This is a genomic window from Prevotella sp. P4-119 (genome assembly GCF_002251345.1).
Taxonomy (GTDB): domain Bacteria; phylum Bacteroidota; class Bacteroidia; order Bacteroidales; family Bacteroidaceae; genus Prevotella.
Genome location: NZ_NPJB01000045.1, coordinates 1 through 57,671 on the forward strand (window position 1 = coordinate 1; position 57,671 = coordinate 57,671).

Genomic DNA, 57,671 nt, shown 5'->3' on the forward strand with positions numbered 1-57,671 from the left:
AGGTTTTATCAGTATTGGAATGGTTTTATCTGGGAGTTTAATTCCCTTCGAGAGTATTTCCTCGCAGTCTTAGGTAGACTGATAGGAGCAGTTCTTGGTATAATAATACTTTTTCTCCTATGCTGCTTCTTTTACTATTATGGTGAAGGAGAGTGGCCTGATCTTGCTCCATTTTGGAAACTCATAACCTCTTTTTTTAATGTGTGAACCTAAATTGATTTGATAATGTATAATAACTTCGATTATGGTAATTGCGGAATTTAACATATTGGCAAGTTTCTATTGCTTCAATGAAGAGTATTTTGGTGGTATTCTTCCGATACCGCATCTAAAGGTTCGTCACGGATGGAGAACCTTGGGTTATTTCTATTATCAGATTGATGCTCCTTTCGGAATGTCAGAGACCATCGAAATTAGCGACTTCTATGATTATACGGAGTATGAGTTCCGCAACATACTTATCCACGAGATGATTCACTATTATCTCTATTATACAGGAGAGGACCCCAGATGCCGTCATGGAAAGGCCTTTAAGGCAATGGCAAAGCGCTTCAATAGGGAGTACGGCATGAATATCACGCCGACAATTGACACTTCCATGATGAAACCCAGTTGCAATGCATCAAAGGTTTCCAAGTTTTTTTTCAAGATTTTCAATTAACAATATTATATGAGACAACTGAAGATTAATAAAAGCATTACCCCTCGTTCTGAGCAGTCACTCGACAAATATCTTACCGAGATTAGTCGCGTCCCTCTGGTGTCTACTGAAGAAGAAGTATTACTTGCCCAAGCCATTCATGCGGGAGGCAAGAAAGGTGAGATGGCCAAAGACAAGCTTGTCAAAGCCAATCTGCGCTTTGTGGTATCTGTTGCGAAACAGTATCAGAACCAAGGTGTTTCCCTTACAGACCTGATTAGTGAAGGAAATATTGGACTTATAACAGCTGCTGATAAGTTTGATGAAACACGTGGTTTCAAGTTTATCTCCTATGCCATCTGGTGGATTCGTCAAAGCATCCTTCAGGCCATTGCAGAGTACAGTAATATGGTTCGCAGGCCCCAGAGCCAGATTGCTATCAGCAACAAGATCAAGAATGCCACGAATGAATTTATCCAAAAACAGCAACGTTACCCGTCTGCAGAGGAGCTGAGTGATATTATCTCTTTGGAAATTGACAAGATTGAAAAGGCCATTCAAGGTGAAGCTCATGTTGCCAGTATTGATGCTCCCATTTCTGAAGATGAGGGGACAACGGTAGCTGATATGATGTCATCCTCCTCAGAGTATGCAACTGACCGAAAGGTTGACCATGACTCTATGTGTAGCGACCTGATGCAAGTGTTGTGTACCGTCCTCAATGATAGGGAAAGAACTATTGTCATCCAAAGTTTTGGCATTGGATGTCAAGAGAGAGCACTCGATGATATTGGCTACGATATGGGACTTACCCGTGAGCGTGTCCGTCAGATCCGTGAGCGTGGTCTCGACAAGATGCGCAAAAGCAGCAAGTCAAGATTTCTTCTCAGGCACTTAGGTTGAATTGTTAGTATAAGATAATGAATAAGAAAATTCTGATTATTCCAGATGTTCATGGCCGTACTTTTTGGGAGTCGGCCTTGAAATCTGGTGACTACGAGAAAATTGTGTTTCTTGGAGACTACACTGATCCTTATGAAATGGAGGGTATTACGAATCGAGAGGCTCTTATGAACTTTAAATCCATTATAGCCATCAAGCAGCAGGACCCTGAAAAAGTCGTTTTGCTGTTGGGTAATCATGACCTTCATTACTATTCTGGGTATTATTATGAATTGGCCGGTGGCGTTAGGTATGATCCTATTTCTGCCGTTCCCCTTCAGCGCTTATTTACCAAGTACCATAGTTTCTTCCAATTAGCCTGGGAAACAGATTGGGGTGGTAAACACTATCTGTTTTCGCATGCCGGCATAACGCAGAGCTGGCTTAAGCGGAATATGGAACTGATCCGAAAACCGGATGCAAGGCACTTGAATCGCCTCCTTCGTTCCAATGAGGGCCTGGAATCTTTGGCACAAGTAGGTGAAATGCGTTGGGGTGATTATCCCAGTGGTAGTATGGTCTGGGCTGATGTTGAAGAGATGCTTGTATCGAACCCCATACCAGACATCTATCAGATAGTCGGGCATTCGATGCAATTTGACGGCCCAATCATAACTGATAAGTTTGCCTGTTTGGACTGTCGGGCAGCATTTTCACTTGACTATAAGGGTACGATTAGTCCCGTAACAGAACCTACATCATATGAAGATTGTTTTTAAATTCATAAGAAACTTCCTTTTGGGTTTTTTACTGACTTGGTATGCCATTGATATGTGGAAACTGTTCCATGGAGACCTACGTCCATTATGGCGAAAGGGTATTAATATAGAATGGCTCGTCAATACTAAACAGGGCGATTTTTCAGATTCTATCGATGAGGTGCAAAGAGACAGATGCACATATGTTGGTTTCAGGGTTACCTATACCTATAGTGAGCCTACAATTATAAGGAATGTTGAATAACAAATCATCTTCGTATTGTATTATTTGGTAATATCACGGAAAAAGCTTACTTTTGCAAAAAAAAAGAAGTATGACAACAGACAATTACCCCTCATGGGATGCAAAGGCATGGCTCGCAGAGTTTGAGCCATCCAAAATGGTACAGGGTGGAACTCGCCCAGTAAGAGCAAAGGTGTTCCAGTCAACTTTGGAAATAGTAAACAAAGGTGGTTATATGGCTCCTTCTGGCATCATTGTACGATTCGATAACCTTCATAATGGTAAAACACTACAAGACAATGTCTTTTGTGAAAAGGAAATCACTTTAAAAAATGTGGAGCGTAAATACACGACCAAATACAAGGTTGTCAATCAGGACTGTCTGGCCTATGCCAAATATCTTTTGGACAAAGATGGTTCCGATGACCTTTGTGTACTGAATATGGCCAGTGCTAAGAACCCAGGTGGTGGCGTGTATGGCGGTGCGGGAGCACAGGAAGAGTATCTTTTCCGTTGTTCTGATTACTTCCGTTTTCTGTTCCAATATGCAGATCCTGCAATGTTTGATTGCGAAAAAGAATATGGCATACCCCACAATCCACATCACTCTTATCCATTGAAGAGAAATTTTGGTGGTGTGTACTCTCATGGCGTAACCGTCTTTCGTGATACCGAAGCAAATGGCTATGCCTTGTTAGACTCACCGTGGCAGGTGAATTTTGTAGCAGTTGCTGCAAATAATATCAGGCGGTTTATGAATGGGAGGACAACTATTCCCGATAATTTTGTTCCCTCAACCCTCAACCTTATTCGTACCATCCTACGAATAGCATACAATAACGGACAGCGTAGGCTTGTTCTTGGAGCCTTTGGTTGTGGAGCATTTGCCAATCCGCCCAAACACATGGCTCAGTTGTTCAAGCAGGTCTTCGATGAGCCGGAATTCCAAGGGTTATTCCGTGAGATACATTTTGCCATCATTGAGGATCATAACTCTCACGGTCGGAACTATAATTCATTCAAAGAAGTATTTGGTTAATCCTAAAAGGACGGTGGAGTCTCAACGACTGCACCGTCCGCAGACATATAAAGGAAGGTTTAGTCTTTCCTATCCGATAAATCTGGACAACTCACAGATGAAAGGAGTAGTTACGACGTTCCCATAATAATGATAGTATGATATTCCGCTGAATATCTATTTTGTTATCAGTTCTATTTTTCCGTTGAGGAATGGCTTCCACTCTTCGGCTCCGAAATCACCCTCTACAAAAACAGTATCGCCAGGAGCAACGGTTTGGTTCCAGCGCTCCAACAGTGTCTCGTTGCGACTCGTACTCGGCTTAATCATCCTGCTCAGCTTGTCCATCGGCTCAAATGCCGGACCTGGCATGTGGTGTGTTTTCTCTTCCTCCTTACGTGGGCGTTCCATCCACGCCTTCAGCTCCGTCATACATCCTTCGAGTGAAGTATGGATGTTTTCTACCCCATAGTACTTTGCCATACGCCGCAGATGATGAATACCTGCCATGTCATTACCTTTCTCATTCTTGAACTCGGGATCAATACCGATGATTACCTTATGGCCACGCGCTAGGTTTTCTGCCATTTCCAGTCTTGTGGTGATAGCATAGTAACGCCAAGGCTTCATAGGACGGGCCTGAGGCGGGATCCAGAACAGAATCACGTCGCACATACGGAGTCCGAAGGTTTCCCAGTTTACCTGATAGGTGCCCGTTACAAAACGGTCAGTCTTACGGGGATTAAGGAGCGTTAAGTTCTCAATTCCCACCTGAGCAGCCACCTTGGGGGCTTGAGCCTGCCAAGATGGTGCGCCATTCATCGGACCAGCCAAGAAAGCTGTCCATTGTGTCTTCTCAACCATAGGGGTTGGACTTTTAATCACTTCTATCATATCATCCTATTTAGACTAGTTCCTTAACCAAAGGCATGAGATACTTCTCAATCTCATCATACTCCATCTTGTGACCTCCGGGGTAGGTATGGATGTGGTTGTAGTGTTCAGCAAAGATGGCCTTGCAGTACCCCCAGTCAGCATCCTTGTCACCAAAGAGCCCGTAGCAATTCTCACGGTCAAAGTCTGTGATGCCATCAAACTGGTGAGCATCGAGTCTGCAGTAGCCCTGAAGCATCTCAGGCGTAATCACATACTTCTGTATGCCGTCCTGACGGTTCACTACAAAGTAGTGGCTACCCAACTTCACGTCAGCATCCTTTGACATCTCAAGGGCCGGGTTAATACAGATACGCTTATACCCCTTCAGCATCTGGGCATAGTAGCCACCTTGGCTGCTGCCTATGATGAGGTCGGGCTTCTCCTTCTCGCACAGCTCCTTTAGCATTTGTAGACATTCTTCAGCGTCCACCGGACAGTCAGGCATCAGCAGTTGCCAATCCTCAGGCAGATACTGCAAGATTCCCATTGAGGTGCGGCTGTAGCCTGCAGAGGCAGAACCATGCAGATACATCAGTTTCTTTGTGTAGTGAGGCATTTCCAGCGTATTATCCTGCATCTTGAAGTCTTCATCCGTATGGATCAGGCCCTTACTGCCGTAGAAACCAACACTGTAAGAGGCCATTTGCTGAGCCATAGTCAGCACCTCCGCGACAGTCTGTTCCGTCATATCCTTCACTTTCAGCATACCCTTACTGCAGAGGGCAGCAATCAATGTGGAAGAAGTCCAGTCACCAGCACCCTCATAGTCCTTGTAGTCGGGATTCACGATGGGGTCGAGCTTAATCCACTGCCCCTCGCCTAACTTGAAGCGTAGCCCCTCAGCTCCCAGTGTCTGGATGAAGAGTTTGTCTTGATAGTCATCTGCAAACGATAAGTCCTCCACCAGTTCGACTGACATCTTTACCACATCACTCACTTCAATACATCTCAGGAAAGCCCTTTTGGCTGCTGTTCTCCTCTTCTCATCCTCAATCTTGTGTCCGTCAGAGTCGCCCTCGAAATATACCAATGTACCCTTCTCGCGGAGTTTTTCAGCCAGTATTCTGTGTCCAGCCTGTGCCACATCGAAGAAGAACACATCCGGCGTGAAGTCCATCGAGTCTACCAATGTCTCCACTTCCCCGTTCTGAGAAGAAAGATACTTTCTACAAGGACGTGCGGACATGCCCGTCCAGGGTTTGCCTGCAGTAGAGCCCTTATGTCCCATAGTAGGATTGCCCTGATCATCCAGTTTGTGCATACAGCGCAGGATGGTGGTACCACCCTTGAGAGTGTTATCCACAAATCTTACATCAGCTCCATAGGCCTTCATGTCACGTTTCATCTGATAACCCTGCGGAGAGACGTCCAGTTTGGCCACAGGGAAGGTCTTCACTCCCAGATAGGGGAGCATGGTCATCACATTGCCGCAGATGTTGCCAATTTCCATCGTCATAATCTTCTCCTCATACTTGTTGCGTTTACCCACAACAAAGCCGTTCGGATACTCCCGACGTGTGATAATGTCAAATGAGTAGTTGCCAGTACCCATGCAGGTCTTTCCCGTAGTCCCCTCTCTCAAAGAGTTTACTAAAGTCAAAATATCCTTATTCATAACAGATAATTAATTTCAAATGCAAAGATACGCAAAATATGTAGAAAAACCAATCATTTATACCTATAACCTATAGTATGATTGAAAATATTTCCGTATCTTTGCACATATTTATAAATGGAATAAGGAAACAAGTATGAATGATAACAGAACAGAAATCATCGAATTACTCCGCTCTACCAACCGTCCAGGCATCGAGGATGTTATTATATGGCTCGACACTGCACCCAGTTTCTTCGAAGCCTCAGGTGCCAGAATTCACCATGATAACGTGGTAGGTGGACTTGCTTCTCACTCATTAAAAGTGTACGAGCATGCAAGAGCTGATTGGGAAAGTCGTGACGATGCCTTCAAGACCAAATACCCCCTTGAGAGCATCATCATCTCTGCTTTGTTGCACGATGTCTGCAAGAAAGACGTTTATTATATTGATGCCGATGGTATTCCGCAATGGAATGAGGAGAACCATCGAAAAGGCCATGGCTTGCGCTCTGTCCGTCTACTTGAGGAACTCGGTTTGTCACTTACGCCCGATGAGCGTATGGCCATCTGGTGGCATATGGGGGCGGGAAACGAGATGTCTCAGCCGGATTATCCCCAAGAATATGCTATTGCGATGCAAGATCCTTTCTGCCAGCTCATCCACGAAGCCGATCACATGGCTGCCAAACAGTCTGATAAAGAGACTAAAGAGGCAAGATTTGAGAGTCTGAAGTGGGATGACAAGAGAACACTCTTCAGGTTGAAGAATGGAGGAGGACGTTTCATTTTCGGTGCTGTTCGCAGTGAGGTTTATAAACACAACCTGGAGATCTTCAAGGTCTGGAAGTTCGAAACCCCATCGGGTAAAATGATTGACCTGATTGGAAGCCGTCAACAGTTACTTGATGCCACCAAGGTTTATCGTGAAGCAGTCTCTGCAAGCGAAATACCCACCTGTTACGCTACCACCCATACAGGTTGTGCCAACGAAGACTGTCTGGTGGTCGCCAAACAACTTATCGATCATGGGTTAAATCCAGCCGTCCTGAATCTGGCCGATGCCTATCATGCCTGTGGTATGTATAACAGCGGTTCCGGGGCACAGGAGGAGAGCCTTTGTAGGGCTTCTACACTCTCACTGACCTTATACCAATATTATAATAAGATGTGGGCAGGGAAGGCAGGTGTTCCTCTGCGTCCCGTTAGTGCCTATCCAATGGACATCCATTTTGGTGGCATCTACTCACCCGGCGTTACCGTGTTCCGTGACAATCAAGATACTGGTTTTGCCCTTCGTGAAGAACCCTATCAGACATCCATCATCTCTTTGGCTGCGCTCAACTTCCGTTCTGGGCACAAGACCAACAATCTGGAGTATCGTGCCGATGATGGAGGCTTTACCCCGGAAGGTGAACAAGTCATGCATGACAAGATTCGAACGATATATCGTATCGCCTTGCTCAATGGCCATGACTCCCTCGTTCTGGGCGCTTTCGGATGTGGCGTGTTCCAACTTAAACCCGAACTCGTTGCCAAATACTTCAAACAGGTGCTCGATGAGGACGAGTTCCGTGGCAAGTTCCACACCATTGTCTTTGCGATGCTGGAGGGTAAGGCCACACCTCGTAAGAAGGTTGAGGAAGAGGGCGACTTTGCTCCTTTCTACCAGCAATTCGGAAGATTTTAATGTCATCAATAATCAAAAATAATTATGGAAATTTATTATCACGGCACATCAAAAAAATTCCCTGCATTTGATATGGCCCATGCTCTCGAAGGAGATGGTAAGATTAAGATGGGGGCAGGCTTCTATCTGACAACAGGCTATAAGCGTGCAGCTCACTATTCTTGTAAGAGCCCAGGTTCAACGGAGTTCTATGTATATACCGTCGAGATACCTGATCTTACACCTGAGAATCATATTGAGTTTAAAGAACCGGTCAATCCTGTTATTATCAGGCGTGCAGAAGAAAAACTTGGAGAGACTATACCTCTGGAAGAGACTACCGACGGTAAGTTCTTCCGTAAGTACATTGCCATGAAGCTCGCTGGTAAGACTGGGAATAAGAAACTGACACCAGAAGATGAGATGGCTGCAGCTGACTTTTTAATCAGTATAGGTGTTATATATAATAAAGTCCCCTTTATATGGACCAAACCCGTTGTCCATTATGATGTCATCGTCATGAAGCCAGATGTCATGCGAATCTTGAAAATTGAGCAAGTAGAACTGGCTCCTCCAAGAAAGAACGCAAAGCCCGAACTTGTTGAAGGCTCGCAAAGAGAAATCCCATTAGACAGTTTAAAATAAGATGTATATGAGTTTACACGATCAAATTAAGGAATATTATCCCCAATACAGTGATATTCAGCGCTATCCAGCTGATAAGTGTGCATGCATTCGCAAGACAACAGAAGAATGGGGAATCTTAGGCAATTTTTTTCATGCCCCTATCGTCGTTGAAGGTGTGATGATTGACTGTACAGAGCGTCTTTTTCATCTGATGAAGTTCAAGGTTGGTAGTGAAGAAGGAGTCAAGAGCGAATACGCTGTTAAGCGTGGCATGAATATCAAAATGCATATGAAGCCCATATACAAATCTCATCCCGAGTGGTTAAGAGAGGACTGGGGTTCGTTAGTGGTTGATGCCATGAGGTTCTGTCTTCAAACCAAATATGAGCAATGCGAGGCATTTCGCAACGAACTTGAGCGAAGTAAAGGCCTGTTTATCGTAGAGGACGAAACAAAACGCAATGAAAGGAAAAAGAAGGATGCCGACTCTTGGGGCACAAATCTTGTTGGTCTTGAATACGTGGGCCCAAATCTCTTAGGACGGCTCCTGATGGAACTTCGCGATAATGGGAAGTTAGAATACAAACTTCCCGATGATGTTTTTACGTTCCTTCAGTATCTGAAGACAAAGTAGTTGATTGATTAAGATACCCAACCTCGAAACGACGGCTGATATCGAAATATACCTTTTCAATACGGCCGTCGAAGTCTTCCAACTCTAGGCAATCAATACCATTTTTTACACTTTGTTTGACGAGTTGTAAAACACTGAGTCTGACAACCCGCTGAATATACTCATACTCTTGGTGAACATCTATCACGCACAACGCAGTTTCTGGCGTTTTTCCATCGCCAGTACTATCTATGGCCTCTAAGAGTAACTTCTCTTGAGATGATACGCAAAAATAAGGACTATCATCCACATCTTCCAACAAAGAATCAATATTATTAAAAGTCCTTATATATTTGCTTACATCAGGTATTTCACAATCCTCAAAGTTGGGATTCTCAATACCAATCTCTAGATTTCGTTCCTCCCAATAATCCATAGATAGTTCATCTGGGATCTTTCCATTAGCATACTCTTTTGTGAAGGTATAGCCATAGAGGAAAGCTCTCATCGTTTCAATATCAATATTCTCTGGAGCGGTCTCCATCCTTGCCTTAATGTCCTCATCATACATTTCCTTATATTCAGGGTAGTTTACTCTTTTAAAATTCGTTTTCATTTCTACTATTATTTATTTATTCTTCAGTTTGGGACAATTCCAAAAGGCCTGTTGGGTTAAGCCTGTTACTCCGCCTTGAAAATCAACTTGATTGAGATTCGTATCAGAGGCGAAAGTATCAAAACCTGTTAGTATGGATAGACGGGTCTGTCATCTGTGTTGAGTGTGAAAGACTCGATATAGACCAGGCTCCCAAATATTTCCTCTGGTTCCTCTTCTTGATTAGGCTGTTTACCAACGACCTTTTTGCTGCCAGTATATTCTCCTGTATCGTGATCAACAATACACCACTGCCCGTTTATAAACTCTAAATGTTTGTTCATATAATCTTCTTTTTGGCTGCAAAATTAGTGTTTTCTTTGATTGCCATTCTTTCGTTTATACGTATATCTCAAAAGCCTATATGAAAGGAAATTCCGAACTTTGCGCCGTGAAACAAAAATCATATTAGCATGACAGCAAAACAGACCAACAAAATTACACCCAAAGCTCGGGGCGGCAAGAAGCTCATGAGCGAGTTACTGACAGACACCCGTAAGTACATTGAACAGGCAGAACATGCAGACGTAGAGTCCCTGCGTCAGTTCCTGCTCACCAACCCGGAACGTCCCCTCATCGCGATGGGACATGGTGGCGCCCACTCCTCGGCTTCGTATGCAGCTCTGCTCTACGGAACCAACTGTAGCCTGGGCCGTGTTGTGACTCCGTATCAGGCCAACTCTTTCTCTGACGAAACCCTCCGTAACTCGAAACTCCTGCTTGTCAGCACATCGCTGAAGAATCAGGACGCCGTGTACATCGCTGACCGCATGATTCGGGTGAATCCACAACACAGTTGTGCCCTCACCATGTCCCACGACGAGAATGCCGTCATGAAGCGTATGCAGAAGACCAATCCCAACAGTGTCATCCGTCATACTGTCGAGCACTCCAACGGATTCATTAGCGTCAATGGAACCTTCGCGTACTTCTCTTTATTATATAAAGCCTTCACTGGTGATGCCGACTTCTCACGTAAGCTGGCCCTCTCGTCAGAGTCTGCCGACAATTACGCATATCGCTGCGTCGATGGAATCACGACTCCGCCAGACCTTAGCTCCATCTCGCAATTCACCGTACTGTACGGATCATACGGAGAACCCGTAGCCCACAAGATGGAGAGTAATATGACCGAAGCCGGTCTGGCCTCTTGCGTCATCTCTGACTTCCGCGACGAGTGTCACGGACGTTTCCTTGCACTCTCCAACTTCATCAGCAGTCCCAAACACCCACAGACCGACTGCGCACTGGTGCTGTTAGTCACTCCTCGCGAAGAAGCTGTATGCCGTAATCTGCTTGATCGACTGCCAGGTCATCTGCCCGTCATCATCATCCGTACTGACATCGACTCGCCATTAGGCTCCATTGACCTGCTGTACAAGATGAGCATATTCACCAGCGACTTCGGCGAGAAGTACCGTCATTCCAACCCCAACGATCCCAACAACCTGGGCGGTTTCAGTAAAGGAGCCTTCCGCGACCTCGTCAGCTTTCAGGAAGATTTTAGCTTGTACGGTCCTCTCAACTTCACAGCTGCACCTGTGCCATATACGGACAGACTTCAGCTGAAGACCAAAACCAACAGTGTCGATGTCCTCGGATATCACTTCTCCGACATTGAAGTGCCGTATTTGTTGGCAGCATTCGATGACAGTCGTGATGCGCTGAAGACGCAGCAGACCATTCTCAACCCTGAAAAGGGATATCTGAACAATCCCCAGCGTATCCGTCGTGACTTCCTCGAAGACCGTTTCCACGCGAAATGCCGAAGGGCATTGGAATTCGAGAAACCCAACTGTCTCTGGTGTGTTGAGTGGAAGAAATATCTTCAGGGAGAGCCTGCAGATATCGACATTCTTAACGATGCGTATATCAACTGGCTGGGTGGCACTCTGCACTTCACACACCGTACTGATGGTACGATATATTTCACATCTATCAAACTTGAAAAACCCACGACGTTGCCAACCCAAGGCCTCATAGGTGGTATTGTTGGAGATATTCTCGGGTCGAGATACGAGTTAGAGAAGGATAAACAGAAAGTGAAGTCACTTGCTGGCAAACCCCATCTGAAGCCTTCTGTCACCATGACGTACACTGATGACACTGTGCTCTCTCTGGCCATCGCCAAGTGGCTCGCTGATGACCCCACACATGACAAACAGACGCTTATTGACCTCTTCAAACATTTCGCTCGTCGTTACATGCCATACTCCTTCGGGAAGAACTTCCGTGCTTGGGTTCGCTCTGACAGCCGTGAACCTTATGGTGCCAATACCAACGGCAGTGCCATGCGTGTTGCTCCCGTAGCCTGGTACGCCCAGTCGCTTGACGAGTGTCTGGCTTTGGCGAAGACCACTGCAGAAGTTACTCATAACTCCGATGAGGGCATCCGTGGTGCCCAGGCCATTGCTGCTGCCATCTTCTTGAACCGAACTGGTCACTCGAAATCCGACATTAAGTCGTACATTGAGCAGATCTTCGGGTATAATCTCAACCGAACCACTGATGAGATACGCCCCTCATACGCCTTCGAGACTGCCTGTGACAAGAGCGTGCCCGAATCCATCATCTGTTTCCTCGAATCAGAATCGTTCGAAGATGCTGTCATCCATGCCATCTCCCTCGGGGGCGATACCGATACCATGGGCTGCATGGCTGGCAACATCGCTGCTGCCTCGATGGATGTTCCCGCAGAACTCGCTACCTTCGCATACGAGAAACTCCCGCTCGAACTGCGGGAGATTCTCGACAGGTGTAATTGCCAGATATACGTATAAGTTCGAAGCCTGTTAGAATATCTTTTCTTACCTTTGCCCCCAGATTATTAATTCTTTCTGTATTATATGAACAAGGTAGATGAAATGAACGGGCTGACATGCCTTGGTGCGGGCACTTTCCCGCTTGACAATCTGTTGATGAAACATTCTGATGGTAGCGTGGAGACCATCTACCAGCATGTGGGTGGTACTGCCGGTAATGTGATGTCTATCCTCGCATGGATGGGCTGGCACACACTGCCTGCCGCCCGTCTTGATGATTCAGAGGTGGGCCTGCAACTTAAGGCCGACTTGGAGAGTTACGGATGTGATACTCGTTGTCTCACCAATACTCCAGACGGTGGCACCACCATCCTCGACATCATCCACAAGACAGGACGAGACGGTAAGTCTAAGACCGCCTACATGGCTCACTCTCCCCGTGGAGGACGCTTCGTCAACCACCGCTTCTGGACGTTGAAACAGGCTCAGGCTCTCTTCGACTCGCTCGATAAGATGCCGGACATCTTTTTCTTTGACCGTTGTGCTCCAGGCAATATTCTGTTGGCAGAACTGTTCCACGAGCGTGGCGTGCTGGTGTATTATGAGCCTAATGAGCCCATTGACCGCAACTTCCTACGTGCTGTTGCTGCCAGCGACATCGTGAAGTTCTCCAACGAGAAGCATTCTGATGTCTCTTTCACAGATGAGTATACAGACAAACTCTTCATCCAGACGATGAACGAGAAGGGACTTCGTTTTAAGCTTCGCTCTGACGAGTGGATAATGGTTCTTCCTGAATACAATCCGCATTTTGTGGACGGTGAAGGTGCTGGTGACTGGACAACCTCTGCTTTCATCAACGAAATGGGACACCATCACATGCTCAGCTTCGACAAGATTCACCAGCCAAACGTCTACCATTGTCTGGAGGAGGCGCAGCGGGTGGCCTCGAAAAGTGTTTCATATATGGGTGCTAAGGGGTTAATTCATCATTAGTCCCTTACTACACCATGTCAAATATGCAGATTTTCCCCTTTTTCGTGTTGTAGTATGAATAAAAATTTGTATTTTTGCGCAAAATAACTAAATATACCGAGTATGAAGATAATATATAGTCCTTTTTACAGTGGGAGTTATTATATGGACATGCAAGCCAAACAGGTTGCGCTTGATGTTCAGGTGTTGGAAACCCAAGGTCTTCTTTCTCAACTTGCACTACATGCAGGTATTCATCAGCAGATACCTTCTTTCCCGGAAAGGCTTACCTCTTATCATAAGGCCTTGCTGGAGTATGACAGCAGTAAAAAGGATAATATTTTCCATCGAAGCATCAAGATTGACAGCATGAGTGTTGCTAAGACATTACTTCGATGGAGAGACAGTCTGGCACTATGTGGGTGGAACAAACAAATAACATTGCAGGAGTGCAGCCGTCTCAACACTCTGGCTGAGATTGATGGTTATTTCAGAGACGAAGGTGTTGCCTCTTTATTATCTAAGCTCTTAGGCCGAATCCAATTGATGGAGTCAGGCGAAGTTAAGGTTCCGCAAACCTATACAAATCTGATTATTGAGATTCCTTGCCAGCTGGATCTGCTGCCAGATTTCATTAAACCATTGTTCAAGTCTCTGCAAAACCTTGGCACGGTGATTGAAGAAAGGACAGATGATGTGAAGATTGTACCTGATACCATCACGGAGATACATTTCTCCCAGCAATGGAAAGCAGAAGCTTGGTTGACTCAACAGAAGGCAGATGCATATAATGTGTGGATTAATACAAACAACAAGCGCCTTGACAACTGGTTCCACATGTCAGGTAATCCTGTTTGCGGTAGTGAAATGATGGAAACGAACCCACAGATTACGCAGATGTTTCTGCTTGCTATTCAACTTTTCCAACGTCCATTAAACGTAAACACGCTCCTACAATACCTGTTTCTCCCTGAATGTCCTTTGGATAGACTGCTATGCAGAGAATTGGCAAGGAACATAGTGCGAGAGGGTGGTTTTTGTAATGAGAAGGTCCAGGAGTGCATCAACACCTATATTGAGAGCGAGTTTAAGACTGATGGTGACGAAACGCCTCAAGAGAGTACCAAAGAACAGCGTGAGGAGAACTATATCAAGTATCTTCCATTTGATTTGAGGAAAGATGAAAGTGCATTACCTTTAGCAGAGGAATCCGATTCCGTTAATGTAAGGGCACTGTCAAAGTTCCTGTCTTCTATTAGTTCATTCGCATCGAACAAGGCAGTAAAGATTACGGCCGTGCAACCATATGATGCCAGAATTGCGCAGTTAAGGAATGTTGCCGAGATGACAGATGCATTGTTAGATCAGATAGACGCACTGGTTGAAGGAGAACTGTCCTTCACGATGTTAAGCCAGTGGGCGCAGTCGCTTTATGAGGATGGTGACTTTACGCTCTATCATGCCCAAGTAAGCAATAGAAATGTAATTAATCGACCGTCAAATATGATTGATAAGGCAGAGAAGACTATTTGGTGTGATTTCTATGGTGACACCTCTAGTGCGCTTTCAACCGACTTCCTTTCAAATTTCGAGATGGAACAACTAGAGAAAAGCGGGGTCTTGTTCTGGAACAAGCAACATGAGAGCGATTTCATTCATTTGATGGCTGCTAGACCTATTTGCAAGACAACGGGAGAATTGACTGTTATCACATGTGAACAGCAGGGTGACACTAAGCTTCCTATGCATCCATTGTATCTCCAATTGCCATTCATCACCAAGAAAGAAGACGGAGATGCCCTTTATAACATGATGGCTTCAAGGGAGATTGAGGCTGTTGATAACCATCGCCTATCTGACAATGACGAGATTCGCTTTGATGCCGAGAAGCATCCTGTTACTTGGAGATCCGTAGAGAGCTATTCTGCATTGGAGAAGCTCTTGCAGAATCCTTTTGACTATTTCATGAACTATACTCTTCAGTTTACGGATGTCAGTGAGACTGATATCAAACTGTTCTTAACGTATGGTAATGTTGCTCATGAAGTCGTCGAGAATCTTTTCACTGCGGAAAGGGGTGGTATGCCTTTGGCTGACTTTGTCATCAGCCAATATGAACAGGCCTTCCGTAGAGCCATTGTCAGGAAAGGAGCTTTACTACTCCTGCCAGAGTATCATTTGGATATGGAGCGTCTGAAGTACAAACTTAGGGAGTGTGTCAGCAAATTGGCTACCATTATACAAGAGAATGGTCTTACAGTCATGCAGTGTGAGCAGAAGGAAGAACAGGATTTGGGCTTCAGAGACGGTATTATCCTTCAGGGATACATAGACATGCTTCTGCGCGACAAAGCAGGCAATGATGTTGTCTTCGACCTGAAATGGGTTGCCAAGAAAGACAAATTCAAAAACATCCTGATGAAAAACCGTGCCCTCCAGCTCTCTATCTATAAAGCTATGCTGATGAATCACGAAGATCATCCGCAGTCAGTGCGTACAGCATACTTTGTTATGCCGTATGGCAAGCTTTTCAGTACAGATGAGTTCTATGGCGAGAATTGTGAACTAATCACCCCGGATATTCAGGCTGATGTGATGACACAGCTACGTAATGGCTACGAGGAGAGAGTTAAGGAAATTAGTGAAGGCAGAATCGAGACCGCTGATAACAAGCCCATCCGTGAGATTGAATATGCCCAAGCTGGGAATGTGTATCCTTTAGAGGATGACGGCAAGAAGAAAGATCCTAAAAAGGCAGAGAACCTGTATTCAGATTATAAGTGTTTCACCATCTAAGACGCAAGATTATTATGACAAAGACATTCATCAGTGCTGGAGCAGGATCTGGCAAGACATACAGAATCACAACTGACGTGGCGAAGATGGTATTCGACCACAAGCTCAATCCTGAGCAGGTTATCATGACAACCTTTACCAAGGCGGCAGCTCAGGAGTTACGCGAAAAAGCCAAGAAGGAACTGGTAAATCTTGGTAAGCATCGTGAAGCCCAGCAGATGGAACATGCTCTTATCGGAACGGTTCACTCTGTGGCCAACACCTTCCTGACCAAGTATTGGTATTTGTTGGGCATCATGCCAGATGCTGCAGCTATGGAAGAGAATGAGCTCCAGTTATATCGTGACCATTCGCTACGTGGATTGCTTGAGCAAAAAGACCGTACTTTCCTGTTCAAGTATGCAGAGAAGTATAATGTCATTTATGATTCAAAAGAGCGTAAATCCGGCATCAATTATGAGTTTTGGAAGGCAGACCTCTGCAAAGTCCTCGACTTCATGCAGTGGTACGGCATCAACGAAGAGCAGTTGAGCAACAGTCTAAAAATCACAGAGAGTTTTATCACTTGCCTTGATGAGCCAAAGGATGACACCTCTTTGATGGAGTATGCCAAGGCCGTCATCATGGAACTTGAAGATGTACTGAGTGCCATGAGGCAGGGAGCGAAAGTGAAAGCAGAACAGGAACGAATCAGTTACTACAAGAATCGCAACCTTACAGCTGATGAGTTATCCGACTTAGAATCCATTGCGAAGGGACGTTGCAAGGATTCAGAAAACACAAGGCGCTTCTCTGAGAGTCTGGCTGGAGCAACCATCTTTACAGCAGAATCAGCCAAGCATCAAAGAGAATATGCCTCGCTGATATTCCGTCTGGCCAGTCGCTGGCAGAAAGAGTATCGTCAATACAAGGATGAGCATCACCTAATAGACTTCAATGATATGGAAATGATGTTCTTGCACTTGCTTGACATTAAGGAAGTGCAGCAGGACATCACATCTCGCTATACTCATCTCTTTGTCGACGAGTTCCAAGATTCCAATCCCATGCAGGTTCGTATTTTCCAAAAGCTTTCCAGTCTGCTCAACACCTGTTATGTAGGCGACAAGAAACAAGCCATTTATGGTTTCCGCGGTTCCGACACAGAACTGACTGCAGCTGTCGCAGACAGCATTAATAACACGGAACACCTGAAACACTCTTATCGTTCTGTGGAGCCGCTTGTCAGCTTCTCAAATACCATTTTCTCTCAGGTATTCAGCCAGATGACAGACGAAGAAGTCAAACTTTCCATGCCTGAGAAAAACGGGAATTACACTCCAGTCGAGAATCCGCTTCGTCTGTGGCCCAATACGGGGGACAAAGCACTGGCTCTCCAGATTCAGCAACTGATTCTGCGAGAGAAAATCGATCCCAAGGATATTGCCGTACTTGCTCGTGCTAATGCAGACCTGGACCGATTGGCAGATGAATTACGAGCATTGAAGGTACCTGTATGTCGTGAGTCTAATGATATTAAGGAGTCACGTTCGGGTCGTTTAATGAAAGCCCTTCTAACGCTGGTCAACACCCCGTCCAATCAGTTGGCTCGTGCCGAAGTTGCTTATCTCACAGAGCCTGGTTATCATGTTACCAAGATTATTGAAGACCGTCTTGACTATCTTGCTGAGGAAGATAATACCCCTTCTGGCTATCTGAAAGATCTTCCCATCATAAGCCGTCTTACCCAGCTTCGTAGTTTCCGTTCCAATGAGAACGAAGAGTTTTCCACCAATCTCCTTGGCTATCAGAGCATAAGCTCATTAGTCGAGAGTCTTGTCATAGAGTTAGACCTTTATTCTTTGGTTCAAAGCTGGGAGAATGCCCAAGCAGAAGAAACAAATCTTCAGGTATTGATAGACTTGGCACGAAAATATGAGGACTATGCCACCAAACTGGCACAACCCGCAACAGTCGCTGGATTCATCGAATTCTTCACAGGCCAGAAGCAGGATGGTGCCGCGAATGAAGATGGCGTTCGTCTTTACACCTATCACAAATCCAAGGGTTTGGAATGGAAAGTTGTTATCATGTTGTCACTTGATAATGATGCCTCAGATGCCACCAAGATTGCCACACGTAGTATGCTTGGCTGTCATCATCACCGTGAGCAACTGCCCACGGCAGAAAATCCGAATCCACCCATGACCATTTCGTTGGTTCGCAACATCTATGGCAGTTCTGATGCAGCTAAAGCGGCAGTTACATCCAGACTTCAGCAGCATCCACTTTGGGAAACCGTTTCTGAGCACGAGATTGGTGAAAACGCAAGACTGTTGTATGTCGGAGTGACTCGTGCCCGTGAAATCCTGATTCTCGCCCCCAAAGAGAAGGATGGTGCTGTCAGCCTTAGTTGGTTCCGTTCTGTTGGAGTTAATAATATCAACCAACTGCTTGATGGAAATGAATATCAGGACTTCTTGGGAATCGGCATGCCGTTACATGTTGAGCGTACTGACATGGACAACCAATTAGATTGGCCAGAACAGTCAATGAACCGAGTCCATAATGTAGCAGCAAGCTTTTCGCCACTCGATGATATGCTATTTGTTTCTCCCTCTAAAGCGGGAGATTCTCCACATGACATCGTGCCCATCAATGACAAGGAGAGCAGAATGCAAGTGCGTAACAAACCGAGTGAAGAAGCACTTATGGGTGATTTTATCCATCAGGTGTTTTGCTGTTGTGACGATGGAATAGACATAGATCAGATAGTCAAGCTACGCAACAGTTATGGCTTTACGGACAAGAATGTGCCTGAGCCTAACCGGCTTTTGGATTCGTGGAAATATCTTGTTGACACACTCGAAGCACGTTATGGCAAGGCCATTAAGCGTCATCACGAGAAGCCTTTCCGCCATCTGGATGACGGCGGCCACATCGTCAGTGGCTACATTGACCTCATATGGGAAACGGAAGATGCCTACGTCGTAGTGGACTATAAGACCTGTCCAGGAAACTATAGTCTCGTATTCAACCCTGTCAGCGAGCATTATGCAGGTCGTCATGGAGACCAACTCGATTGTTACCAAAGAGCACTCGAAGCCGAAGGCAAGAAAAAGGTCAAGGCTCGCATCATCTTTTACCCCATTACCCGATTTGTAGTTGAAGTAAAGTAGAATAATGAATATCAAAGTAATAAATAACATGAGTAGTGAACGTATAATTTTCAAATTTAAGCCTAGTATAGATATTGAAAACGAATATGCATCAAGTGAGCAATTTATAAGTGCATACTTTGAAGGTATCCGTATGTTACTGGGTGAGAACAGATTAAGTTTTGATGTGAACAACCCGGAAGATGCGCTATCTGTATCATATAATGGGGAGTATTGGCAAGTAACGAGTTTATATTCTTCTGGAGACGCCTGGGGTAATACCGTAGAGTTAACTATTAACAAAATGGATGAAGAACAAAAGTTAAGCGTATCAACTGATATGATTGGTGATGAGGATGCATGGAAACTATTGAAAGTTGTTTTTGAAAAAACCGGCTACGAAGACTATAAAGATGTCTACGACTTCTACGGGTATGAACTATCTTAAAAAAAGGTATGGACAAAAGGATACGAATATGAGAGTAACAGATAAACATGTATGTTTTTGGAACGAGTGGCCAAGTAACTGGCATCCGGCAGAGTTCGATCTTGAAGTAAATGGCACATTATGTCATTTCTACAACACCGAACAGTATTTTATGTATATGAAGGCCATTATCTTTGGAGATGAAGAGATTGCTAATCAGATCCTGCAGGATGGCAGCCCAAAGAAGGTAAAGGCATTTGGCCGCAAGGTTCAAAATTTCGACGAGAAGATATGGGAGGAGAAGCGTTATCAGATCATGCTCGATGCCAACATAGCGAAGTTTGGTCAGAATGAGGATTTGAAGCAGCTCCTTCTTTCTCCTGAATATGAAGGACATGGTTTTGTAGAAGCCTCTCCATACGATAAAGTTTGGGGCGTCCGCATGTATGAGAGCAACCCGGATATTGATGACGAGACCAAATGGAGGGGACTTAATCTCCTTGGCAAAGTACTTGATGAAACCCGCAAAGTACTGAAGAAATAGGAATCCCGTAGATTTATTAAGGATGAAGTGATAATATAACGACCAATAATGATAGCAATAATAAACCGGAGGGTTAAGAGAATAGAGAAGCACCTTGATATCAAAATTGTATATCAGGGAGAGAAGAACCAACTGAGTTAGACTATGGTCACCACCTATATGGTTGTATAAGAGTAACAAACGAAAACCACAATCCGATTCAGACCTCCATTCTGCATTACCAGAACTTCATCTTCCCTATGGGGTTCGGAAGCTATTCGATGTATTGGTGTTCTACGACATCTTATACATTCTCCGGCATTTCAAATTTACATTGATTGATAGTTTTGTAATCCTTTCCATCTCAGCATGTACGAATACTGATAAAGTGCTGTTGCGATTGGTTGGAGATAATACCCCTTAAAGTGTCCATTGCAATTGACACCAGAGTTAACAATCCGATCCAAGACCTCTCGTGTCATACCTCGGAAACTGATTTGGAAATCGTTTTTCTCGACCTTCATGTTGACAAGTATCGCGGGAAGCGCACTGACAGAGATAATAGCGTTGGGATTATGCTCTTCTGCCAGTTTGAGTAGACATTTGAAGATCTGCTGTTTGGCCTGAAACATACGGTTTACCTGTTTCATTGAGAAATTGATGCTGTGATTACAATGGTTGACATGTGCATTGACCATATTAGCAGCACAGAGGAAATGGAATATGTCAGCATGTGATTTCGGCTCATCTCCAAGCACATTAAGTGCATCCTCAAGGAGTGTCCTTGTTATCTTCTGATACCAAGGTAGTCCTTGCTTGACGTTGGTGCTTTTCTTTTTCCTCTTCTCTTTGAGTGCTTTCTTTTGCTCTTTCATGTGGGAGCCGTAGAGTGGGGGATTGGTGGCCACACGCTCAATTCTATCAAAATGCCAGTCGAGGTGTTCATTGTATAGCAAGCTGACAAGAGTAAGCATACGCTTTTCTATGAGTCTTCTCTCCATAGTTTCCATCGGTAAACTCATCATCCAGGCTCTGGCAGACAATATGCGTGTACACCCAGAATCGTAGCCAATGGTATTGCCATCCTTCTCAAAGTCTTGATTGAAGAAGTATATAATGGTCAGACTCTTGCAGCATCCATCCAGCCTGTGAGCTATTTCCATAGCCTCCCGCTTACTGAAAGCATACATCAACCATTCGTTACGATTGGCATCTGCAGCAAGAACTGAGATGGCACCATCCTCTTTCGTTTTGACGCTTACTAACAGTTGCAGATCCGGCCGATGTAACTCCAAAAGCCTCAGAAGGATGTATCGTGCCAACAGATTGTTGATGTATGCAGAACGATTAGTATATAGGCCTGCATAATCATCTCTCTCAAACATGTCAATTATCTGTTGGAAATAGTCTTCATGGTCGGAATAGATGGTCTTGATATTCTGATGATTCATAACGACTTTAAACTTGTTATACCCCATCAGCAAATTCGTCCATTTGTCTTTTAGCGAAACGACAGTCAGCGAGGCGTCATAAACATCATGACCAATACAGTTGTAGTCGTATGCTATTTCATAGTGGTAAGTATTTTCTCCAACAACTACTTCTCCTGACCGAGGCTGTTTGTCGTTCACCATACCAATAGCTTCAAATATGTCAAATGGAACCAAACTTCGCTCCAGCTTTTCCATCATGGTTTTGCGTTTTGCATGTCCACTTAACCACTCATCATAATTATAAACGTATTTATCCATATCATTTCGTTTTGCCTTTCAGGAGTGTATGGCTCCCTCAAAATTATACATTGTGAACGCTTTGGAGAAGAAAAACGTTCCTGTCCATAACCAGATAATCGACGGAGTGGTTTGGATTCTTTGGTGTCTATTTTATAAGAACAATCGGTGCAACAATTGCATAGACTCAGCCCTACCTGCATTTCTGCTCGGCTCCCGGTGTAAGCCTGGGATATGAAAGGGTTTTCTTGTGGCTCCACCAGCCGCGTGCGGCTTGGCTGTACGATTTCCTCTGCACATATATGGAACCTGCATATTGCCATTTGCACCATGCTCCTTCGAAGTACGACTATGCTACGGCAACCGATTGTATAAAAAAAGGCTCATCACCCAACACGGATGGTGTGCCTTTGCTTTAATGGATATGAGTTACTTGACAGCTTCCTTTCTGTCCTTGTTCAACTTCTCCACAATCTCCTGAGGGCTCTTCTTCTTTTGGACAACAGAATCAAGAGAGATTATAACATCACGATATTTCGGGTCGGACATCAGAACTGGCTTGATGATGCCATATTCAATGACATGAGATTCCAAATCATCGTATTCTACGCACTTGACAATAGCGAACAAAATTGCACAGAAACACGATACGTAACTTGCATATTTCCACAGGGTTGAAGTCATGTCTTCATAGACTTTCCGTATTCTGACCTTCCATTTTGAAGAACTTCCTGAAGGAGGTGTTGATTCTGAGCTTGACGATGGCGTGTCATTCGTCTTTGCTTTCACCTTCTCATCGGCAAACTCCTCGGCTTTAGAAACCAGTCGCTTACAGACTTCATCAAAGATAACGTCCTGATTGTCTATGTGTAACTGCTTACAAGAGTAAGGGTCGATTTCAACCTTGTGCTGTACACGAGGCATGGCTTTCTGGATGAACGCTGCCATCGAAGTAACCAAATCCTCCTTGCGTATGAGTTCTGAGAAGGATAATGGCTGAATCTGATTCTCTGACGAAGGAAGAGGCATTGCAGAAGGCTGCCTACCATTAGTCATAGACTTGGCAAAGGATGGAGTTGACGTCTCTGTTATTGTCAGAACACCTCTGTCATCAACTGAGTAAGTCAACCCAAGCACCTCTGCCATTGCTTCCAACAATACCAGTTCCTGATTGTGCTGCTGGAAATTCTTATTCCACTGAGCAGCCTCGACATTTGTTTTATCTGTTTTTGCCATAAGCTTATCGTCTTGGTTTATATCCTATCTTCGGTTTAGATGCGGTAACTTGGTGATTATTCAGGAAACGGTACTTGTACTTTTCCTTATCGTCATCATCAAGGTCACGCCAGCCTTTATCGTTTCCTCCGCCACCTCCACCAGAGCCGACAGCCATTTGAGGACTGTAAGGTTGGAGCAACACTGTGAGCAACAGATCAAGTGCTATGTAACTGAACTTGCCATCATCCGAAGGTGTATGGAACTCCTCGGTGTTGAACTTCTGAAGATCAACAGAACTCAGCAATGATGGTATCGAGGGATAGTTGAACTTGGGTAGTTTGTTGCTAGGGAATGAGGTTTCCCAATCTGGGTATTTCTTCTCGCAACGATACCACGCATCCAGATAGTTGATGTCATACAGACGTTCACGATAGTTGTTGTAGAATTGTTCCACGCTGTTGTGCGTCTGCTGATAGTAGTCACCAAACTTTTCTGTGAGTTTAGGGAGCGTAAGCGACCTGTCTAACTGGCTACCTGAGAATGACAACTTGCCATCAGAGAATGAGATTCCCATCACCTTACCAGTGGCATTGTTGTATCGGAACTTCATCGCAATACCTTCGGCTTTCAACTTGTCATTGAACTCCTCCCAGTTCTTGGCTTCATCCTTACACTTGACCACTTTGTCATAGATGGCATACTTGGCTTTGTCCTTACCTCGAAGGCGGTCTCTGTTGACCGACTCCTTACCAGAAGAGATATAGAAACCATACTTTTTTGTGAGGTACAGACAAGCCTTTCTGCTGCGCTCTCGTTCATTACTGTCATCAATGACCTCGCCTTTGCGATTCACTCTGGAGAACATGAAATGAAGGTGTGGATGCTTCTTGTCATGATGGCGAGTTGCAAAGTATTCTGTGTCCTCGATGCCCATTAACTTCATGTACTCCCTCATGACTTTCAGCATAAGTTCGTCTGTCAGACGTGTGCCATCCCTTGCGTGCCATGAAAGAGAGATGTGCTTCAGCGGATCCCTCAGTTGATGGTCACCTCGAAGCGAATAAGCCTCGAATAACCGGGCAACAGTTCTGAAGTCCTCTGTGTCTGTGAGTAGAATGCCATCACTGGCACATAGAATCTTCGCTTTCTTGTCCGGCTCGTCTCGTCCCAGGGCGTAGGCTACCATATCTGCGAAGTCTGCGCCACTTGTTATGTTAGCAACCATTGTTGTTCGTTTTGTTAGTTATTTCTGTTAGTCCTCATCAGGATTCTTGTAAATGATAGTTGGACGCATCAAGTCACCACCTCTGACCATTCGGGCTATAACTTCCTTGATGGATAGAAGCACGTCTTTAGCCAGTTGCTCCAAGCCGAAAATTCCTGCTGCATTTGCCTTGTGTGCAATCTGATTTACGTTACCACCCATCTTAGCAAGGTCACCCACCATGTCAATCTGGTCTTCACGCATGTGAGCTTGAACGACTTTTACAAGAGGTGCATCATGCAGGTAGTGCTGAACAGTCTGGTTTGCCTGCTGTGCTTGATAGACAAGAGTATTGTGATCAATTTCGTTGTACCCTACATGGTAGTGATATGAATGCTTTTCCTCTGCTGAAAGGCGAGGTCTTCCTCCCTTTCGTTTCTCATCTGGATTCTTTATCTTACCCATAGATGTCTTATCTAATGATGTATAATTGTCACGCTCGATAGGTGGAACATTCCACAAACCTATAGCAGAAACTGCAATACAATAAAGGCTTTCATCTGTGTTGTACTATCTATAAAAGCTGTGACGTAAGTTCTAAACTCTCTGATAAGAGGGAGATAGTATTTTTCCAAGCAAGTTCAGGAATGGTTAATTACCAGACCTATCAGGCAGTGCTACAGCGCGTTGCCTCTAAGGGAGAAGTCACCAGGGGTGGCTCGACCGGAGTTTTGGGTACGTTTATGGTACCAAAAACACAAACTTGCTACGGAAAAATACGTCTCTTTTCTCTGAATAGCGTTTCAACGGCTTAAATCGTGCCTTTTTCATCTTCGATGTCGTCGAAGAGGTTCCGCTGATAGCCAGCATTCTGTCTTGAGTGCTCTGTCACGCAAGGCGATGGTGTGCTATCATTAGAAGGGGCATGTTCAAACTTCTGTTTGTCGCCAGACTCTATAGTTCCAGTATCAGACGGTGGCCCCTGCTTTGGACTTCCTTCTGTGTCCGCATCCTGATTCGGACTCTGAGGAAGTTCGGGAGAAGGTGCTGCCGCTTTTATCTCAGAAGCCACATCTGTGTCCATGCCTTGGCTTGGTCTCTGATTGGCTTCAGGTACTGTTGCCGTAGGCAGGTTATCTGTTGTTCCGTCCGTAGGTGGCTCAGCGTTCTGCACCTGTTCATCAGATTGAGGATCGGGTGGCAGATTGCTGAAGTCTGGATAACAGATGTCACCATCGTTGGTCTGGCACTTATCCACCGACAGCATATCAGAGATTGATGCCAGTCGAGAAGTGTGAAGACGGATGATGCCAAGGTCATCCATGGTGGAGAGAATCCTGACCATGGACTTTCGACCAAGCTTCCAACGCTCGCTCATAGAGTGTGCGGAGGACTCTGCCTGACCAGTCAAAAGAGGTACAATGTTGCCTCTCTTGCTAAAAGAGGTGTCCACTATAGCCATATTGTCCAACAGGTCATTGTAGATGGCGAAATGTGATACTCCTGCTGTTGTACCAGCAAGGAAGTTTCGAGCCTCTGGAGTCAGTGTAATAGTGACTGTACAAGAGGGGAATGAAGTGTTATTTTTGTTTGCCATAGAAGTGAACTCTAAAAATGGTTAATGGAATCTTGCTCTCACAATTGTGTTGGGTGGATAGTCCTTTACAATCTCGTCCATGCGAGCAACAAGTTTGTTGTACTCTGCCTCAGTAAGTTGATTTACACAAAATGATTTGAGTTTGTCTGCAAACTTCTGACGCATACCGATCATCCATGGAATCTTTGACTCTTCAACATATTCGGGAAGAATATAGCGAAACCAGCCCTGAACATAGCGTTCCATCGTAAGAGAGCCTTCGCCTGTCTTAGCCCAGAAAACGCTACATTCAACTGTGTCATCATGTAATCTCTGTAGGTCTATCATACCAGTTCGTTCTAAACTCTGATACATACGACTGAAGTTTAATGATTATCGATTCTGTTTACCCAACATCTGCATGTGAAGACGAGCTTCTTCTGCTATCTCGTCAATGGAATCTTCTCGATTCTGACGAACCCATTCCAGAAGGTCAGACTTCTCAAAGTAGATCATCTTGCCGTTAGGACGGTAGAATGGAATGGTGTGCTCATGTGTCATCTTGTACAGAGTAGAACGCTTCATGCCGAGGAATACTGCTGCCTCTTCAAGTGTCAAAGTCTCCTTGGCAGGGATGAGGAGATTTTCGAGAAACGCCATGCGCTTCTGTAGGTCAGCTATGTTGCGCTGTGCCTGAGTGTCCTGTGCGGACTTGTTTGTTACATTATTCATTATTATCCTGTTTTGATTATTCGATTAAAGAAAGAGCAAGTGTCACGAACGAAACGTGATTGAAATCTGGGTGCAAAGTTAATGCGTTGATTCCTAATCGTTATAAATTGCATATCCAGGCACATCAGAAATTTGAGTAGTTTAACTTTCGAGTATGATTTTACGCGAATAATCATACTATAAACCTCGAATTTGTTGTGATATGTGGTATTTGCTTGGATGTGATTTCGTGGATTAAATCCTGACTGGCTTTAGTACGAAATACAAGAATCCAACATTCGAGACGTGATAAGTATAGTCGTTAAAAAATAATCGTAACAAAGTGCGCAAGTTTGAATAAAAATTGCTATCTTTGCATGTAGAAATTGGTGTCGTGCAACAATTTTGATTTGTTACGAGTATATTTAACATTTTTTTGTTGTTAGTTTGTTACGTAACAAGGTTTCTATTGAAAATGGGTATTGATTTACAAATAGTTACACGATTTTCTAATCCTACAAAGTAGAACATTGCACCGTAGAAATGAACAGTGAGATACCTCGTAATCCACTTCGCCCAGGCTCCCTCCCATTTCGGCAATAACGAAAAGGCCCATTGCAGCGGCCCGAAAATAGTCAGCATGCCCAACAAGATCTGCTGACAGAAGATTGTCCCCCACCAGCCAATGCGGAACACCACAAGCGACAGTAGCATGATTATCTTATCCAGTCCTATCATCAGACCCGTATAGGTACTTTGCAGATAGAACTTACAGGCTTTCTTCTCCGAGTCCGTCAGCGTCTGGTAGCCCACATACTGCGTGATGTCCGAGACTCCAGCCTTCTGCATTCCGTCCACGGTCACCTTCGCTATCGCCATATAGTGGTCGATGCTGTCCTGACGCTGTTTCAAAGGCTCATGCAGATTATCAAATTTCTGCTGTACCTGCGCCGCCTCTATCTCATAAAGGTCATGTGTATAGGAGCCGATACAGTTAGGAATATAGGCCAGCACGCCCAAAACCGATGCCCCGCTGCCTCCATGAGGATACCACCAGAACATCACAATGGCAATGGCCAGTACCCGTAGCACCTTCAAAACGTCGAACGGCTCGCCCTTCGTCATCATCTTATACGCCATGCCCGCCGCCATGATGATGGCAAACATCGCTCCCAGGGCCATGCAACACTCCAGTATCCACCAGAACGGCCCGCTTGCTCCGATAAACGTTGCATCCGTCAGAAACTCGTTCGTCTGGAAGATGACATCGTCTATCTCCTCGTCGAACATGTCAATGCCTATATTGTTGACGATACTATCGACAACCTCCGGCATCGCGCCTGCCTGCAACATAATATTTGAAACTCCCATTTCGCTTTTTTGCTGCGAAAGTACTGCTAAATCCAGAAACAGACCGCCACAAGAAATTTTGTTCCATGAATTAACAACTCAAGAATTTCGCCCCACCAACCGAAAAAGGTCACTTTGATTCGTTAAATAAACCAAATTAAAAGCAGATTTCCTTAGTTTGTTAATTGTAATTTATAGAAAATAGCTAATTTTGTAAACCCAACTTTATAAAAAGCGAGGAATCTTATAAACTAAAGTTTAAAAAATGAGTATCAGCAAAGACATAATCAAGCAATGCTTGATGAACAAACAGAGAGAGATAGACGAAGCGGAAATCATCAACCGCCCCATCGAATTCGAACCCAATGGCAACTATGTCATTGTAGGAGTGCGTCATGCTGGCAAGTCATACATGCTCTATCAGCGTGTACGCCAACTTCAGGCAGAAGGAAAAGGCTGGGACGAAATTCTCTTTATAGATTTTGAGGACGAACGTCTGGCAGAATTTCAGACAGAAGACTTCAACAGTCTGTTGGAAGCCCATCTGGAACTATACGGCAAGAAACCAATAGTTTTTCTCGACGAGGTACAAAATATCCCATATTGGGATAAGTTCGTGCGTCGCCTGGCCGATGCCAAATACCGTGTCTATGTCACAGGAAGTAATGCCAAAATGCTCAGCAAGGATGTGGCCACTACCCTTGGCGGACGGTTCTTCATCCTTGATGCCTATCCTTATTCGCTGAAGGAATATCTTACAGCCCAGCATGTGGAACTGAAAGAACACTGGCAGTACGATAGCGTCCAACGCAGTGAGGTCAAGCGCCATCTGAGCGAATATTTCTACTATGGTGGTCTGCCGGAGATCATTTCTTTTAAGAACAAACGAGCCATGCTGTCAAGCCTCTATCAGAAAATATATCTAGGCGACATCTGCGCACGAAACAAAATCAAGAACGAGAGGGTAATGAACATTCTCATCAAGAAAATGGCGGAAAGCGTCAAACAGCCCTTGTCGTTCAACAGACTTAAGAACATCATTGTCTCTACAGGCAGCCCCATCAGTGTGCCAACGACCATTGACTATGTTGATTTCACCGCCGACAGCTGGCTGGTACTGCCTATGGAGAACGAAGTGGGCAAACTAACCGAAAAGGAAACGCAGAAGAAATACTATTTCATAGACAACGGACTGCTGAACTTGTTCCTCACCAATCCTGACACTTCATTGCTCGAAAACATGGTGGCCATAGAACTTTGTCGTAGGTATGGCAAAGATAACGTGTTCTATCTGAATGTAGATAAGGAAATAGACTTCCTGGTGCCTGATGCCAAACTGGCCATCCAGGCATCATACAGCATCAGAGAGCAATCGACAAAAGACCGCGAGATACCTCCCCTTGTCAAATACAGCAAATCTCACCCAGACTGGCAGTGCTTCCTTATTTCCTACGATGAAGAGACTACTGAGGATGGCATCAATGTCATTCCTGTGTGGAAATGGCTGCTTAGTTAAGCATCATTCCCCTATCCCACCGCCAGCGGCCATAGCCACCTTCCAACGGCCATGAGCGGAACGGCAGATAGTCGTGATGTTGGCACGATGGGGCGCAGGGGCTGAGCCGGAATTGTTTTTCACCTCCTTCAGCTTGCGGAGATAGAGGATATACTCACAGACCTCTGTGTTCTTCAGGAGGATGTCCTTGTAGATGGCCAGATACTGTTCCTTGCGCTTACCCTGTGGCATGTAGGCATCGCGCACAGCCTGAAGTCCACAGTTGATGGCATTGTAACGCTCCAACCAAGTGGTGTAGCTATGCGCCGAGCCGCCCTCCAGCGTGATACGCTCAATATTGCCCGTCAGAACGGAGAGCTTCGACTCTATCTTTCCCCGCTCCACCAGCCAGGCAATGTCTGTCAAGCCCGGTGTACGGTCGGCAATGTTCTTGGCTTCCACACGCATACGCTCCGTCAAGGCTGAATCGAGAGCTTCGGCATGGGGAACCTCTTGATAGAGCGTGAGGTTCATCTGACTGCGGAAGAACTGCTTATTGGTCATCATGGCTCCGTTGCGGTAGTTCTTATGCAGCACATCGTAATACCAGTCGGGTGTGAAACTGCCCGCACCTGTCTCACCAATGGTAAACTGGTTCATCACCGACTCATCATGATTATAGGTCACTGACTGAGCCATCACAGAGAGCGGCAGCATCGCCGCCAATAACAAAACATGATAATATAATCTCTTCATATCGGTAGCTAATAATTCACTTTAATACCCGACTTCCTCCGCCACCCGTTTCCACCGCGAAAAGGCATCGTTGGCCATCTCACGGATGGTTTTCGACATATAGAGCGTCCGTTTGAAGTAGTTCAGGCGGATGGTGACGTAGCGCGAGACGACATAATAGGTGTGGTCGATGCAATGGCGGATGTTGTCAAGCGACTCATTGATCTGCCCCAACACCGTAAGCAGGCCCTCAGTCGTAATTTGTCGCGCACCAACAGCGTACTGCGCCAGTTCATAGAGGCTGTTCGTCAGCTCACGCCCGTCAACCAGCACCTGATTGACGGCACGATCACAGGCATTGATGATGATGGTGTCAGACGAGACGATATTGCCTCGCAGCGTCAGCTGGGTAGTGAACCGCTCCAGTAAGTCCTTTAACTGCGTAATACGGTCAGAGACATCATCGTAGGTGTTCTTGACGTTCAGTACCGTCACACCGCCATTGTAGATGACATCGATAATGTCGAAGCATTTGGTGTATTTGTCGAGCTTCACGTTCAGCGAGTCGTAATCCACATTGGCCTCACTGGAATACTGGTGCAGCAGTTCATTGGCCTGCTCCACACCGCTACGGGCCATCAGTACACTGCGGATGCGCTTGTGGTCGTCTATCAGGGCTTCTACAGACAGGAAGTCGAAACTGTACTGTGCCCGCACCATCGTCGGCACGAGCATCAGCAACATCAGGAATATCTTTTCAATCTTCATCATCTTCTACGATATAATCACCACGGGCCACAGCAGAAGCGACATTACGCCAATGCCGGAAACTGCGGCCACCGATGCGGATGCGGTCTGTACCACTGAGAACGGTTATACCCAGCTGTTGCTTCAGGTAGTCGAGCATGGTCTCGCGGCTGCGCATGAACTTCTCAATGAGTATGAGTTGAGCATAGATTTTCGAGAGACGGTAGTCCGCGTCACGCGCAATATTCAGACGGTCACACGTCCATAAGAGATGGATGGCATCTTCATCGCCCTCCGACTCAGCTGGGCTACTATAGGCGTAATTGGCTTCGACAGTACAACCTGGATGGTCATTCATGATTTCATGCAACTGCTGGTTTACCAAATCGGCTTTCTCTGCATCGCTCAACTCAGGATCCAGCTCCATCATATCCACAATCTGCGAACTGGAATAGTTGGCGGTCAGCGTCCAATGTACGGCAAGGATGGCACGGTGGTAACGGATGCCGAGGAAATGGCTCTCACCACGCTCCTTGGAGAGGTCTGCCTGAAACGTCACCTCGCCACTGATATTCGGAACATTTCCATGACGAATGAAGCTCCAACCCTGCCATGAACCCGCATCCGTCCACATGATATTGTAAGCTGTCTCTATCTCGTGCATCACGGCAGGAATACGGTAGGTGCCATCGCGCTCATCGGCAAAGTCATCTATTAACTCCCTCTTTGCATTCTGGTACTGGCTCAACTTCGACTGCGCATTGCTCAACTCTGCTTTCAATTGGTTAATCTTCGTGCGGTTGGCATTATACTGCGCCCGAAGGGATGCTGCTTCTTCAACACTCGCATGACTAATCTGTGCCAACAGGTTGTCATTCTCCACTTCAAGTGCATGAATCTGTTCCTGCAGACGGGTTACCTCGCTACCCCATGTACTAATGCCCTCGTCCAACTCTGATGTGTCGGCACCGCCTGAGAGCGTTGTCTCCATAGCATAGCGCTTGGAATCTTCGTCGAGGGCATGACGCTGATTGCCGTTTTCCTTCCATGAGCCAAATTTCCTTCACCAAGTTTAGCCTGGTCGTGGCACTCCATGGTAAAGCTGACCGTTGAGCAGCCACGCATCCTTACCTCGTCAGCAGCCTGATAATAGTTCTTGCGATCCTTCCCGATTCGATAGACACGCCCCTCCTCGTTGTCGTTAAGCTCAGCAAGTTTTGCATTGAACTTCGCTTGCATGGCCTGTTCTGCATCGTACTGCGAGTCAAAGGTTTCCTCGTACACTTCCTCATAGACATTCCAAGTCTTATACACATCAATGTAATGTGCGTAGGAAAAGGCCGTCGTTCGACCTGACTTCGATTTATAGATACGCGAGGATGACATATAGTTATAGAAGGCATAGTGATACTTCGAATCACTGCTATTGAGTTCCTGGCACCGTGCACGGCTCCATCCTGCATAGCTCTCAGAGTTTCGCAGGGAGTTCTCGTAGTCGGCAGTAGTGTACTGATAGTTGGCATCAGACGTACCAACACGATACCACTCACCACCATACATGATGCTCTCACTGTCTGTAGGTGGAGCATAACTGCACACCTGCTCACTACCTGAATCACGCCAGTAGATATACCATCGCTGGGTATAATAGCGACCCTGCATCTCCTGAAGGTAGTCGCTGATATAAGAAGTTATGTTATAGCCGTCAAGCGTAAAGAGGTTGGCCACACCAGTACTGTCCGTCGAGAGAATCTGCTGCATCACCAGATCCTTGATGTTCGAAGGATCAGAAAGCGTCTCATACATATCCTTGAAGTCATGATAAAGCTGGAGTATTTCGCCGGGCCTTGAATGAAAGACACCCCCTACCCTGCTGGCATTCGTCCAGACACTATCAAGCACGGCTCCACCACCAGAGACAATTGCCCCACCAGCTGTCATGAGTCCTTCCAAGTCCTCTTCCAGATCTTCCTTCGTTAAACCATCACCGAAGTCAGCCAGATGATCCCACATGGCAGTCCAGTCCACCTCACCAAGTTTGGTAAGGTCGAACAGTCCTTTCAGATTATCGTTGATGGCCAGAAAAGCGACGTCCTGAAACGACACTTTCCCGTTGGCCACCACTGTCTCGAAGGTCATACAAAGCTGTTTCACCTGCTCACAGGTGCGAAACAAATATGGTCCCCAATAGATGGCCTTCTCTGGGTTCCTGACAGCAAGTGCTGCCACATCCAGAATCTTTGGCATTATCTGAGCACTAACCATCGTATAGATACGCTTATAATAGAAGTTCTCCTCGGCATCACCGAAGAGTCCGGCATTCTGAAGAGCCTTCCTGTCGAGCCACTTCGATGCAAAGATACCTGCTGTAGAAACCTCCGCATTGGTATAATGGTCGAGAATCTTCTGCACGTCCTCGCCGTTCATCATCTCTGTAGCCGTCTCTGCAGCATAAGCAGCAGTCATAGCAGCCGTAGTCTTCAGATCGATATTAACACTGTACCATCCCCCTGCAAAGAGGGGGACGGTCAGCATCTGGAAGAATATAATGAAAAATGAAACCTTACGCATGTATCATCTGCATTTTAGGTGGCAGGTTCAAAACCTTACCCTGTTTATTTACAAGTTGTGCAAACTCCAGCGACTTACCGATACCACTGCGTTCCCAATCGCGCACAAAGGCCTCGATAGCCTGCTGATGGTTACAATTCAGCTCTCGCCGATAGAGTTTCAACGCCTCTTTCTCAGCCTTCTCCGTCGTATAGCTCATATAGCATTCTCGCGGTTCCTCGATGCCAAAGACATCACCCTCAGTGCCTCGTTTGATAAAGACCTCCTTGAACGGCGAACGGCCTACCTTGTTGTCAAGACGGTTAATCGTGAAGATCTTCTTGCAGTCGATATCTGTCAGGGCCAGTGTGGCCTTGATGTCATCGAACTTATCCTTGAACTTGCTCTGGTCGAGCAGCATGAACACGTCGGAGTTGTTGATGATGGCCTCCTTGACGATAGGAGAAGAGGTGATATCCTGAATCTCCTGTGTCACCACACCGACCATTGCCCAATGCTTTCGGGCCGTCTTATACAGGTACTTGATGTACTCTGCCATGACTGGGGTGGCGATGGCTTTCCATGCTTCCTCAATGACCAGACACTTGCGCACCTTGTTCTTGATACGCATCTTCTGGGTGAACACGTCCATGATGATGAGCACGATGATGGGGAACAGCACAGGGTCGTCCTTCACCTTGTCTATCTCAAAGACGATAAACTGCTCATCGAACAGCGAACCGTCCATGTCATTGTTCAGAGTATATTCCAATGCACCGCCACGATAGAACGGCTTCAGGATAGCTGCAAAGTCATTGATCGGGAACTGGATGCTATCCTCATGGATAATCTGAGGAATACGCTGACGGGCAAACTCGTAATAGCTGTTGAACGACAGTTCCCGGACCCGTAAGCTCTTACGCTGCTGCTCACGCTTGGCAATCTCGCGCTCGATCTTTTCCAAGAACTTGCCCTCGACAATCTCAGGAGTCAGTCGCTGCAACTGGTTCCGGGCAGCATTCTTCTCTCCCTCCGTACTGGCTGCGTCATCAACCACGGCCTGCAACTTCTCAGAGAGTCGGCTGTTACGCTCATACTTCGCACGCTCTTCTTCCGTTACGTCGTAGGAGCCAGTACCGTTGCGCGCCTGCAGCTCTTCCTCGTATTTCTCATACTCGCCATTGCTCTTGGCCGCAATCACTAGCGTCTGATGGAGTTCTTTCTTCTCTTCCTCGGAGAAACCCTCGAAAGGAGTAAAATACTCACGATAATACTCGATGATGGTTCGCTCAATGATATACTGCTCAATCTTCGTGGGCTGTTGACTGCCCTTGAAGATGAGAAATATCAGCGACATCAGGAAGTTCTTCTTCTCACCGAAGTTCTGGAGGTACTCCGTCTCAGTCACCTTGAAGGGATTCATGGAGATGGGCTTTTCCTTGCTATAAGAGATATATGTTCCACCGAAATAGCTGCACAGCCCCTCATAACTGTCACCTGTATCGACAATCACCACATCGGTATTCTGCTCGTAATACTGACGCACGACTGTGTTCATGTGGAAGCCTTTTTGTATTTCCTAACACGCTGAGCCACAGCACTCTCTTAAAAACAACAAATTCAAAACGGTACAAATTTTGAACAGGGGAAATCTATAGTTCAAGGCACTCGGCAAAGAGAAAAAACTATGACAGGGGCAAAAAGCAGTTTTAAGATTATTTATGAAAATATTTTGGGCAATTTTGGCTGGTTGCTATCCAAAGAGCGCATTTTTGATGAAAAGTCCCACTTTCATCAGCCATAAAGAGTGAGACGGTCGAAAAAGAAAAAGAGGGATGAGAGAGCCTTCTTGGTGGCTTCAACATTGGGCGAAAATGGATGTCTTGTACCTCAGTTGTATCTCAGTCGGCATATATTGCTGATAGACAATGCAGGTTAATAATTCGGCGGCAATAGAATAGCGTTTGAAAGACGTATTCATTGTTTAGTAGTTTTCCTGATAAAATGTTAAATTTAGGGTAGTTAGATTAGTTTTTCTTCCAATTGTTTGGTTTTTTGGAATTGAATGCCTACCTTTGCATTGACAAATCCCGCTCGCTTCCCATAAGAACAGCGTACCCAGCGGGACATTTTTTAAATTGTAGGTATATGAAAGTTATAAAGAACAAGACAATAGATTTTGCAACCGCAGTTCAGGCTCCCGTCATTAACGGAAATAGAGCTGCACGGACAGGTTATGTCCGTTTGGTTCGCCTTATCACTGACGAGCCTGTTCCTCAACAAACTTCATATACGGGAAAAATTGAGTTGAGGTAGGAATGGCTGTATATACAAAAGAATACGAATCCCAGCCAGAGGCTATTCTTACAAACGTCATTATCTGTCCAGCCGTAGATTTGTCGGCAAACGTGGCTGTTCCTGTTCATTGCCAAGTTGAAAATGTATTGTGGGACACAGGAGCGACCAATACATTGATTTCACAGGAAGTTGTAAATGCTTTAGGGTTACAACCGAAGAACAAGGCTCTTATTTCGAGTGCAGGAGGTGATGTCGAATCCTGGACTTACCTTGTTCATGTTATCCTTCCAACAGGAACAGCAGAGTTGAATGTTCAGGCTCTGCTTAACGACAATTCAGACTATGATGTGGTGATTGGCATGGATATTATAAATTCATGCGACTTCTGCTATACAAACAAAGACGGCAAAAGTACATTCTCCTTATGTCATCCAGCAAAGGAGAAAATCATTCTGAAATAAACCAGCCATAGGCTTTCTTTCAAGAAAGACATGTGCGACAACAATAATGACAGATGTGACATTCGCATCTGTCTTTTGCTTTTTACGCCAATAAGAGGCCATTTCCTTACACAAAATATACGAGATTTGAGCAAGACTTAGTTAATTATGGTTAAATTTAAGGTTTATACATACTTTTCCATAACAAAATGAGGTTGTATTGAGATTTTCTTTGTACTTTTGCAGCGGACTATTATCGCCATGTTTATAGCCATTGAGGTTAGACGTGTTCTTTCGTGATGGCATACAAGGCAGCCTACGCCGTGCTGAGTATGGCGGAGTCATAATGACAAAGCGGTACAAAGCGGGCATTGGGTGGGAAAGATAGTCCAGACATAATGAAGGCGTTTACTAACGCTCTGTTTAAGACAGTCTGTAATCTAGCAAATTAACAGTTATCATAGTCTTGAGCAAAGCCAACGGTAGATGTCCCGGGTGTGATAATATCGCTCCTGCGGAGACCTGTAAGCACGGATTGTACCTTTTCGGGCACAACAATTGTTTATTATGGTCTCCTAATGGAAATGATTATTCATATCGGCGTGGGCTCTGACGTTGTCTGTTCAACTATGATAGGCAATTGCTAGAGCCTCAGACTGTGGAATAGACAACAGACGTTTCCACGCTCTTTTTATGTCTATATTGCTATTAACGAGCAACGACATATAAGCCGATATGAACGCATTGCTTAATGCGCATACCAAACGAGGTTGCGATTCACCTCCTCACATTGGATTTGCCTCCAATGTCTCCCCCGAAGCCCAAAGCTCACAAACAGGGGTGTCCTCGGAATATGTCCAGCAGGAAGGTTACAACTGGTTTGTTCTTCGTGCTACTTATAACAGGGTAAATGCAGCCGTAGAGAAAGCAAAGAAGAATGATATTAAGACATACGTGCCGATGCACTATGTACTAAAAGTGATTGCTGGGAAGAAGAAGCGAATACAACAGCCTCTTCTTCCCAACTTTCTTTTTATATACGCCACAAGGGAACAATCAGACAGTTTTGTGAAAAAGACAGTTGATGCCCCAATCTCTTTTATAAAATATTATTTGGATAAGACGCTTCCTCCAGAGGCAAACGGTAAAAATCCTCCGCTTATTATACCATACAATGCAATGATAAATTTTATCAAAGCAACAAGTACTGATAGTGAGCATGTACGCATTGTTACAGCGGAACAGTGTCACTATAAAAGTGGAGATAAAGTACGAGTAATAGCTGGTGACTTCAAGGGAGTGGTTGGAAAAGTTGCCAGAATAGCAGGACAACAAAGAATTGTTGTTGAGATCTCGGGATTGTGCCTTGTCGCTACTGCGTATATTCCTACTGATTTTATTGAGATTGTCAAATAATGCCGAAAGGCATATTGTTTAATTTAAATTTTTTATTTTATGAAGAAAAATGGTAAGAATGAAGAACTTCAGTCTCGTCGTGAGTTCTTTAAGAGAGCCGCTAAAGGTGCTCTGCCTATTTTGGCTGGTGCAGCTCTCCTGTCAAGTCCTATCTTGTCAGAAACTGCAAATGCAATGTCATGCGCAGGATGTAACAACCGTTGTATGAACAGTTGCTTCAACACATGTCATGGTACTTGTAGCAGAACTTGCTCCGGTACAAACAACAGAAACTAATCCTTCCCTCCACGGAGGTTATAGAATTCGACAATCTCTTTCTCGGAAGACTCGTAGTCATTTGTAAGGATGCAGCGGTAGGTGTATTCTCCTTCCCACAGGTCGAGTTCGCCGTCTATCCGCTTCTGTCTTTGAATCACAAGACGGTATGCCTTCCCTTTCCATTTCTCGATGAGAATGGAGGCCAGCTCAAACTCAATACCGCCCAATTTCACTTTCTTCCAACCTCTGAGGGCAAAGATGTCATTGTAGAGCGAACTGCATCGGTTGGCACGGATATAGAAGGTCTTGCAGTGTTTAGCAATCTCTTCCACTATCTCTTCAGAACACGAGCCGCAATCAGCTCTGAAACGGTTGATAATAAGCTTGTTCTGTTCAAACCTTTCAAAGAACCTCTTCAGCGTGTCCTTCTGGTGGAAACGGACATTTGTGTTGCCGTCGCTGTTCTCAATGCCGACAATCAAGTCGCCAATAACTGCCACGCCAGGGCGATAACCAAGGAACTTCTTGTATGTAGGCTTCGCATCATACTTCTCAGCCTCTATGAACTGGTGGTCGAAGTCAACGTCATACCCCTCGCCCTCTTTCAGCTGCCCTGTGGACAATAGGCAATTGAGGAGCAGTGTATTCAGCTTGTCTGCCGTGTTGAAGTCGTAGGTCTTGCCAGTGTCGGATGTGTAGGAAATGTTATCCTGGGTCAGTTCCTTTATGGCTCTGAGAATCGTGTCGGCACTGCATGTGCGAAGTGTCGGATGAAGCGAGAGGTGATACATCAGATGAGTGGTGACATCCTCGATGCATGAGCCGCCACAGAAATAAACGCTCATAAGCGAACGGATGATTTCGCTGTATTGATAACCATACAGCCTGCATCTCATACCGAGGGTTGAGTCGATTACAGATGAGAGCTTGGAATCAAATTGCTCCATTATTGGAAAAATACCTCCAAAAGGAGAGAGTTTCTCAGATTTTATTGCTACCTTTGCCATGTCTGTCGGGTTTGATACATATTTTGATTTGCAACACTAAGATAGGTGAAAAATCTGACATGGCAAAATCCTGAGCAACTTTTTGTTGCTCAGGTACTTATAAATAAAGTTAAATCAAAGTGTTGCGGAATTAAGGGATAAAAGATAGCTTCACGAAAAAATATACTCAAAATACTAAGAGTTTATTGATGTATAGCCAAATGAAAAAAGTAACTTTGCAAAAAATAGATGCAGAAAATGTGAGAAAGAAAATTTTTATTGGAGATGATAGTATGGCATTAGTAAAGCACGATTATCCTATTTTGGAATACGATACCGCATCAAAAGCAATCTTTCAGCCGGGAAATGGGAAAAAGCACTTCCCTAAAAAAGCCGTATTTGCATTTTTGGGGGATGAAGTGGAAAAGTATGCACATGCCCACAGTGGAATACAGATAGATGAATTTGAGAGTGCAACAAAATTATATCCCATCTATGAATGCTTTCATAATCAGGAAAGGATATGTTTATGTCCGGCTCCGGTTGGGAGTGCTGCTGCTGTCCAGATTTTAGAGTATTTAATAGCAGGAGGTGTGACAGAAATTATTTCTGTCGGTTCCTGCGGTGTATTGGAAGATATTCCGGAGAACAGATTCTTAATACCCGTTTCTGCATTGAGAGATGAGGGAACTTCTTACCATTATCTTCCGCCATCCAGAGACATAAAGATTTCAACAGCAGGAATAAGTGCAATCAAATTTGCTTTAAATCAAAAGAAAATCCCATATTTGGAAGTCAAGACATGGACAACAGACGGTTTTTATCGAGAAACACTGGAAATGGTGCAATACCGCAAAGAGGAAGGCTGTCAAGTAGTGGAAATGGAATGTTCTGCACTGGCTGCATGTGCAGAATTTAGAGAAGTAATATGGGCTATGTTGCTTTTTACAGCCGACACGCTCTCGAATCCTCATAAATACCAAGAACGGAAGTGGGGAAAAGCAAGTGTATCCACCGCCTTGGAACTGGCATTTGACGCTGTTGTATTAATCAAAGAATAAAGGAAACAAATCTATATGGAAAATACAATGAACAATCGGAATGAAATCCCACAACAAGTGAAGCAAGTCGTTTCCATAGCAGAAACCCTATTGCAGGGGCAGATATTGGGAATGTATTTATATGGCTCTGCGACAATGAATAAATTGCGTCCGGACAGTGACATAGATATATTGATAATAACCAGACAAGAATTGAATCTGTCAACGAAAAAGGAGTTGACCAAGCAATTATTGGAAATTTCCGGCTTCGTAGGTTGCGCCGAAAAAAGACCATTGGAGATAACTGTCATCCATCAAAAAGACATTATTCCGTGGCAGTTTCCGCCCAAATGCGAGTATATGTATGGGGAGTGGCTTCGGAAAGAGATGGAAGCCGGAATGATTCCGCAGGCGTGTTTCGACCCTGATATAGCGATTCTATTATGGCAGGCGAGAAAAAGTAGTATGACGCTGAAGGGCGCAGATTGCAAACAACTTATTCTCCCGATTCCGTTCCGCGAAATACAAAAGGCTATTCAATTTTCTCTACCCGGTTTGATTTCCAATGTTAAGGGAGATGAAAGAAATGTGCTATTGACGCTATCCCGCATGTGGTTTACATTAGAAACCGAAGACGTGACAACGAAAGATGTTGCTGCGGAGTGGGTGATTCCCCAATTGCCGGAAACCTTTTCTTCCCTGTTGAAAACGGCAAAGGAAGCCTATTTGGGAAACCTGTCTGACGAATGGGAAACAATGGAAAATGAAACGCTCGCGCTTACCGGGTTTATGAAAGGTCGGATTGAAGAATTGCTTAAAGCCAAAGGGTAAAGCAAGCAAAAGCAAGAATATCCCTACAATAAATAAACCGTTTGAAATGGTGCTGCCTCTTTTACAATAACCTAAAATCCGCAAGCAATCTCAATGGCAATCTCAATTGCAGTAAAGAGCTTGAACACTATGCATCATGATAGTATGAGCGTGAATTTTGTCCGATTTGTGCATACCTTCCCCTTACCCCACAATGCGACTTGAGGCAATACGCAGATTAAAACCATAAGGAACGGACTTTATCCGAATCCAGTTTTGAAAGGTCTTGCATAAGCCCGGTTTTCAGTATAGATATTCAGCACGTATTGCCTTGCTGTCATGATCCACTTGGCAGGTACGGAGATGAAGCTGAAGACAAAAGCCTTTATGCGACTCGTTTCCTTGAGCCCGAAAGCCTTGGTGTCAAGCTTGCTAATGATGGTCTTATAGAAATTGTGTATCAATGCCGTAAGCAGAAGGAATACGGTGTTCTCTGACATGAACGACTTGGGGAGCCTGTTCCAGCCGAATCCGTTGTTCATATCATCGAATATACGCTCTTTGCCCCCACGCTTGTTGTAAAATTCGACGATGTCTCTTGTTGATGAGTCATAATCGTTGGTAAGAATGCATCTGTAGGTGTATTCACCTTCCCACAAGTCAAGCTCTCCATCCATGCGCTTTTGTCTCTGAATGACAAGACGATAGCACTTGCCTTCCCATTTCTCAACAAGAATGGAATTGAGTTCAAACTGGATGCCGTTAATCTCCTCCGTCTTCCATCCTCTCAGAGCAAAGATGTCATTGTAGAGCGAACTGCATCGGTTGGCACGGATGTAGAAATGTTTGCAATGCTTCTCTATCTCACTGACGATTTCCTTCGAGCAGGAACCGCAGTCTGCCCTGAAGCGATTTACACGGATGTTCTGGGATTCCAGAAGAGCGAAGAATCTCTTATGGGTGTCTGCCTGATGAAAACGCACATTCGTGTTACCATCGCTGTTCTCGATATAGACTATCTTGTCACCGATAACATATACGCCAGGCCTGTAGCCGAGGAACTTTTTGTAGGTCGGTTTTGCATCATACTTCTCCGTTTCAAGGAACTGATGGTCAAAGTCAACATCGTATTCCTCAATTTCCTTCAACTCGCCTGTAGAAACCAAAGCGTTTATAAGCAATGTGTTGAGTTTGTCTGCAGTATTGAAATCATAGGTCTTGCCCTTATCGGAAGTATAGGAGATGTTTTCCTGTGTCAGTTCCTTGATGGCTCTGAGGATGGTATCAGAGCTGCATGTACGAAGGGTAGGATGATACGAGAGAGGCGCATCAGTTGTGACGTTACATCTTCCACGCATGAGCCGCCACAGAAATAAACGCTCATAAGCGAACGGATGATTTCGCTGTATTGATAACCATACAGCCTGCATCTCATACCGAGGGTTGAGTCGATTACAGATGAGAGATTGGAGTCAAATAGCTCCATTATTGAAAAAATTCCTCCAAAAGGAGAGAGTTTCTCAGATTTTATTGCTACCTTTACCATGTCTGTCGGGTTTGATACATATTTTGATTTGCAACACTAAGATAGGTGAAAAATCTGACATGGCAAAATCCTGAGCAACTTTTTGTTGCTCAGGAACTTATAAAGAAAGTTAAACTAAAGTGCTGCGGAATTAAGGTTTTATATTATCATCAATAGCAAATAGTTATGAGTCTACAAGTACAAGGCTTGTCGTACATCCATCCCAATAAAGACATACTGTTCCAAAACATTAGCTTCTCTGTAACTTCGGGAGACAAACGCGCCATTATAGGGAATAATGGCATAGGTAAATCGACACTTCTAAAGATATTGGCTGGCAGACTTGCCCCGTCGGCCGGTACAGTGCTGTGCGATGACCGTCTCTATCTCGTTCCTCAGCATTTTGGTCAATACAATGATCAGACAGTGGCAGAAGCATTAGGCCTTTCGAAAAAGCTTCAGGCACTGTCTGCCATCTTGGGCGGACGAGGGACAGAGAATGACTTTGCTGTTCTCAATGACGAATGGGACCTTGAGGAACAGATATTAGCTGCCTTCACTAAATGGGGCATAGACTATATTACTCCGGATATGTCTCTGGCCTCACTTAGCGGAGGGGAGAAGGCCAAGGTGTTTCTTGCAGGAATCGAGATATTCAAGCCTGACATGATCCTGATGGACGAGCCTACCAATCATTTAGACATGAAAGGCCGGGCCCAGCTCTATGACTTTGTCCAGAAGACGAACAGCGCCACAGTCATTGTCAGTCACGATAGGGCTTTGCTGAACCTGATGCCGGGCATCTTTGAGATGTCATCCACTGGCATGCAGTTCTATCCAATGAACTACTCTCAATACAAGGAGACTGTTGATGCAGAGTATGCCGCTAAAGTCGCAAGTCTTCAGAACGAGCAGAAAGAACTGAAGAAAGCTGAGAAATTGGCACAGAAGACCATGGAACGGCAGCAGAAACATGCCTCAAGGGGAGAAAAGCACAGTGCAGGACAGGGTATAGCCCGCATAGCCATGGGGAACAGACGTGACAGCTCGGAAGCAGCAACCTCTCATCTGAACAAAGTTCAGCAGGAGAAACTGCAAAGGATGAGTCAGGAGGTACATGAGATACGGGCATCCATCAGCGATGACAAATCCGTGAAAATCAATATCAGCAATTCTGATATGCATGGAAGCAAACGGCTGATAGAAGCTGATGGCTTAACTTACAGATACGAAGGGCGGAATGTCTTATGGCAGGATGATCCATTGAGTTTTTCAATCTCAAGCGGCGAGCGGATCTGGCTTCAAGGTGATAACGGAAGTGGCAAAACTACATTGCTCAAACTGATTGCAGGTTCCTTACAGCCCACCACTGGAAAGATATGGCGAAGAGGTTCATTGAATATCTTGTATCTCGACCAGGAGTATTCCTGTATTGACAATGACAAGACCGTATATGGTCTGCTGGAAAGCTGCAACAGTAAGAAGCCCGAGCATGAACTGAAAATGCTTCTCAACCGCTTTATGTTTACAGCTCAGACGTGGGATAAGAAATGCGTATGCCTGAGTGGCGGCGAGCGGATGAAACTGGCCTTGTGCTGTCTGCTCATCGCAGAGAAGGCTCCGGATATCATCATCGCTGATGAGCCGACAAACAATATAGACATCTCCTGTATGGATATATTGGCTGACACGTTGAAGAATTATATCGGGACATTGCTCATCGTCAGTCATGATGAACAATTCATTCATGATATTGGCATCAAACGGATAATCAGTATTCATTAAATCTTCTTTATGAACACTAAAGCAACGGCAAGAAAATATTAATTTTAGCTATCATATTTTTCCTTGTCAAATGAATGTTGTAATTTTGACATCGATAAACAAAAGAACTACGAATATGTTGAAAGAAGTTAGCTATAAGGATCTGAAGTTCAATCCGTTCAGACTTATCGGTGATGAATGGATGCTGGTAACCGCCGGGAATGAGAAAGACGGCTGCAACACGATGACAGCCTCATGGGGCGGTATCGGATGCCTGTGGGGTCACAACGATCCGGTGGCGACCATTTACCTTCGCCCGTCGCGATACACGAAGGAGTTTGTTGACAAAGAGGATCATTTCACGCTCTGTGTCATGGATAAGTCGTTCAAGAAGCAGATGGCTTATATAGGCTCTGTGTCGGGCCGTGATGAGGACAAGATAGCAAAGACAGGTCTGACACCAGTCTATGCCAATGGTACTACCTACTTTGAGCAGGCAAAGCTCGTGCTTGTATGTAGGAAAATGTATGCCCAGGAACTCAAGGAAGAGGATTTCTTCTATAAGGAGACTGTGGATCAGAGTTACCCTCAGAGAGATTTTCACACGATGTACATCGGCAAGATAGAGAAGGTGCTTGTCCGCGATGATGAATACCTCGGCTGAGGTCATGAGCTATGAGCAAAAAGACAGAATACAAGCAGAAGAATGAGCGGTTTATGCTTGATCTTCAGAATAAAGAGGGCATTCATAAGTTGCCGAAAGGGATATTGTATGAGGTGGTGGCTGCGGGTAGTGGAAGTCAGCATCCCGGCCCTCGCAGCATTGTGACGTGCAACTATAAGGGTTACCTTATCAACGGGCATGTCTTTGACGACAGTTGGCAGCGTGGTTATCCTGAGGCTTTTCGGGTAAGCGACCTCATTGAGGGCTGGCAGATAGCCTTGCAGGCCATGACTCCTGGGGACAAGTGGAAGATCTACATTCCTTATCAGATGGGTTATGGCATACGGACGGATGGTGACATTCCCGGCTGTTCTACGTTGATATTTGAGATGGAACTAATAAGTATTGCATAATGAAGAAGATAATTGCTCTTTTGCTTGGTTTGCTTGGCCTGACAACCAATGCCAGTGCACAGTCTGACAGTATCAAGACTGTTGATGCTGCTCAGTTCGCAGAATTCATCAAGTCTGACTCCGTATTCCTTGTAGACGTCCGCACGGCTGAGGAGTATGCTGCCGGACATATCCCTAATGCCAAAAACGTTGATGTTCTGAAGTCAGACTTCAAGGATCGAGTAGAAACTTTGTCCAAGAATAAAGAGATTGCAGTCTATTGCCGTTCCGGCAAGCGTAGTCTCATGGCTGCCAACACCCTTGCTAAAATGGGATATAAGGTTATCAACCTCCGTGGCGGATGGAAGGAATGGCAGCAATTCATTCAAAAGAAATGAAGGAGTTCAGCATATATTTGCTCATTGTCAACATCTTTACCTTCATCGTATATGGTGTTGACAAGCTGAAGGCCAAGGAACATTGGTGGCGCATCTCCGAAGCGACACTGCTGTTTCTTGCTGTCGTAGGCGGCAGTGTCGGAGCATGGGTAGGAATGAAGGTGTGGCATCATAAGACGATGCACAAGAAGTTCAAGTATGGAGTGCCTATCATACTCCTCCTGCAGGCGGTACTCTTCTGCTATATCGAATATAAATGCCATTAGGAGGAGGCTGAGGTACAGATCAAAGGGCTGCTTCCGTCTCTCTTACAAAGTCTGCACAGAAGGTGACCTTGCCGTCATACTCCTTTACGAGTGGTATGAACAGCATGCTGCTATGCGACTTTGGGTCAGCTATCAGGTAATGTTCAGGCTTGTCGATACCCTTCAGAGCACTTTTGATTGCCGTACGAGTTTTTGAGATGGCATTATTGAAGAACTGCTGGAATGTCTCATCAGACTTCGATTCAAGCTTAGCGATATCGAAGTTATTATACAGGACGCAGCCCACATTGTAGTAGTTGTCCAAATGATCCTGTCTGACACTGCTCCGGTTGATGCCGTTCTTTGCCATGAGCAGGAGTATATAGAAGATCTTGGCACTGCGTTCCTTGAAGTCTACAACATGACGGCTTCCGTCGCCGTCGACAATAACGACATCATACCTTCCTCTTACACCTCTGCCAATGCTGTTTTTTACAACCTCAATGGTACACAGTGGCTCGGGGCTGGCATCCCGGAGCATGTAGGCGAGCAATGCTTTGTCCTTTTCTTCTGGAGTCATGTTCTTGATGCGGTTAAGTAAGATAGTCTTAGTGTCTGTCATGGTGTCGATCGTTAGTATTACTACCACAACTATAGTGCTATTTATATAATAGCGCGCAAGTTTTATACGTATTATTTCTCAAGACGCTTTATTTTGAGGCCTTACCATTGCTGATAATTCAGAAATTGTGTATCTTTGTAAAAGCATATATAGTATTGATAGGTAGAATTTCATTGAGTTCGGGACATAAATCAGTATGATAAAGAAACGGATAGAACAGCTTCTCGATGCACTGAACAAGGGCATCTATGAGAAGGAAAACGAGTTAGCCTTGTCACTGTTGGCAGCTGTGGCCGGGGAGAGCATCATCCTGCTTGGCCCTCCGGGTGTGGCAAAGAGCATGGTGGCACGAAGGCTGTCGAAAGCTTTTGCCGGTGCCCGCTCTTTTGAGTATCTCATGTCGAGGTTCTCTACGCCCGACGAGATCTTCGGTCCCGTGAGCATCAGTAAACTGAAGGACTCCGACGATTACGAGCGTGTCACCGAAGGCTATCTCCCTACAGCCGATGTCGTCTTTCTCGATGAAATATGGAAAGCCGGACCGGCGATCCAGAACACCTTGCTCACGGTTATCAACGAGAAGGTCTTCCGTAACGGCAACCGACTTGTCAGCCTGCCGCTGAAACTGCTCATTGCAGCCAGCAACGAGCTGCCGGCACAGGGCGAAGGACTGGAGGCGCTTTGGGACCGTCTCATCATCCGCCTGGAAAGCAAGAGCATCAAACAGGACGATAACTTCGACAAGATGCTGCTGGATGATGGCAACGAGGAAATCACTGTCCCTTCTGAGTTACTGATAACCAATGACGAATATACCAACTGGCATAAGAGAATCAGTAAGATTGGCGTGAGTCAGGATGCCCTTCATATCATCCATCAGATCCGCAAGTCACTGCAGTCCGTTGCCATTGATGGTACCGATGAGCGCCGGTCCGTTTATGTCAGTGACCGCCGCTGGAAAAAGATCGTCAACCTGCTTCGTACGTCAGCCTTCCTTCAGGACAGAGAGTCGGTGGAGCCGGAGGATCTTCTGCCGGTTTACAACTGTCTGTGGCAAGAGCCGGAGGAGCGGGATGAGATACGGCGTATCGTCATCCGTGGAACCTTCATGTCCTTCAGTGAGCGCTTGGCGAAAATGAAAAAGGCATTGGGGGGAGATATCAAGATTGCCCGGGCTGCAAGAGCAGCCAACCGCATCTCCAGTCGAAAGATCGAGCGTGATGCGGATAAGAAGCTCTATGATGAGTTCTATTACAAGCTTGTCGGTTACCCGGAGGGTGACTGCTATATCATGGCCTGCGACTATCAGAGTCTGCCACAGCATGGTACGGATGAACTGGATATGGAGGGTATTCTTTATCAGGACAGCAAGCGTAAGAACGTTAATATTCTCCGCACCTATGACGGCTCCTTCGGTGCTCCGCTTGGTAGTGCTCCCGTCATGCTCAACCGTGATGACGACCATGTCTATATTCTCGGTGACTGCTATGCCATTGAGAAGACGAAAGAGATGAAGCTCCCGTTAGGGGCAGAACTGCAGGACATCGGACGCAACTACGAGCAGGAGATAGACGCTCTCGCTGATGACCTGAAGGAAATGGAGAAACGTATCAGCGACAACCTCTTCATTGCCGAGGACGACAAGAAGAGAGTGGGGGAGTACGTAAGGGAAATCTATCGTGATGTAGCATTCACGCGACAGGACACACAGAAGCTCTATGACTGATTTATCTGATCATCTCAAGCTGGAAGACAGTGACATGCTCACTGCCGGAGAGAAGTACTTTGCACGGTTCACGCAGAACTACAGCGGGAACAGCAAGGAACTGTCTTATTACTTCAGCATGCTCAACTATTTTTGTGAGACCGGAGAGATAGCCGGACAGGGAATTGCATGGCCCGAAGATGAGCCGTGGCGCGAGTACAAAGACCCGATGCTGCAGTATCTTGCCAGACTGATGAGTGATCCGGAGGTGAAGGTCCGAGTACTCTCGAGCCAGATGTGTGTCAAGATCTTTTTTACCACAGTAGGACGGTTTATTGTTGATTGCATGCACCACCAGGCGTTTCTCTCACAGACAATGCGTGTCGAGGCAAATAAGATGGGGGAGGTGGAGAATCTGAGTCAGGGAAAACAGGATCATTGGCAGAAATGGATTTCTTCCATCGGTGAGAAACATGAAGACGATGGCTTCGACGGTGAGTTCTACAGGCGTATGTTCAGTGATCAGATAACTCAGGAGAAAAAAGACAAGCTGCTTGACGACTGGGGCAAGAGTATCACCGAGCATCTAAGGCAAGAGGAAGAAAAGCATATTGCCGGACGCGGCACCAATATGAAGCAGAATCTTCAGCGGATGTTCGAAGATGTCCACAAGACGCTGAAAGACGAGAGCGTCAGCGACGAGCAGGCTGTACAGGCATGGAAGATGATGGATGGCAGGTGGTCGGAGTCTGAGTTTATGCGCCGGCTGAGTCTTATCCGTTTGCAGGACCGCTATCCGCAGCTTCATGAGGCTGTGATGAAGTTGGGACGTGTGGCTGACAGCAGCGGCCGCGACCGTCTGGCTGTGAATGAAGGCAGCCGAATGAAGATCAGTCACTCCTCGGGCAGCGACATTGAGGGTATTACTATTGGCAACGACCTGAACAGTCTTTTGCCGATAGAACTCGCCACCTATGCCGACAAGGACATGGAGAATGTATTCTATTATCGCTATACCCGTCACCGTCTTCAGACATTCGACTACAAGTCAAAGATGTCGAAACCGACCCGCAAGCTCAGTTTCCAGTCAGCCCGTCGGTTGGCTGCATTTTTTCTGTGTGCAAGGATGGTCTATTCGCCACCGATGGAGGGGCGGTTAGCACCGCTCGCCTCCAGATAGTCGTTTACTGCGTCACGCATGGTGAACTCTCTCATGCCTGTCTTTGCCCAGTAGATAAGGGCATCAACAGCGGCTTTTCTTGCCTTGCTGTATTCGTTGTCTGTCATGATTCTGATGTTTTGAGTTTTCTAAAAAAGTGTGATGCATATCCAAATGGTGATTTCAACAAAGATGATAGACCAACTTAGGAAAGCCAAGCCGAACATCCAGGCATAGGTGCTACCGTTGAAGTATGCACCCTCCTCGATATTGCGGATTCGTTTAAGCTCTTTCTGCTGGTGAGTGAACAGGTCGTTTATCCGCTTCTCATGCTCGTCAAGGGCTTGCTTGAAAGCAGAAATGGCGGTGTTGTTCCGCTTATCCAACTGGGCAACTCCTTCATCGTTGATGCCGACTTTGAGGTTGCTCTGCTCTGCCTTGACTATGGCATGGCATATACTATCCACGATGTTGTCCGTGCTCCTGTGGGCAGCCATAAGTGCCACTTTCGTTGATTCCAACCTCCGATAGGCATTGCCCAGTTCCTCCTTTGCCTCATAGAGTGCTTTCTTGGCTGATTCAATCTCTTTCAGGGTCACTTTGATTTCTTCCTTGCCACTCTCGATGTTCTCGTCCTCCTGCATCTGATTGTACAGGTTAAGCACATCCTGTGTGGCATCTTTCTTGTTTCTTCCCATACCGTTCTTGTTTGAAAAGTTATCGTTTCATGCCTCTCTTTATCGGCTTGCAGAGTGTGTTTGCTTGCATTGCGCAACGTCTTGCCCATTCACGGTCATCATCGTCCTTATCACGTCCCCAGCCACTGCCAGGACTGCCACCGCCACCACATGACTCAGACATCGATGTGGCAGCATCAAGGTAGTTCATGAAGAGCAGCATGGCTACATTCAGAATGTCAGTGTGGCTTGCGGATCCATTCTCGGGAACTTCGATACAACTGTTCATCGTGTCGTAAGCAGTTCTCGGCATGACTATGCTGAAACGCTCACCATCGACTTCAATAATCTTTCTCAATCCGGCAGGAAGGTCAGGTTTGGCAACATTGCTTGTACGAGACAGACCACCTTGCGATGCCGTATTTCTGCTGTCCAATGTGGTAGCGTTTGAAACAGAAGGAGAAGGTCTTTGACCAACTGCAACAGGTGTTGGCTGAGGGTGCAGCTTGCGGAAGGTATTCCCGATTTTCGATGCGGTGAGATTCCTTCCTACACCCAGTTCGGAAGCCTTGATGGTAGTTTTTCCGAACTTGAAGCGGTAGCCATGCACCCTGCCTTGACCATTCTTGTCACGGATAAGCTCGATGTCATATCCCTTTGCCCTCAATCGGTCGGCATATTCATCCCAATCAAAGAACGGCATTGAACGCAGCACATCCATACAGGCTTTGGTCACCTCTGCAATGCGTTCCTGACGAATATCCATGGCATCCTTCCAACCATGACGCTGATTGATGGCTTTCGCAGCCATCACGGCACGCTCACCGATGAACTTCACATCATTGAGATTACCGTCCATGTCGATGCGGTTCACCACCAGATGCAGGTGGGGAATGCCACTCTTGGAGTCACGGTGAAGGGCGGCAAAATATTGTGAGTTGGCTATGTTGGTCGGCTTGACCGAAGTTGCAGCCTTGCCTTTCTTCTTGCCGATGTGGTTCACCTTGGAGATACCATCCATCTCACGAATGAACTCGTCAAGGAATCTTCTCCAGTCCTCCATAGTCCAGTTACGTGCCTCCTCCTCAGATGGGGAAAGCTCAAAGCGGATGGACGTCAGTTCGATGGGCTTCTTGGCATACCTCTGCTTGAACATGGACTGATGCAGCACCATCTCGTCCCACATGCCCATCGGCGGCAGACCCTCGCTGAGATGGTTGGTCTTGACGATGTCCGCGCGATTGTTTTTGGTTGCGTAATTGGTCATTGCCTGACCATGCTGAATTGCTGACGCTTTTGCTATCATAACATATCCAAGAATTTGTCTCTAATGCGGCTCAATTCCTCTATCAGGGTGTTGATGCCTTGAAGCCAACGTTCCATGAAGTCGGCTCTCTTGAAGAGTTTTAGTCTCTCGGTCTGTGGCAGGGCATGAAGCGCATTGCGCACATAAACCAGTTCAGACCTTGCCCCGATTAAGCCCTTCAAGGCTTCCTCCTGCTCTGCGGTCATGGGTAGGGATGGCTTGTGTCCGATGCCTAAGTCATGAAGATATGTGCTCTTGCTCCTGCCTGACAGTCGGGCATTATGTACTACCAAGTCGTAGTGTTCTTCTGTGAAACGAACGTCAATGTGTCTGGTCTTCGGAGGTCTCTTCTTTGAGGTTTTCTCCGTGTTGTTATTCTTGTCTTTTGTCATTGTAGATGGGGTTTATAAAGTTTATACTTGATATAACAGGACAGCCAATGTGAGCCTGCGAACATTCAAGAATGCCAGTAGGAAGCGGTGGGCGAAGCGAAACCGTCTGACACTGGTACTTCTTGTTTAGACCTCCGAAAAAAAACTACGGCTAATAGAGGTAGCGGCTTCTGGATAGCTTGCCTGTCGGGAACGTCAATAGTCGAAATAAGGGAAAAGTAGAGATGACATCATGAGTGACTTGGGGTGATATGCGCGCCATGTCTCTCCGTGTGATCCTCGCATCGTCCTTCATGGGGCGGTGGCTGCAAGAGGTTGCCCTCGTCATCATAGACAGGAGACGGCAGCAACTCAATGGGTGATGCCCCTTCTCCTTGATTGCAGTCATCTTCTGACGGCTGTCCAACCTCATACTCAAAATGGTCATCACCTTCCTTTTCCCTTTGTTTGAAGTCTTGTGGTATCGGAGAAGGATCTGAAAGTCCATCCCCGATAACATGAGAATTAACGAAAGGGGAAGAGGTATTATAAGAGGCAGGAACATGGGGCTGCAGAATGTCAGTAGTGGCAGGATTGACGCTGCTGTCTTTCTGCTGACCTATGCCATTGGAAAGATTGCCTTCCGAAGAGCAAGCGGTATCGGATGGGACATTGGACACCGATTCCTCTTGGGTGGCGGAAGTCACGGATTGACGGTTGTAGAAGGGGTTCTTGATGGCTTCCTTGATGCCGTCAACGTACCAGAAGGCGATGCATAGTATCGTATGTATGGAGGTGCGGTTGTTCCTCTCGGTTGAGAGGATGCCCACCTGATTGAACAGTTCCACCACCTTTGCCGCTGTCTTGCGGTCACACTTCCAAAGGGCAGACAGCTCAACGGTAGAGATGGCAAACTGCCCGATGGAGAGAGAAGCGGAGAAGCCTGTCTTCAGATAAACACTTGGCTTGGTGGATGCCATTGATACAAAAGTGCCGAAGGCGGTCATGCGGTGGAAGCCCTGCCTGTCATCCTTCAAGAAATCGAGCTGTTCCTTGGTCAGCAGGATTCCGTATTTTATGCTTTGGTTACTCATCTTGAAAAACTGATTATTAGTGAAACGGATTACTCAGCAAAGAAAGAATGAATAGTTTCTCTTTCCCCTTTCGTAAAAAGTAGATTACATGATTCTCTTATCCGTCATGCCATTCTTCCCCATCAGGATTTTTCTCGCCCTTGACCCTCTTCATGGAGGCAGGCTTGTTCTTCTTGCTTTTCTGCAACATTGCCAGATGAGCCTCGAAGTCTGCCTGTTCCTCCTGGGTCGATTCGTAAGGCTTGTCCCATGAGCCACCTGCCTCAATCCATTTTATCAGCTGGTCTTTGAAGAAGTAGAGCGTGTTCCCTCTCTTGTAGAAAGGAATGCGCCTTTCAGATGTGTAAGCATAAAGCGATGAGACTTTCTTTCGGACGAAGGCACTTGCCTCTCTGATGTCCATAAGAACATGGTCATTCTCGCTCGGAGCATTGCCTATTCTCTGACCAATGTCATCAAGACGAGTCATCATCGTATTGACCTTTGTCAGAAGTTCGCCAACTGCACTGGGCAGTTGGTCGAACGATAATGATTTGTTTTCTTCCATTTGTTATCCTGATTATGTTTTTCACTTATGTCTGGTCACTCTCTTCCTTTGTTGGTATTTTGAGCGAGATACGTTCTGCCGCATCACGTTTGAGTTCGTCCACCACATCGGCATACACCTGAGTAGTGGCAAGATTGCTATGGGTAAGCAGCTTGCTCACGGTGTAGATGTCCGTTCCCTCTGCCAACTGCAAGGTGGCAAAGGTATGACGGAAGCAGTGGAAGGTGATGTGTTTCTCGATGCCGGAAGCCTTTATCCACGGTTTGAGATACAATGCCACTGTACTGTTCGTGAGATTCTTGAACACCTGTCCAGTGCTTCGCTCGCCACAGAGCTGCAAAGCCTCTTCGCTGATAGGCAGGATTGCAGCGGTGGAAGTCTTCTTTGTGATAATGTCCATTCCCCAGCCGCCATCAGCCAACTTGACGATATTCTCCCACTGGAGTCTGATGCAGTCAGAAAGGCGAAGACCTGTAAGGCAGGAGAAGAGACCTGCACGGCGAAGGACATCACTCTTGCAAGGAGTCTGAGACAACTGCAACAACTCTTCCTTGGTGAGGAACTGCCGCTTGTTGCCATGAGCCTTGGCACGCACAAGTTTCTTGGCGATATTCTCTTTGAGCAGTCCGTCCTCGTATGCGATGGCAAGGATGCACTTCAACTTGGTAAGGTTGTTGTTGGCTGTTGTTCCCATCATGCGCTTGCCGTTGTGCATACAGGCATCCGACAACAGGTAGTCGAGGAATCCCTGGCAGTACGGAACGGTAAGGTCGCAGAAGCGGCACTCGCCATGCGTGTAATTGTGGAAGTGCATGTAGGCGGTTGCCCAGTTCTGGCTGCTGCCACGCTCAATCATGAGGTTCTTGAAATATTCCAAGAAGCTCTCCTTGCCCTTGTTGCGGTCGAGGAAGCCATACTCCTCATTGATGATGGACTCAGTCCTGCGGCACTTGATGATTTCCGCTTTCTGAATCATACTTTTGTTGTACTCCTGCTGAAAGCGTTCAACAGGGTTGGTGTAGATGTAAAGACCAAGGTACTCCCTGCGTGAGAGCTTGCCTGTCTTCGGGTTGCGGATTGGAGGATAGAAATCCAGATAGAGGGAAGTCTGTCCGTTCTTGATAGGTCGTTTCCGCACGGTGACCTTTGTACAAATGTTCGTCATATTGTTATTCTTTTATTATTCTTACCGATGTGTATCTGTGGATGCGAATAGCCATGGTCGCAACGCTTTAACTCTCAAATCCGATGCAAAGTTAGATTGCCGTGAAAAGAGAAAAGCAAAGATGGCTTCAAATACAGCCTGAATTTAACCTGAATTTGCTTTTGAGTATGATTTTACGCTCAAAATCAGACTAAAAGCAGGTATTGGATGCGTTTTTTGTCTTATATCCGTTACTCTGCGTTGTGGGTTTGTTTCGACCGACATGGATGGGTGCTGCATAGCAATTGCAACGGCATGGGTCGTATATGAGTTTGTTTGAACCATCTCTTGACTTGTGTCTCACTTCCGTTTTGCCTTGGTCGTAGTACTGCTTTTCTCTGCCTTCTTGCGTGCAGCCTCCCAGTCTGCTTTCAGATAGTAGTTGGCTCTTCCGCCTTTGAACTTTCGGATTCTCACTCCATGGGTCTCCGCAAATCTGCGTACCTGTGTCTTGCCTAATCCGTAGAGTTTCATGATGTCGAAGCAGGTGTACCAGTCATCGGAAATGTTCTTACCCTGTTCTTCATTATAAAGCCCGATAACCCTTTCCACGTCTTCTTTCTTGAAGCAGGTCGTTCCCCATGCGTGAACTGACTGGAGTTGGTAACGATTGCGGACTTCATAGAATCTTCCATACTTGATATTAAAGGTGCTCAACACCTCTGCCATTGTGTAATGGGTGTCGTGGGTTACTCCATCAGGTGCTCTTTCACCAGCCCTGGGAGTCTTGCGACACTTTGCCAACTTGTTGACTGAGCCAGTCTCGGCATCTTTTAGCCTCTGTGCTTTCTTGGACGTTGCTCCTTCTAACGATAGGGAAGAAGGGAGAACCACCTGATAACCTTGTCCCTTGGCTATTTCAAGAAGGTCTTGCAAATAGATCCTGGTCATGCGTGTACCGAAATTTACGGCTCTTAGCCTGCCTTGACGAATAAGACTGCGTACTGTCTTGACGCTGATGCTTACTGCCTGCGCTGTTTCCTCTACGGACATCAGCACGATTGGAATGCGAGTTGTAGTATTCATTTTTACCGTTATTTTTGAATTTTGCAGTGACTCATGGGGGATGGTCCTTGACGGAAACTTTTAAGAGGAAACAAGGGGAAATAAGAGGAAATAAGAACCCTCATTAAGAACCGTGTGTCCCTCTGCCCATGGTACAACCGTGGTACAAAATTACTATAAACGGATGAAACTCGCAATAGGCGGTTGGAGCGTTATGTTAATGAATATGTATTGAAAATGAGCTATTTATGACGTTTCTCTAAGTTTTGTTTGGAGTTCTTTTCGATGCGTTTTAGTCCATATGACATGCATGAAGAACGACTTACCGCTACCAGACGGGCCAAGAACAAAGAAGTTCGAGTTGTTGGTGTACTTTATCTTTCCTTCCTTACCTGTGGTGTCGATAGGCATCGGCACACCCTGACGGTCAGTATAGTAACACTTCACGGGCGTATCGTCACCATGCGTCTGACGCTCCTTGTACATCAGGCACAAGGCAGCATCCGAAAGTGTCAGGAAACGGTCGTAGTCCTGACTGAGACGATATACATTGCCAGGGAACGAGGCCACAAAGAGTTCAAGCTGGTTGAAGGCACGTTTCGAGATATGGATGCCCTGACGGCTGAAGATATTCTCCAGATGGTTGGTCACCTTCTGCATATCTTTCTGGGCATCCATCGCCACAATGAGGTTATAGTGAGCATAGACGAGCTGTTTTCCCTCTCGTGCTATCACCTCCTGCACCTGCTTGATGTCCTCGACGGCCATCTGGTTTGATGGATTGGGAATGCTCGCATGACGGTTCTTCTTCTTGTCGAGCAATGCCAGCTCACGCTTCTGATTGGGCAGGAAGATGACCTGGTTATAGACAACCGTGTCCACATCGGGGATATGGTCTATCTCGCTCATCAGGTCAACGGGCATCACGGCATTGTTCACTGTCATATCGACGTAAGGACGCAGCACACCGGGCAGTCCGACGGAATCGACATCCAGCAGACTGTAGACTTTGCACTGGCGAGTGCCCATGTGAATGGCTTCGCTGTCCACCTTGAAGTTGGTCATCGAGAAATGGGCATCGCGGAAGTTCAGGGCAAAGAAGCGGTCGGCATACTCACGGGCCTGTTGCACGTTCAGGAACTCGGCACTCTTGATGCCGCCATCGTGCAGCTGGTCGGCCACCTTGCGGATCTTGACCAGGAAGTCGCGCCACTTGCTATTGTCATAGCTCAGCAACGCACTTTTCTTGCTTTCCTGCGTGATGACCAGATACGTGCATCCCTCAATATAGGGACGGCCATTGAAGAAGCGGAAATAGGCATTGGAGAGGAACTTGCCGCTGTCGCTGACTTGCAGGGCGCGACCGTCGAAGCTCTTCCTCACAAACACGTCCTGCTTATGTAGCGCATAGCCCTCGCCAAGTGTCTGGACTACCGCCGTCATCAGGTTCGTGAAGTCATAGTAACAGTCCGTGTCGGCACTGTACTTCTGCACAGGGTTCTCCATCTTCAGGATGGCCGAATACTCGCCCGTCTTGGTGTACAGAACCCCTACCCCATCCACATCTTCTATCGAGAAATAAATGTCCTTGAACGTATTGGCACGCTTGCCGCCGGTGCCAAAGGCATAGACGCTGACGGCCATTCCGGCAAGAAACAAAATAAAACCTAAGATTACTATTAATGTCATTCTGTTATTCTCTGTTTATATTCCTCCTTTCACTCCGTGTCCGTCTATGTCTGAGAGATACTAAAACTCCCTCGTCCGACGCAGCACGAACACACCTTTCTCCTCATTCTTGGAGTGCAGACCCTTCCGCTGTTTCAGGAATGTCATCACACCGCCAAAGGCGAGGACAGCCGTACACAAGATCAGGGCAGCGACGAAGCCGATGGCCACATAGCCGATGATGAACGCGACGATGGCACCGCCAGCCGTTCCCGCAGCCCAGTAGATGTAGCGTCCCTGAAAACCCAAGAATTCAAGAGGCCGCTGAAGCCCCTTGAAAACTTGGTAATCGAGATGTTCTGCACCAGTCATCATTCACCACCGATGCCGAAGAACAGAGGCAGAGCCTGGGCTGCTGCAATCAGGAAGATGCAAGCACCCACGAGCATCATGATGCTCTTCTTGAGAATCTGCTTCCGAATTGTAAAGTGCTGAATATCAACAC

51 protein-coding genes and 6 pseudogenes are annotated in these 57,671 nt (G+C 45.9%); 26 read left to right on the forward strand and 31 right to left on the reverse strand.

Features of this window, described 5'->3' with window-relative positions:
• Positions 1 to 244: 244 nt before the first annotated feature.
• The 4 genes from CIK89_RS04670 (at position 245) to CIK89_RS04690 (ending at position 3,563) form a co-directional block, all read left to right on the forward strand.
• Positions 245 to 661 (forward strand): SprT-like domain-containing protein, encoded by a 417-nt coding sequence (locus CIK89_RS04670; protein WP_094390275.1) that lies wholly within the window; start codon positions 245 to 247, stop codon positions 659 to 661.
• 9 nt (positions 662 to 670) lie between these two features.
• Entirely contained in the window at positions 671 to 1,543 is an 873-nt protein-coding gene (locus tag CIK89_RS04675; protein ID WP_094390276.1) for an RNA polymerase sigma factor RpoD/SigA, read from the forward strand.
• Between the two features lie 17 nt (positions 1,544 to 1,560).
• On the forward strand, positions 1,561 to 2,301 hold the full coding sequence (locus tag CIK89_RS04680) for a metallophosphoesterase (protein ID WP_094390277.1): 741 nt from the start codon (positions 1,561 to 1,563) through the stop codon (positions 2,299 to 2,301).
• Between the two features lie 314 nt (positions 2,302 to 2,615).
• Positions 2,616 to 3,563 (forward strand): TIGR02452 family protein, encoded by a 948-nt coding sequence (locus CIK89_RS04690; RefSeq protein WP_094390279.1) that lies wholly within the window; start codon positions 2,616 to 2,618, stop codon positions 3,561 to 3,563.
• 156 nt (positions 3,564 to 3,719) lie between these two features.
• Here CIK89_RS04690 and CIK89_RS04695 read toward each other — a convergent pair whose 3' ends face one another.
• The gene (locus CIK89_RS04695) at positions 3,720 to 4,436 is read right to left on the reverse strand and encodes a nucleoside 2-deoxyribosyltransferase domain-containing protein (RefSeq protein ID WP_094390280.1); all 717 of its coding nucleotides are present in this window, start codon (positions 4,434 to 4,436) and stop codon (positions 3,720 to 3,722) included.
• 10 nt (positions 4,437 to 4,446) lie between these two features.
• Positions 4,447 to 6,093: a YqiA/YcfP family alpha/beta fold hydrolase gene (locus CIK89_RS04700; RefSeq protein WP_094390281.1), complete on the reverse strand. Its 1,647-nt coding sequence runs from the start codon at positions 6,091 to 6,093 to the stop codon at positions 4,447 to 4,449.
• A 136-nt stretch (positions 6,094 to 6,229) separates the two neighbouring features.
• Between CIK89_RS04700 and CIK89_RS04705 the strand changes: the two genes are divergently transcribed.
• Genes CIK89_RS04705 through CIK89_RS04715 form a run of 3 tightly spaced genes read left to right on the forward strand, consistent with a single transcriptional unit; the run spans position 6,230 to position 9,002 of the window.
• A complete protein-coding gene (locus tag CIK89_RS04705; protein ID WP_094390282.1) occupies positions 6,230 to 7,762 on the forward strand; it encodes a TIGR02452 family protein in 1,533 nt (510 codons plus the stop codon).
• Positions 7,763 to 7,786: 24 nt separating this feature from the next.
• Positions 7,787 to 8,386: a hypothetical protein gene (locus CIK89_RS04710; RefSeq protein WP_094390283.1), complete on the forward strand. Its 600-nt coding sequence runs from the start codon at positions 7,787 to 7,789 to the stop codon at positions 8,384 to 8,386.
• 7 nt (positions 8,387 to 8,393) lie between these two features.
• A complete protein-coding gene (locus CIK89_RS04715) occupies positions 8,394 to 9,002 on the forward strand; it encodes an NADAR family protein (protein WP_144007353.1) in 609 nt (202 codons plus the stop codon).
• Here the strand turns inward: CIK89_RS04715 and CIK89_RS04720 are convergent.
• Positions 8,971 to 9,597 (reverse strand): DUF4919 domain-containing protein, encoded by a 627-nt coding sequence (locus CIK89_RS04720; RefSeq protein ID WP_094390285.1) that lies wholly within the window; start codon positions 9,595 to 9,597, stop codon positions 8,971 to 8,973. The two genes, CIK89_RS04715 and CIK89_RS04720, sit on opposite strands and share 32 nt — an antisense overlap.
• A gap of 128 nt (positions 9,598 to 9,725) precedes the next feature.
• Complete coding sequence (locus tag CIK89_RS04725; RefSeq protein WP_094390286.1) at positions 9,726 to 9,920, reverse strand: hypothetical protein; 195 nt, start codon at positions 9,918 to 9,920, stop codon at positions 9,726 to 9,728.
• 129 nt (positions 9,921 to 10,049) lie between these two features.
• On the opposite strand from CIK89_RS04725, the gene CIK89_RS13825 reads away from it, so the two are divergent.
• The 6 genes from CIK89_RS13825 (at position 10,050) to CIK89_RS04755 (ending at position 20,277) form a co-directional block, all read left to right on the forward strand.
• Positions 10,050 to 12,416: an ADP-ribosylglycohydrolase family protein gene (locus CIK89_RS13825; RefSeq protein WP_254046617.1), complete on the forward strand. Its 2,367-nt coding sequence runs from the start codon at positions 10,050 to 10,052 to the stop codon at positions 12,414 to 12,416.
• A 66-nt stretch (positions 12,417 to 12,482) separates the two neighbouring features.
• Positions 12,483 to 13,394: a PfkB family carbohydrate kinase gene (locus CIK89_RS04735; RefSeq protein WP_094390287.1), complete on the forward strand. Its 912-nt coding sequence runs from the start codon at positions 12,483 to 12,485 to the stop codon at positions 13,392 to 13,394.
• 102 nt (positions 13,395 to 13,496) lie between these two features.
• Positions 13,497 to 16,169, forward strand: a complete 2,673-nt coding sequence (locus CIK89_RS04740; protein ID WP_094390288.1) for a PD-(D/E)XK nuclease family protein — start codon at positions 13,497 to 13,499, stop codon at positions 16,167 to 16,169.
• Between the two features lie 14 nt (positions 16,170 to 16,183).
• Positions 16,184 to 19,327 carry an exodeoxyribonuclease V subunit beta gene (locus CIK89_RS04745; protein WP_094390289.1) on the forward strand — a complete coding sequence of 1,048 codons (3,144 nt, stop codon included), beginning with the start codon at positions 16,184 to 16,186 and terminating at the stop codon, positions 19,325 to 19,327.
• Between the two features lie 4 nt (positions 19,328 to 19,331).
• Positions 19,332 to 19,754 carry a hypothetical protein gene (locus tag CIK89_RS04750; RefSeq protein ID WP_094390290.1) on the forward strand — a complete coding sequence of 141 codons (423 nt, stop codon included), beginning with the start codon at positions 19,332 to 19,334 and terminating at the stop codon, positions 19,752 to 19,754.
• A 28-nt stretch (positions 19,755 to 19,782) separates the two neighbouring features.
• Complete coding sequence (locus CIK89_RS04755; protein ID WP_158214971.1) at positions 19,783 to 20,277, forward strand: NADAR family protein; 495 nt, start codon at positions 19,783 to 19,785, stop codon at positions 20,275 to 20,277.
• Between the two features lie 308 nt (positions 20,278 to 20,585).
• Here the strand turns inward: CIK89_RS04755 and CIK89_RS04760 are convergent, their stop codons facing one another.
• The 8 genes and pseudogenes from CIK89_RS04760 to CIK89_RS04795 form a co-directional block, all read right to left on the reverse strand.
• Complete coding sequence (locus tag CIK89_RS04760) at positions 20,586 to 22,007, reverse strand: hypothetical protein (RefSeq protein ID WP_094390292.1); 1,422 nt, start codon at positions 22,005 to 22,007, stop codon at positions 20,586 to 20,588.
• A gap of 408 nt (positions 22,008 to 22,415) precedes the next feature.
• Entirely contained in the window at positions 22,416 to 23,222 is an 807-nt protein-coding gene (locus CIK89_RS04765) for a hypothetical protein (protein ID WP_094390293.1), read from the reverse strand.
• Between the two features lie 4 nt (positions 23,223 to 23,226).
• The gene (locus tag CIK89_RS04770; RefSeq protein WP_094390294.1) at positions 23,227 to 24,429 is read right to left on the reverse strand and encodes a relaxase/mobilization nuclease domain-containing protein; all 1,203 of its coding nucleotides are present in this window, start codon (positions 24,427 to 24,429) and stop codon (positions 23,227 to 23,229) included.
• A 27-nt stretch (positions 24,430 to 24,456) separates the two neighbouring features.
• Entirely contained in the window at positions 24,457 to 24,873 is a 417-nt protein-coding gene (gene mobC / locus CIK89_RS04775; RefSeq protein WP_094390295.1) for a plasmid mobilization relaxosome protein MobC, read from the reverse strand.
• A gap of 346 nt (positions 24,874 to 25,219) precedes the next feature.
• Positions 25,220 to 26,005, reverse strand: coding sequence for a hypothetical protein (locus tag CIK89_RS04780; RefSeq protein WP_094390296.1), 786 nt, complete (start codon positions 26,003 to 26,005; stop codon positions 25,220 to 25,222).
• 21 nt (positions 26,006 to 26,026) lie between these two features.
• Positions 26,027 to 26,332, reverse strand: a complete 306-nt coding sequence (locus tag CIK89_RS04785) for a hypothetical protein (RefSeq protein ID WP_094390297.1) — start codon at positions 26,330 to 26,332, stop codon at positions 26,027 to 26,029.
• 45 nt (positions 26,333 to 26,377) lie between these two features.
• Positions 26,378 to 26,716: a helix-turn-helix domain-containing protein gene (locus CIK89_RS04790; protein ID WP_094390298.1), complete on the reverse strand. Its 339-nt coding sequence runs from the start codon at positions 26,714 to 26,716 to the stop codon at positions 26,378 to 26,380.
• A gap of 492 nt (positions 26,717 to 27,208) precedes the next feature.
• Positions 27,209 to 28,030: pseudogene (locus CIK89_RS04795) on the reverse strand (hypothetical protein); the annotation flags it as partial.
• Positions 28,031 to 28,310: 280 nt separating this feature from the next.
• Here CIK89_RS04795 and CIK89_RS04800 point away from each other — a divergent pair.
• Complete coding sequence (locus CIK89_RS04800; RefSeq protein WP_094390300.1) at positions 28,311 to 29,561, forward strand: ATP-binding protein; 1,251 nt, start codon at positions 28,311 to 28,313, stop codon at positions 29,559 to 29,561.
• 3 nt (positions 29,562 to 29,564) lie between these two features.
• Here the strand turns inward: CIK89_RS04800 and CIK89_RS04805 are convergent, their stop codons facing one another.
• The 5 genes and pseudogenes from CIK89_RS04805 to CIK89_RS04825 all read right to left on the reverse strand — a co-directional run.
• Positions 29,565 to 30,296: a DUF5045 domain-containing protein gene (locus tag CIK89_RS04805; protein ID WP_094390301.1), complete on the reverse strand. Its 732-nt coding sequence runs from the start codon at positions 30,294 to 30,296 to the stop codon at positions 29,565 to 29,567.
• Between the two features lie 21 nt (positions 30,297 to 30,317).
• Entirely contained in the window at positions 30,318 to 31,046 is a 729-nt protein-coding gene (locus CIK89_RS04810) for a hypothetical protein (RefSeq protein ID WP_094390302.1), read from the reverse strand.
• Positions 31,033 to 32,013 (reverse strand): hypothetical protein, encoded by a 981-nt coding sequence (locus CIK89_RS04815; protein ID WP_094390303.1) that lies wholly within the window; start codon positions 32,011 to 32,013, stop codon positions 31,033 to 31,035. Before CIK89_RS04815 ends, CIK89_RS04810 begins: the two co-directional genes overlap by 14 nt.
• Positions 31,938 to 33,593 carry a hypothetical protein gene (locus CIK89_RS04820; RefSeq protein WP_094390304.1) on the reverse strand — a complete coding sequence of 552 codons (1,656 nt, stop codon included), beginning with the start codon at positions 33,591 to 33,593 and terminating at the stop codon, positions 31,938 to 31,940. The genes CIK89_RS04815 and CIK89_RS04820 overlap by 76 nt, the downstream gene beginning before the upstream one ends.
• Positions 33,586 to 35,142: pseudogene (locus tag CIK89_RS04825) on the reverse strand (TraG family conjugative transposon ATPase); the annotation flags it as partial. The pseudogene CIK89_RS04825 and the gene CIK89_RS04820, both read right to left, overlap by 8 nt.
• 748 nt (positions 35,143 to 35,890) lie before the next feature.
• Here CIK89_RS04825 and CIK89_RS04830 point away from each other — a divergent pair.
• The 3 genes from CIK89_RS04830 to CIK89_RS04840 all read left to right on the forward strand — a co-directional run bounded on the left by CIK89_RS04830 (position 35,891) and on the right by CIK89_RS04840 (position 38,002).
• Positions 35,891 to 36,331 carry a retropepsin-like aspartic protease gene (locus tag CIK89_RS04830; RefSeq protein ID WP_048316574.1) on the forward strand — a complete coding sequence of 147 codons (441 nt, stop codon included), beginning with the start codon at positions 35,891 to 35,893 and terminating at the stop codon, positions 36,329 to 36,331.
• Between the two features lie 714 nt (positions 36,332 to 37,045).
• Positions 37,046 to 37,726: a UpxY family transcription antiterminator gene (locus CIK89_RS04835; protein ID WP_049129570.1), complete on the forward strand. Its 681-nt coding sequence runs from the start codon at positions 37,046 to 37,048 to the stop codon at positions 37,724 to 37,726.
• Positions 37,727 to 37,765: 39 nt separating this feature from the next.
• A complete protein-coding gene (locus CIK89_RS04840; RefSeq protein WP_080975713.1) occupies positions 37,766 to 38,002 on the forward strand; it encodes a hypothetical protein in 237 nt (78 codons plus the stop codon).
• Here the strand turns inward: CIK89_RS04840 and CIK89_RS04845 are convergent.
• Positions 38,002 to 38,991 (reverse strand): annotated as a pseudogene (locus tag CIK89_RS04845) (IS1380-like element ISBf11 family transposase); the annotation flags it as partial. The gene CIK89_RS04840 and the pseudogene CIK89_RS04845 sit on opposite strands and share 1 nt — an antisense overlap.
• Before the next feature lie 200 nt (positions 38,992 to 39,191).
• Here CIK89_RS04845 and CIK89_RS04850 point away from each other — a divergent pair.
• Together CIK89_RS04850 and ant(9) are read left to right on the forward strand one after the other, a co-directional pair.
• On the forward strand, positions 39,192 to 40,031 hold the full coding sequence (locus CIK89_RS04850; protein WP_229032463.1) for a nucleoside phosphorylase: 840 nt from the start codon (positions 39,192 to 39,194) through the stop codon (positions 40,029 to 40,031).
• A 27-nt stretch (positions 40,032 to 40,058) separates the two neighbouring features.
• Positions 40,059 to 40,841 (forward strand): aminoglycoside nucleotidyltransferase ANT(9), encoded by a 783-nt coding sequence (gene ant(9), locus CIK89_RS04855; RefSeq protein ID WP_197065809.1) that lies wholly within the window; start codon positions 40,059 to 40,061, stop codon positions 40,839 to 40,841.
• A 239-nt stretch (positions 40,842 to 41,080) separates the two neighbouring features.
• On the opposite strand, the pseudogene CIK89_RS04860 reads toward ant(9), so the two are convergent.
• A pseudogene (locus tag CIK89_RS04860) lies at positions 41,081 to 42,366 on the reverse strand (IS1380 family transposase).
• Positions 42,367 to 42,531: 165 nt separating this feature from the next.
• Here CIK89_RS04860 and CIK89_RS04865 point away from each other — a divergent pair.
• From CIK89_RS04865 to CIK89_RS04885, 5 genes are all read left to right on the forward strand, one after another.
• Positions 42,532 to 44,130 (forward strand): ABC-F family ATP-binding cassette domain-containing protein, encoded by a 1,599-nt coding sequence (locus tag CIK89_RS04865; RefSeq protein WP_094388430.1) that lies wholly within the window; start codon positions 42,532 to 42,534, stop codon positions 44,128 to 44,130.
• A 118-nt stretch (positions 44,131 to 44,248) separates the two neighbouring features.
• Positions 44,249 to 44,773, forward strand: coding sequence for a flavin reductase family protein (locus CIK89_RS04870; RefSeq protein ID WP_094388448.1), 525 nt, complete (start codon positions 44,249 to 44,251; stop codon positions 44,771 to 44,773).
• A gap of 11 nt (positions 44,774 to 44,784) precedes the next feature.
• Positions 44,785 to 45,186 (forward strand): FKBP-type peptidyl-prolyl cis-trans isomerase, encoded by a 402-nt coding sequence (locus CIK89_RS04875; RefSeq protein ID WP_094388429.1) that lies wholly within the window; start codon positions 44,785 to 44,787, stop codon positions 45,184 to 45,186.
• The gene (locus tag CIK89_RS04880; RefSeq protein ID WP_094388428.1) at positions 45,186 to 45,563 is read left to right on the forward strand and encodes a rhodanese-like domain-containing protein; all 378 of its coding nucleotides are present in this window, start codon (positions 45,186 to 45,188) and stop codon (positions 45,561 to 45,563) included. The genes CIK89_RS04875 and CIK89_RS04880 overlap by 1 nt, the downstream gene beginning before the upstream one ends.
• Positions 45,560 to 45,829: a DUF1294 domain-containing protein gene (locus tag CIK89_RS04885; protein WP_094388427.1), complete on the forward strand. Its 270-nt coding sequence runs from the start codon at positions 45,560 to 45,562 to the stop codon at positions 45,827 to 45,829. The genes CIK89_RS04880 and CIK89_RS04885 overlap by 4 nt, the downstream gene beginning before the upstream one ends.
• A 19-nt stretch (positions 45,830 to 45,848) precedes the next feature.
• Here CIK89_RS04885 and CIK89_RS04890 read toward each other — a convergent pair whose 3' ends face one another.
• Positions 45,849 to 46,430: a hypothetical protein gene (locus CIK89_RS04890; protein WP_094388426.1), complete on the reverse strand. Its 582-nt coding sequence runs from the start codon at positions 46,428 to 46,430 to the stop codon at positions 45,849 to 45,851.
• Positions 46,431 to 46,626: 196 nt separating this feature from the next.
• On the opposite strand from CIK89_RS04890, the gene CIK89_RS04895 reads away from it, so the two are divergent.
• Positions 46,627 to 48,156, forward strand: a complete 1,530-nt coding sequence (locus CIK89_RS04895; protein WP_094390305.1) for an AAA family ATPase — start codon at positions 46,627 to 46,629, stop codon at positions 48,154 to 48,156.
• The gene (locus tag CIK89_RS04900; protein ID WP_094388424.1) at positions 48,149 to 49,315 is read left to right on the forward strand and encodes a hypothetical protein; all 1,167 of its coding nucleotides are present in this window, start codon (positions 48,149 to 48,151) and stop codon (positions 49,313 to 49,315) included. Before CIK89_RS04895 ends, CIK89_RS04900 begins: the two co-directional genes overlap by 8 nt.
• On the opposite strand, the gene CIK89_RS13480 is transcribed toward CIK89_RS04900, so the two are convergent.
• The 11 genes and pseudogenes from CIK89_RS13480 to CIK89_RS04950 form a co-directional block, all read right to left on the reverse strand.
• Positions 49,267 to 49,422 (reverse strand): hypothetical protein, encoded by a 156-nt coding sequence (locus tag CIK89_RS13480; protein ID WP_153093198.1) that lies wholly within the window; start codon positions 49,420 to 49,422, stop codon positions 49,267 to 49,269. The two genes, CIK89_RS04900 and CIK89_RS13480, sit on opposite strands and share 49 nt — an antisense overlap.
• A gap of 21 nt (positions 49,423 to 49,443) precedes the next feature.
• Positions 49,444 to 49,992: a hypothetical protein gene (locus CIK89_RS04905; RefSeq protein WP_048317548.1), complete on the reverse strand. Its 549-nt coding sequence runs from the start codon at positions 49,990 to 49,992 to the stop codon at positions 49,444 to 49,446.
• A 19-nt stretch (positions 49,993 to 50,011) separates the two neighbouring features.
• Positions 50,012 to 51,277 carry a relaxase/mobilization nuclease domain-containing protein gene (locus CIK89_RS04910; RefSeq protein ID WP_048317550.1) on the reverse strand — a complete coding sequence of 422 codons (1,266 nt, stop codon included), beginning with the start codon at positions 51,275 to 51,277 and terminating at the stop codon, positions 50,012 to 50,014.
• Positions 51,274 to 51,669 carry a hypothetical protein gene (locus CIK89_RS04915; RefSeq protein ID WP_049129886.1) on the reverse strand — a complete coding sequence of 132 codons (396 nt, stop codon included), beginning with the start codon at positions 51,667 to 51,669 and terminating at the stop codon, positions 51,274 to 51,276. The genes CIK89_RS04910 and CIK89_RS04915 overlap by 4 nt, the downstream gene beginning before the upstream one ends.
• A 230-nt stretch (positions 51,670 to 51,899) precedes the next feature.
• Entirely contained in the window at positions 51,900 to 52,742 is an 843-nt protein-coding gene (locus CIK89_RS04920; protein ID WP_048317554.1) for a hypothetical protein, read from the reverse strand.
• Between the two features lie 97 nt (positions 52,743 to 52,839).
• Positions 52,840 to 53,289, reverse strand: coding sequence for a helix-turn-helix domain-containing protein (locus CIK89_RS04925; RefSeq protein WP_048317556.1), 450 nt, complete (start codon positions 53,287 to 53,289; stop codon positions 52,840 to 52,842).
• Positions 53,290 to 53,314: 25 nt separating this feature from the next.
• Positions 53,315 to 54,454 carry a site-specific integrase gene (locus CIK89_RS04930; protein WP_048317558.1) on the reverse strand — a complete coding sequence of 380 codons (1,140 nt, stop codon included), beginning with the start codon at positions 54,452 to 54,454 and terminating at the stop codon, positions 53,315 to 53,317.
• Between the two features lie 339 nt (positions 54,455 to 54,793).
• A complete protein-coding gene (locus tag CIK89_RS04935; RefSeq protein WP_048317560.1) occupies positions 54,794 to 55,519 on the reverse strand; it encodes a helix-turn-helix domain-containing protein in 726 nt (241 codons plus the stop codon).
• Between the two features lie 231 nt (positions 55,520 to 55,750).
• Positions 55,751 to 57,187 (reverse strand): annotated as a pseudogene (locus CIK89_RS04940) (conjugal transfer protein TraG); the annotation flags it as partial.
• Between the two features lie 60 nt (positions 57,188 to 57,247).
• Positions 57,248 to 57,541 carry a DUF4133 domain-containing protein gene (locus CIK89_RS04945; protein WP_094390307.1) on the reverse strand — a complete coding sequence of 98 codons (294 nt, stop codon included), beginning with the start codon at positions 57,539 to 57,541 and terminating at the stop codon, positions 57,248 to 57,250.
• Positions 57,538 to 57,642 (reverse strand): annotated as a pseudogene (locus CIK89_RS04950) (DUF4134 family protein); the annotation flags it as partial. The gene CIK89_RS04945 and the pseudogene CIK89_RS04950, both read right to left, overlap by 4 nt.
• Between the last annotated feature and the right edge of the window lie 29 nt (positions 57,643 to 57,671).

Bases quoted from the DNA above. Each gene is read 5' to 3' on its own strand.
- CIK89_RS04670 (WP_094390275.1), top strand. From the start codon at position 245: ATGGTAATTGCGGAATTTAACATATTGGCAAGTTTCTATTGCTTCAAT.
- CIK89_RS04675 (WP_094390276.1), top strand. From the start codon at position 671: ATGAGACAACTGAAGATTAATAAAAGCATTACCCCTCGTTCTGAGCAG.
- CIK89_RS04680 (WP_094390277.1), top strand. From the start codon at position 1,561: ATGAATAAGAAAATTCTGATTATTCCAGATGTTCATGGCCGTACTTTT.
- CIK89_RS04690 (WP_094390279.1), top strand. From the start codon at position 2,616: ATGACAACAGACAATTACCCCTCATGGGATGCAAAGGCATGGCTCGCA.
- CIK89_RS04695 (WP_094390280.1), bottom strand. From the start codon at position 4,436: ATGATAGAAGTGATTAAAAGTCCAACCCCTATGGTTGAGAAGACACAA.
- CIK89_RS04700 (WP_094390281.1), bottom strand. From the start codon at position 6,093: ATGAATAAGGATATTTTGACTTTAGTAAACTCTTTGAGAGAGGGGACT.
- CIK89_RS04705 (WP_094390282.1), top strand. From the start codon at position 6,230: ATGAATGATAACAGAACAGAAATCATCGAATTACTCCGCTCTACCAAC.
- CIK89_RS04710 (WP_094390283.1), top strand. From the start codon at position 7,787: ATGGAAATTTATTATCACGGCACATCAAAAAAATTCCCTGCATTTGAT.
- CIK89_RS04715 (WP_144007353.1), top strand. From the start codon at position 8,394: ATGAGTTTACACGATCAAATTAAGGAATATTATCCCCAATACAGTGAT.
- CIK89_RS04720 (WP_094390285.1), bottom strand. From the start codon at position 9,597: ATGAAAACGAATTTTAAAAGAGTAAACTACCCTGAATATAAGGAAATG.
- CIK89_RS04725 (WP_094390286.1), bottom strand. From the start codon at position 9,920: ATGAACAAACATTTAGAGTTTATAAACGGGCAGTGGTGTATTGTTGAT.
- CIK89_RS13825 (WP_254046617.1), top strand. From the start codon at position 10,050: ATGACAGCAAAACAGACCAACAAAATTACACCCAAAGCTCGGGGCGGC.
- CIK89_RS04735 (WP_094390287.1), top strand. From the start codon at position 12,483: ATGAACAAGGTAGATGAAATGAACGGGCTGACATGCCTTGGTGCGGGC.
- CIK89_RS04740 (WP_094390288.1), top strand. From the start codon at position 13,497: ATGAAGATAATATATAGTCCTTTTTACAGTGGGAGTTATTATATGGAC.
- CIK89_RS04745 (WP_094390289.1), top strand. From the start codon at position 16,184: ATGACAAAGACATTCATCAGTGCTGGAGCAGGATCTGGCAAGACATAC.
- CIK89_RS04750 (WP_094390290.1), top strand. From the start codon at position 19,332: ATGAATATCAAAGTAATAAATAACATGAGTAGTGAACGTATAATTTTC.
- CIK89_RS04755 (WP_158214971.1), top strand. From the start codon at position 19,783: ATGAGAGTAACAGATAAACATGTATGTTTTTGGAACGAGTGGCCAAGT.
- CIK89_RS04760 (WP_094390292.1), bottom strand. From the start codon at position 22,007: ATGGATAAATACGTTTATAATTATGATGAGTGGTTAAGTGGACATGCA.
- CIK89_RS04765 (WP_094390293.1), bottom strand. From the start codon at position 23,222: ATGGCAAAAACAGATAAAACAAATGTCGAGGCTGCTCAGTGGAATAAG.
- CIK89_RS04770 (WP_094390294.1), bottom strand. From the start codon at position 24,429: ATGGTTGCTAACATAACAAGTGGCGCAGACTTCGCAGATATGGTAGCC.
- mobC (WP_094390295.1), bottom strand. From the start codon at position 24,873: ATGGGTAAGATAAAGAATCCAGATGAGAAACGAAAGGGAGGAAGACCT.
- CIK89_RS04780 (WP_094390296.1), bottom strand. From the start codon at position 26,005: ATGGCAAACAAAAATAACACTTCATTCCCCTCTTGTACAGTCACTATT.
- CIK89_RS04785 (WP_094390297.1), bottom strand. From the start codon at position 26,332: ATGATAGACCTACAGAGATTACATGATGACACAGTTGAATGTAGCGTT.
- CIK89_RS04790 (WP_094390298.1), bottom strand. From the start codon at position 26,716: ATGAATAATGTAACAAACAAGTCCGCACAGGACACTCAGGCACAGCGC.
- CIK89_RS04800 (WP_094390300.1), top strand. From the start codon at position 28,311: ATGAGTATCAGCAAAGACATAATCAAGCAATGCTTGATGAACAAACAG.
- CIK89_RS04805 (WP_094390301.1), bottom strand. From the start codon at position 30,296: ATGAAGAGATTATATTATCATGTTTTGTTATTGGCGGCGATGCTGCCG.
- CIK89_RS04810 (WP_094390302.1), bottom strand. From the start codon at position 31,046: ATGATGAAGATTGAAAAGATATTCCTGATGTTGCTGATGCTCGTGCCG.
- CIK89_RS04815 (WP_094390303.1), bottom strand. From the start codon at position 32,013: ATGGAGACAACGCTCTCAGGCGGTGCCGACACATCAGAGTTGGACGAG.
- CIK89_RS04820 (WP_094390304.1), bottom strand. From the start codon at position 33,593: ATGCGTAAGGTTTCATTTTTCATTATATTCTTCCAGATGCTGACCGTC.
- CIK89_RS04830 (WP_048316574.1), top strand. From the start codon at position 35,891: ATGGCTGTATATACAAAAGAATACGAATCCCAGCCAGAGGCTATTCTT.
- CIK89_RS04835 (WP_049129570.1), top strand. From the start codon at position 37,046: ATGAACGCATTGCTTAATGCGCATACCAAACGAGGTTGCGATTCACCT.
- CIK89_RS04840 (WP_080975713.1), top strand. From the start codon at position 37,766: ATGAAGAAAAATGGTAAGAATGAAGAACTTCAGTCTCGTCGTGAGTTC.
- CIK89_RS04850 (WP_229032463.1), top strand. From the start codon at position 39,192: ATGAAAAAAGTAACTTTGCAAAAAATAGATGCAGAAAATGTGAGAAAG.
- CIK89_RS04865 (WP_094388430.1), top strand. From the start codon at position 42,532: ATGAGTCTACAAGTACAAGGCTTGTCGTACATCCATCCCAATAAAGAC.
- CIK89_RS04875 (WP_094388429.1), top strand. From the start codon at position 44,785: ATGAGCAAAAAGACAGAATACAAGCAGAAGAATGAGCGGTTTATGCTT.
- CIK89_RS04880 (WP_094388428.1), top strand. From the start codon at position 45,186: ATGAAGAAGATAATTGCTCTTTTGCTTGGTTTGCTTGGCCTGACAACC.
- CIK89_RS04885 (WP_094388427.1), top strand. From the start codon at position 45,560: ATGAAGGAGTTCAGCATATATTTGCTCATTGTCAACATCTTTACCTTC.
- CIK89_RS04890 (WP_094388426.1), bottom strand. From the start codon at position 46,430: ATGACAGACACTAAGACTATCTTACTTAACCGCATCAAGAACATGACT.
- CIK89_RS04895 (WP_094390305.1), top strand. From the start codon at position 46,627: ATGATAAAGAAACGGATAGAACAGCTTCTCGATGCACTGAACAAGGGC.
- CIK89_RS04900 (WP_094388424.1), top strand. From the start codon at position 48,149: ATGACTGATTTATCTGATCATCTCAAGCTGGAAGACAGTGACATGCTC.
- CIK89_RS13480 (WP_153093198.1), bottom strand. From the start codon at position 49,422: ATGACAGACAACGAATACAGCAAGGCAAGAAAAGCCGCTGTTGATGCC.
- CIK89_RS04905 (WP_048317548.1), bottom strand. From the start codon at position 49,992: ATGGGAAGAAACAAGAAAGATGCCACACAGGATGTGCTTAACCTGTAC.
- CIK89_RS04910 (WP_048317550.1), bottom strand. From the start codon at position 51,277: ATGATAGCAAAAGCGTCAGCAATTCAGCATGGTCAGGCAATGACCAAT.
- CIK89_RS04915 (WP_049129886.1), bottom strand. From the start codon at position 51,669: ATGACAAAAGACAAGAATAACAACACGGAGAAAACCTCAAAGAAGAGA.
- CIK89_RS04920 (WP_048317554.1), bottom strand. From the start codon at position 52,742: ATGAGTAACCAAAGCATAAAATACGGAATCCTGCTGACCAAGGAACAG.
- CIK89_RS04925 (WP_048317556.1), bottom strand. From the start codon at position 53,289: ATGGAAGAAAACAAATCATTATCGTTCGACCAACTGCCCAGTGCAGTT.
- CIK89_RS04930 (WP_048317558.1), bottom strand. From the start codon at position 54,454: ATGACGAACATTTGTACAAAGGTCACCGTGCGGAAACGACCTATCAAG.
- CIK89_RS04935 (WP_048317560.1), bottom strand. From the start codon at position 55,519: ATGAATACTACAACTCGCATTCCAATCGTGCTGATGTCCGTAGAGGAA.
- CIK89_RS04945 (WP_094390307.1), bottom strand. From the start codon at position 57,541: ATGATGACTGGTGCAGAACATCTCGATTACCAAGTTTTCAAGGGGCTT.